This window comes from Methylophaga sp. UBA2513, assembly GCF_002341285.1.
GTDB classification, from domain to species: Bacteria; Pseudomonadota; Gammaproteobacteria; order Nitrosococcales; family Methylophagaceae; genus Methylophaga; species Methylophaga marina.
This window is the reverse complement of record NZ_DDNT01000018.1, coordinates 1-56,943: the sequence shown is the minus strand read 5'-3', so window position 1 is coordinate 56,943 and position 56,943 is coordinate 1. Positions and strand designations below refer to the sequence as shown.

At 43.6% G+C, this 56,943-nt stretch carries 64 protein-coding genes and 2 tRNA genes (1 of these 66 only partly in view); 44 read left to right on the top strand and 22 right to left on the bottom strand.

Annotated elements, in window-relative coordinates; translation table 11 throughout:
- From B3V56_RS10775 to B3V56_RS10685, 19 genes are all read left to right on the top strand, one after another.
- Positions 1-14: the 3' end of a hypothetical protein gene (locus tag B3V56_RS10775; RefSeq protein ID WP_289281529.1), read on the top strand. Its footprint begins 121 nt before the window's first position; 14 of the gene's 135 nt are visible here — the last part of the coding sequence; its start codon lies beyond the left edge, outside the window; its stop codon occupies positions 12-14.
- A gap of 2 nt (positions 15-16) precedes the next feature.
- Positions 17-436 carry a hypothetical protein gene (locus B3V56_RS10770; RefSeq protein ID WP_289281528.1) on the top strand — a complete coding sequence of 140 codons (420 nt, stop codon included), beginning with the start codon at positions 17-19 and terminating at the stop codon, positions 434-436.
- Positions 437-470: 34 nt separating this feature from the next.
- Positions 471-848, top strand: a complete 378-nt coding sequence (locus tag B3V56_RS10765; RefSeq protein WP_289281527.1) for a hypothetical protein — start codon at positions 471-473, stop codon at positions 846-848.
- Complete coding sequence (locus B3V56_RS10760; RefSeq protein WP_289281526.1) at positions 845-1,078, top strand: hypothetical protein; 234 nt, start codon at positions 845-847, stop codon at positions 1,076-1,078. Before B3V56_RS10765 ends, B3V56_RS10760 begins: the two co-directional genes overlap by 4 nt.
- Positions 1,050-1,796 carry a hypothetical protein gene (locus tag B3V56_RS10755; RefSeq protein WP_289281525.1) on the top strand — a complete coding sequence of 249 codons (747 nt, stop codon included), beginning with the start codon at positions 1,050-1,052 and terminating at the stop codon, positions 1,794-1,796. Before B3V56_RS10760 ends, B3V56_RS10755 begins: the two co-directional genes overlap by 29 nt.
- Positions 1,793-2,404: a lambda exonuclease family protein gene (locus B3V56_RS10750; RefSeq protein ID WP_289281524.1), complete on the top strand. Its 612-nt coding sequence runs from the start codon at positions 1,793-1,795 to the stop codon at positions 2,402-2,404. The genes B3V56_RS10755 and B3V56_RS10750 overlap by 4 nt, the downstream gene beginning before the upstream one ends.
- On the top strand, positions 2,404-2,688 hold the full coding sequence (locus tag B3V56_RS10745; RefSeq protein WP_289284274.1) for a hypothetical protein: 285 nt from the start codon (positions 2,404-2,406) through the stop codon (positions 2,686-2,688). Before B3V56_RS10750 ends, B3V56_RS10745 begins: the two co-directional genes overlap by 1 nt.
- The gene (locus tag B3V56_RS10740; protein ID WP_289281522.1) at positions 2,685-3,143 is read left to right on the top strand and encodes a single-stranded DNA-binding protein; all 459 of its coding nucleotides are present in this window, start codon (positions 2,685-2,687) and stop codon (positions 3,141-3,143) included. Before B3V56_RS10745 ends, B3V56_RS10740 begins: the two co-directional genes overlap by 4 nt.
- A 9-nt stretch (positions 3,144-3,152) precedes the next feature.
- Positions 3,153-3,578 carry a hypothetical protein gene (locus B3V56_RS10735; RefSeq protein ID WP_289281521.1) on the top strand — a complete coding sequence of 142 codons (426 nt, stop codon included), beginning with the start codon at positions 3,153-3,155 and terminating at the stop codon, positions 3,576-3,578.
- 63 nt (positions 3,579-3,641) lie between these two features.
- Complete coding sequence (locus tag B3V56_RS10730) at positions 3,642-3,890, top strand: hypothetical protein (protein WP_289281520.1); 249 nt, start codon at positions 3,642-3,644, stop codon at positions 3,888-3,890.
- A 222-nt stretch (positions 3,891-4,112) separates the two neighbouring features.
- Positions 4,113-4,583, top strand: coding sequence for a hypothetical protein (locus B3V56_RS10725; protein ID WP_289281519.1), 471 nt, complete (start codon positions 4,113-4,115; stop codon positions 4,581-4,583).
- Positions 4,580-4,762: a hypothetical protein gene (locus tag B3V56_RS10720; RefSeq protein WP_289281518.1), complete on the top strand. Its 183-nt coding sequence runs from the start codon at positions 4,580-4,582 to the stop codon at positions 4,760-4,762. The genes B3V56_RS10725 and B3V56_RS10720 overlap by 4 nt, the downstream gene beginning before the upstream one ends.
- Positions 4,753-4,914, top strand: coding sequence for a hypothetical protein (locus B3V56_RS10715; protein WP_289284273.1), 162 nt, complete (start codon positions 4,753-4,755; stop codon positions 4,912-4,914). Before B3V56_RS10720 ends, B3V56_RS10715 begins: the two co-directional genes overlap by 10 nt.
- Positions 4,914-5,141 carry a hypothetical protein gene (locus tag B3V56_RS10710; RefSeq protein ID WP_289281517.1) on the top strand — a complete coding sequence of 76 codons (228 nt, stop codon included), beginning with the start codon at positions 4,914-4,916 and terminating at the stop codon, positions 5,139-5,141. The genes B3V56_RS10715 and B3V56_RS10710 overlap by 1 nt, the downstream gene beginning before the upstream one ends.
- A gap of 13 nt (positions 5,142-5,154) precedes the next feature.
- Positions 5,155-5,334, top strand: coding sequence for a carbon storage regulator (locus tag B3V56_RS10705; protein WP_289284272.1), 180 nt, complete (start codon positions 5,155-5,157; stop codon positions 5,332-5,334).
- Positions 5,335-5,755: 421 nt separating this feature from the next.
- Positions 5,756-5,932 (top strand): hypothetical protein, encoded by a 177-nt coding sequence (locus B3V56_RS10700; RefSeq protein WP_289281515.1) that lies wholly within the window; start codon positions 5,756-5,758, stop codon positions 5,930-5,932.
- Entirely contained in the window at positions 5,925-6,347 is a 423-nt protein-coding gene (locus B3V56_RS10695; RefSeq protein ID WP_289281514.1) for a hypothetical protein, read from the top strand. Before B3V56_RS10700 ends, B3V56_RS10695 begins: the two co-directional genes overlap by 8 nt.
- A gap of 2 nt (positions 6,348-6,349) precedes the next feature.
- Positions 6,350-6,607, top strand: a complete 258-nt coding sequence (locus B3V56_RS10690) for a DUF4224 domain-containing protein (protein ID WP_289281513.1) — start codon at positions 6,350-6,352, stop codon at positions 6,605-6,607.
- Entirely contained in the window at positions 6,604-7,716 is a 1,113-nt protein-coding gene (locus B3V56_RS10685) for a tyrosine-type recombinase/integrase (RefSeq protein WP_289281512.1), read from the top strand. The genes B3V56_RS10690 and B3V56_RS10685 overlap by 4 nt, the downstream gene beginning before the upstream one ends.
- Positions 7,717-7,746: 30 nt before the next feature.
- Here B3V56_RS10685 and B3V56_RS10680 read toward each other — a convergent pair.
- Both B3V56_RS10680 and B3V56_RS10675 read right to left on the bottom strand, forming a co-directional pair.
- Positions 7,747-7,823 (bottom strand) — tRNA-Arg (locus tag B3V56_RS10680).
- 37 nt (positions 7,824-7,860) lie between these two features.
- A tRNA-Pro gene (locus tag B3V56_RS10675) sits at positions 7,861-7,937 on the bottom strand.
- A 140-nt stretch (positions 7,938-8,077) separates the two neighbouring features.
- On the opposite strand from B3V56_RS10675, the gene folD reads away from it, so the two are divergent.
- Complete coding sequence (gene folD / locus B3V56_RS10670) at positions 8,078-8,935, top strand: bifunctional methylenetetrahydrofolate dehydrogenase/methenyltetrahydrofolate cyclohydrolase FolD (RefSeq protein ID WP_289244013.1); 858 nt, start codon at positions 8,078-8,080, stop codon at positions 8,933-8,935.
- A gap of 40 nt (positions 8,936-8,975) precedes the next feature.
- On the opposite strand, the gene cysS is transcribed toward folD, so the two are convergent.
- Both cysS and B3V56_RS10660 read right to left on the bottom strand, forming a co-directional pair.
- Positions 8,976-10,367, bottom strand: coding sequence for a cysteine--tRNA ligase (cysS, locus tag B3V56_RS10665; RefSeq protein WP_289281511.1), 1,392 nt, complete (start codon positions 10,365-10,367; stop codon positions 8,976-8,978).
- A 1-nt stretch (position 10,368) separates the two neighbouring features.
- On the bottom strand, positions 10,369-12,042 hold the full coding sequence (locus tag B3V56_RS10660) for a glutamine--tRNA ligase/YqeY domain fusion protein (RefSeq protein ID WP_289281644.1): 1,674 nt from the start codon (positions 12,040-12,042) through the stop codon (positions 10,369-10,371).
- Positions 12,043-12,386: 344 nt separating this feature from the next.
- Here B3V56_RS10660 and B3V56_RS10655 point away from each other — a divergent pair, with 344 nt between their 5' ends.
- Positions 12,387-12,887: a peptidylprolyl isomerase gene (locus B3V56_RS10655; RefSeq protein WP_339608391.1), complete on the top strand. Its 501-nt coding sequence runs from the start codon at positions 12,387-12,389 to the stop codon at positions 12,885-12,887.
- A gap of 44 nt (positions 12,888-12,931) precedes the next feature.
- Complete coding sequence (locus B3V56_RS10650; RefSeq protein ID WP_289284271.1) at positions 12,932-13,687, top strand: UDP-2,3-diacylglucosamine diphosphatase; 756 nt, start codon at positions 12,932-12,934, stop codon at positions 13,685-13,687.
- Here the strand turns inward: B3V56_RS10650 and B3V56_RS10645 are convergent.
- The 8 genes from B3V56_RS10645 to ffh form a co-directional block, all read right to left on the bottom strand.
- Positions 13,673-14,386, bottom strand: coding sequence for a DsbC family protein (locus B3V56_RS10645; RefSeq protein WP_289281508.1), 714 nt, complete (start codon positions 14,384-14,386; stop codon positions 13,673-13,675). The two genes, B3V56_RS10650 and B3V56_RS10645, sit on opposite strands and share 15 nt — an antisense overlap.
- 7 nt (positions 14,387-14,393) lie before the next feature.
- Positions 14,394-14,879, bottom strand: coding sequence for a YajQ family cyclic di-GMP-binding protein (locus tag B3V56_RS10640; RefSeq protein WP_289281507.1), 486 nt, complete (start codon positions 14,877-14,879; stop codon positions 14,394-14,396).
- 73 nt (positions 14,880-14,952) lie between these two features.
- Positions 14,953-15,852, bottom strand: coding sequence for a site-specific tyrosine recombinase XerD (xerD, locus tag B3V56_RS10635; protein ID WP_289281506.1), 900 nt, complete (start codon positions 15,850-15,852; stop codon positions 14,953-14,955).
- A 109-nt stretch (positions 15,853-15,961) separates the two neighbouring features.
- Positions 15,962-16,306 carry a 50S ribosomal protein L19 gene (gene rplS / locus B3V56_RS10630; protein WP_286305434.1) on the bottom strand — a complete coding sequence of 115 codons (345 nt, stop codon included), beginning with the start codon at positions 16,304-16,306 and terminating at the stop codon, positions 15,962-15,964.
- Between the two features lie 13 nt (positions 16,307-16,319).
- Positions 16,320-17,063 carry a tRNA (guanosine(37)-N1)-methyltransferase TrmD gene (trmD, locus tag B3V56_RS10625; protein ID WP_289281505.1) on the bottom strand — a complete coding sequence of 248 codons (744 nt, stop codon included), beginning with the start codon at positions 17,061-17,063 and terminating at the stop codon, positions 16,320-16,322.
- A 13-nt stretch (positions 17,064-17,076) separates the two neighbouring features.
- Entirely contained in the window at positions 17,077-17,595 is a 519-nt protein-coding gene (gene rimM / locus B3V56_RS10620) for a ribosome maturation factor RimM (protein WP_289284270.1), read from the bottom strand.
- Positions 17,596-17,614: 19 nt separating this feature from the next.
- Positions 17,615-17,863 (bottom strand): 30S ribosomal protein S16, encoded by a 249-nt coding sequence (rpsP, locus tag B3V56_RS10615; RefSeq protein WP_286305437.1) that lies wholly within the window; start codon positions 17,861-17,863, stop codon positions 17,615-17,617.
- A gap of 83 nt (positions 17,864-17,946) precedes the next feature.
- The gene (ffh, locus tag B3V56_RS10610) at positions 17,947-19,314 is read right to left on the bottom strand and encodes a signal recognition particle protein (RefSeq protein WP_286305438.1); all 1,368 of its coding nucleotides are present in this window, start codon (positions 19,312-19,314) and stop codon (positions 17,947-17,949) included.
- A gap of 156 nt (positions 19,315-19,470) precedes the next feature.
- Between ffh and B3V56_RS10605 the strand changes: the two genes are divergently transcribed.
- The 10 genes from B3V56_RS10605 (at position 19,471) to amt (ending at position 32,912) form a co-directional block, all read left to right on the top strand.
- Positions 19,471-20,268, top strand: a complete 798-nt coding sequence (locus B3V56_RS10605; protein ID WP_286305439.1) for a cytochrome C assembly family protein — start codon at positions 19,471-19,473, stop codon at positions 20,266-20,268.
- Between the two features lie 6 nt (positions 20,269-20,274).
- Complete coding sequence (locus tag B3V56_RS10600; protein ID WP_286305440.1) at positions 20,275-21,555, top strand: HlyC/CorC family transporter; 1,281 nt, start codon at positions 20,275-20,277, stop codon at positions 21,553-21,555.
- Positions 21,556-21,557: 2 nt separating this feature from the next.
- Positions 21,558-23,495, top strand: a complete 1,938-nt coding sequence (locus B3V56_RS10595) for a hypothetical protein (protein WP_289281501.1) — start codon at positions 21,558-21,560, stop codon at positions 23,493-23,495.
- A 65-nt stretch (positions 23,496-23,560) separates the two neighbouring features.
- Entirely contained in the window at positions 23,561-26,029 is a 2,469-nt protein-coding gene (locus B3V56_RS10590) for an AsmA family protein (protein ID WP_289284269.1), read from the top strand.
- Positions 26,030-26,097: 68 nt separating this feature from the next.
- On the top strand, positions 26,098-27,138 hold the full coding sequence (gene mutY / locus B3V56_RS10585) for an A/G-specific adenine glycosylase (protein ID WP_289284268.1): 1,041 nt from the start codon (positions 26,098-26,100) through the stop codon (positions 27,136-27,138).
- 8 nt (positions 27,139-27,146) lie between these two features.
- Entirely contained in the window at positions 27,147-27,416 is a 270-nt protein-coding gene (locus B3V56_RS10580) for an oxidative damage protection protein (protein WP_091713471.1), read from the top strand.
- Positions 27,417-27,708: 292 nt separating this feature from the next.
- Positions 27,709-27,918: a cold-shock protein gene (locus tag B3V56_RS10575; RefSeq protein ID WP_286305444.1), complete on the top strand. Its 210-nt coding sequence runs from the start codon at positions 27,709-27,711 to the stop codon at positions 27,916-27,918.
- Positions 27,919-28,058: 140 nt separating this feature from the next.
- A complete protein-coding gene (locus tag B3V56_RS10570) occupies positions 28,059-28,826 on the top strand; it encodes a DUF4197 domain-containing protein (RefSeq protein ID WP_289284267.1) in 768 nt (255 codons plus the stop codon).
- Between the two features lie 78 nt (positions 28,827-28,904).
- Positions 28,905-29,669, top strand: a complete 765-nt coding sequence (locus B3V56_RS10565; RefSeq protein ID WP_286305446.1) for an elongation factor-1 alpha — start codon at positions 28,905-28,907, stop codon at positions 29,667-29,669.
- Between the two features lie 192 nt (positions 29,670-29,861).
- Positions 29,862-32,912 (top strand): ammonium transporter, encoded by a 3,051-nt coding sequence (gene amt / locus B3V56_RS10560; RefSeq protein ID WP_289281497.1) that lies wholly within the window; start codon positions 29,862-29,864, stop codon positions 32,910-32,912.
- Between the two features lie 6 nt (positions 32,913-32,918).
- On the opposite strand, the gene B3V56_RS10555 is transcribed toward amt, so the two are convergent.
- The 3 genes from B3V56_RS10555 to ung are packed head-to-tail and all read right to left on the bottom strand — an operon-like array spanning position 32,919 to position 37,442.
- Entirely contained in the window at positions 32,919-34,814 is a 1,896-nt protein-coding gene (locus B3V56_RS10555; protein ID WP_289284266.1) for an ATP-binding cassette ATPase Uup, read from the bottom strand.
- Positions 34,815-34,816: 2 nt separating this feature from the next.
- Positions 34,817-36,712 carry an ATP-binding cassette domain-containing protein gene (locus B3V56_RS10550; RefSeq protein WP_289283021.1) on the bottom strand — a complete coding sequence of 632 codons (1,896 nt, stop codon included), beginning with the start codon at positions 36,710-36,712 and terminating at the stop codon, positions 34,817-34,819.
- Positions 36,713-36,755: 43 nt separating this feature from the next.
- The gene (gene ung / locus B3V56_RS10545) at positions 36,756-37,442 is read right to left on the bottom strand and encodes a uracil-DNA glycosylase (RefSeq protein WP_289283020.1); all 687 of its coding nucleotides are present in this window, start codon (positions 37,440-37,442) and stop codon (positions 36,756-36,758) included.
- A 179-nt stretch (positions 37,443-37,621) separates the two neighbouring features.
- Between ung and B3V56_RS10540 the strand changes: the two genes are divergently transcribed.
- Entirely contained in the window at positions 37,622-38,116 is a 495-nt protein-coding gene (locus tag B3V56_RS10540; protein ID WP_286305450.1) for a hypothetical protein, read from the top strand.
- Between the two features lie 67 nt (positions 38,117-38,183).
- Here the strand turns inward: B3V56_RS10540 and B3V56_RS10535 are convergent, their stop codons facing one another.
- A complete protein-coding gene (locus tag B3V56_RS10535) occupies positions 38,184-38,714 on the bottom strand; it encodes a Spy/CpxP family protein refolding chaperone (RefSeq protein ID WP_289284265.1) in 531 nt (176 codons plus the stop codon).
- 110 nt (positions 38,715-38,824) lie between these two features.
- On the opposite strand from B3V56_RS10535, the gene B3V56_RS10530 reads away from it, so the two are divergent.
- Both B3V56_RS10530 and B3V56_RS10525 read left to right on the top strand, forming a co-directional pair.
- Complete coding sequence (locus B3V56_RS10530) at positions 38,825-39,511, top strand: response regulator transcription factor (protein ID WP_286305452.1); 687 nt, start codon at positions 38,825-38,827, stop codon at positions 39,509-39,511.
- 8 nt (positions 39,512-39,519) lie between these two features.
- Complete coding sequence (locus tag B3V56_RS10525) at positions 39,520-40,971, top strand: sensor histidine kinase (RefSeq protein ID WP_289283018.1); 1,452 nt, start codon at positions 39,520-39,522, stop codon at positions 40,969-40,971.
- A gap of 6 nt (positions 40,972-40,977) precedes the next feature.
- On the opposite strand, the gene B3V56_RS10520 is transcribed toward B3V56_RS10525, so the two are convergent.
- On the bottom strand, positions 40,978-41,451 hold the full coding sequence (locus B3V56_RS10520; protein WP_289283017.1) for a hypothetical protein: 474 nt from the start codon (positions 41,449-41,451) through the stop codon (positions 40,978-40,980).
- A gap of 520 nt (positions 41,452-41,971) precedes the next feature.
- On the opposite strand from B3V56_RS10520, the gene msrB reads away from it, so the two are divergent.
- From msrB to B3V56_RS10505, 3 genes are all read left to right on the top strand, one after another.
- A complete protein-coding gene (msrB, locus tag B3V56_RS10515; protein WP_286305456.1) occupies positions 41,972-42,370 on the top strand; it encodes a peptide-methionine (R)-S-oxide reductase MsrB in 399 nt (132 codons plus the stop codon).
- Complete coding sequence (locus tag B3V56_RS10510; RefSeq protein WP_286305457.1) at positions 42,354-42,614, top strand: GIY-YIG nuclease family protein; 261 nt, start codon at positions 42,354-42,356, stop codon at positions 42,612-42,614. The genes msrB and B3V56_RS10510 overlap by 17 nt, the downstream gene beginning before the upstream one ends.
- Positions 42,615-42,679: 65 nt before the next feature.
- The gene (locus B3V56_RS10505) at positions 42,680-44,281 is read left to right on the top strand and encodes an ABC-F family ATPase (RefSeq protein ID WP_286305458.1); all 1,602 of its coding nucleotides are present in this window, start codon (positions 42,680-42,682) and stop codon (positions 44,279-44,281) included.
- Between the two features lie 47 nt (positions 44,282-44,328).
- Here B3V56_RS10505 and B3V56_RS10500 read toward each other — a convergent pair whose 3' ends face one another.
- Both B3V56_RS10500 and B3V56_RS10495 read right to left on the bottom strand, forming a co-directional pair.
- A complete protein-coding gene (locus tag B3V56_RS10500; protein WP_289284264.1) occupies positions 44,329-45,753 on the bottom strand; it encodes a dihydrolipoyl dehydrogenase in 1,425 nt (474 codons plus the stop codon).
- A gap of 23 nt (positions 45,754-45,776) precedes the next feature.
- Complete coding sequence (locus B3V56_RS10495) at positions 45,777-45,986, bottom strand: dodecin (protein ID WP_007145985.1); 210 nt, start codon at positions 45,984-45,986, stop codon at positions 45,777-45,779.
- Between the two features lie 193 nt (positions 45,987-46,179).
- On the opposite strand from B3V56_RS10495, the gene B3V56_RS10490 reads away from it, so the two are divergent.
- From B3V56_RS10490 to B3V56_RS10465, 6 genes are all read left to right on the top strand, one after another.
- The gene (locus B3V56_RS10490) at positions 46,180-48,012 is read left to right on the top strand and encodes a DEAD/DEAH box helicase (protein WP_286305460.1); all 1,833 of its coding nucleotides are present in this window, start codon (positions 46,180-46,182) and stop codon (positions 48,010-48,012) included.
- Between the two features lie 112 nt (positions 48,013-48,124).
- Positions 48,125-49,354: a nucleoside recognition domain-containing protein gene (locus tag B3V56_RS10485; protein WP_289284263.1), complete on the top strand. Its 1,230-nt coding sequence runs from the start codon at positions 48,125-48,127 to the stop codon at positions 49,352-49,354.
- Positions 49,355-49,507: 153 nt separating this feature from the next.
- A complete protein-coding gene (locus B3V56_RS10480; RefSeq protein ID WP_286305462.1) occupies positions 49,508-50,146 on the top strand; it encodes a 2OG-Fe(II) oxygenase in 639 nt (212 codons plus the stop codon).
- On the top strand, positions 50,143-50,682 hold the full coding sequence (gene def / locus B3V56_RS10475) for a peptide deformylase (RefSeq protein WP_286305463.1): 540 nt from the start codon (positions 50,143-50,145) through the stop codon (positions 50,680-50,682). Before B3V56_RS10480 ends, def begins: the two co-directional genes overlap by 4 nt.
- 7 nt (positions 50,683-50,689) lie before the next feature.
- Positions 50,690-51,244 carry a pyridoxamine 5'-phosphate oxidase family protein gene (locus B3V56_RS10470; protein ID WP_289244036.1) on the top strand — a complete coding sequence of 185 codons (555 nt, stop codon included), beginning with the start codon at positions 50,690-50,692 and terminating at the stop codon, positions 51,242-51,244.
- A 3-nt stretch (positions 51,245-51,247) separates the two neighbouring features.
- Positions 51,248-51,877: an NAAT family transporter gene (locus tag B3V56_RS10465; protein ID WP_286305465.1), complete on the top strand. Its 630-nt coding sequence runs from the start codon at positions 51,248-51,250 to the stop codon at positions 51,875-51,877.
- A 5-nt stretch (positions 51,878-51,882) separates the two neighbouring features.
- Here the strand turns inward: B3V56_RS10465 and B3V56_RS10460 are convergent, their stop codons facing one another.
- From B3V56_RS10460 to secA, 3 genes are read right to left on the bottom strand one after another with little or no spacing between them, the layout of a single operon-like run.
- Positions 51,883-52,932 carry a DUF3549 family protein gene (locus tag B3V56_RS10460; RefSeq protein ID WP_289283011.1) on the bottom strand — a complete coding sequence of 350 codons (1,050 nt, stop codon included), beginning with the start codon at positions 52,930-52,932 and terminating at the stop codon, positions 51,883-51,885.
- Between the two features lie 13 nt (positions 52,933-52,945).
- Entirely contained in the window at positions 52,946-54,172 is a 1,227-nt protein-coding gene (gene argJ, locus B3V56_RS10455; RefSeq protein WP_289284262.1) for a bifunctional glutamate N-acetyltransferase/amino-acid acetyltransferase ArgJ, read from the bottom strand.
- Complete coding sequence (gene secA, locus B3V56_RS10450; RefSeq protein ID WP_289283009.1) at positions 54,172-56,889, bottom strand: preprotein translocase subunit SecA; 2,718 nt, start codon at positions 56,887-56,889, stop codon at positions 54,172-54,174. The genes argJ and secA overlap by 1 nt, the downstream gene beginning before the upstream one ends.
- Positions 56,890-56,943 lie beyond the last annotated feature (54 nt).

Sequence of the window (56,943 nt, the reverse complement as noted above, 5' to 3'; positions counted from 1 at the left end):
TGTTTGGGGGTTAATCATGGCTATTTACATAAGCACAGCATTTCCACATGAGTGGGCTGAACGTGAGCGTAGAGAAGAGTCAGCCAAGGAGATTGCGTATCACCTTCTGCGTGGCTCTCAAATCATTATCGATGACGGCACACGCTCTAAGACTCACTTCGATATTAAAAACATCAGTGAAATGCTCTGGGATAAAGACCCCAATTCAATGGACACCCAAATACAAATGATTGGCCTTGGAAGTAGCGATATCACCGCACTTAGAGTTCGAATTGCAGAGTGTGCTGACAAGGTAGCGAATGACGCTCTCGACATGATTATAGACCTTGCAGAGCTTGGTTATGACGTTGAAGAAAACACGCTTAAGACAGTTAAAGGCGTCAACATTTTTATAGGTGATGACTTGCCTGAAATGCTTAAAAGGCAAGCGTCATGAGTGCTGCTGAGCTTTATGTGATTGAGGTGGGGTTATGAATAACGGTGATATGCCAGCAATGCCTTTTGAGGGTGGTCAAAATAGTGGGATGCAGCCACATACAGGCTTAACAAAGCGCGAAGAGCTTGCAGCAAGAAATATGGCGGCTCTTTTATCTGCATGGCCTGGCGCAGAAAGCCTGGGTTATTCAGGGGTGAGTGATAGCCAGCTTGCTAAGCAAGCAATAGATACTGCTTACACCCTACTCTCTGAACTAGAAAAACCAAAACAATTAACCGAGCTAGAGAAAGAACTGATTGAGTCTTTGGAAAGATGCTTAAGTGAAATGCAAGGTGGTGACTATTGCGAAGTAGGTGATTCCTCTGTTGAGCAAGCCGAAAAAGCCATTGCAAAAGCCAGAGGCAAGCAATGAACACCTCAACCCTAGAAAGCCTGCAGTCATTAATTGACACCAATATCGGGTTAGCTTTTGCCTTCACTCTCTTAATCGGTGCAGCAATTATGGATCAAAAACAATACGACGATTTTAACGAACAACTAGGCGGTGAAAATTCTAAAAGTGCTTTGGCATTTGCTGAGATTTTTGGGGCTCAAGATAAAAAGGATGATGAAGATGAATCAGTTAACGACAACTCAAAATAACGGGTTCAACGTTGCACCTAGAGATATGGGTCAGGCCATGCAGTTGGCAACAATGATTGCTAATTCACAGCTTGCACCAGCTCAATTTAAGGGTAAGCCAGAAGACACATTGATTGCCATGATGATGGGTAATGAGATTGGCTTAAACCCTATGCAAGCAATTCAGAATATTGCTGTTATTAATGGACGCCCTGCCATCTGGGGTGACGCGATGCTGGCCCTTGTCCAAAACCACCCTTCTTTCGGTGGTATTGAAGAAACATTCGATGAGGCCAGCATGACAGCTAAATGTGTTGTATGGCGTAAAGGTGGAACAAAGCATACACAGCACTTTAGCCAAGCTGATGCTCAAACGGCTGGATTATGGGGTAAGAACACGTGGAAACAATACCCTAAACGCATGCTGGCTATGCGTGCAAGAGGCTTTGCCCTGCGTAACCAGTTCGCTGATGCCCTGCTCGGTTTAATAACAGCAGAAGAAGCACAGGACATGCCTGTAAATGCATCAACCGGTACTGGTGCAGAAAGCAATGATCGTTCACTAATTACAAAAGAACAGGTCGAAGCAATCAATAAGCTCGCAGCAGAAACAAATGCAAATATGGGTAAATTCTGCGAGTTCTTCGCCATAGGCGCTATCGAAGGTTTACCAGCTGATAAATACGATCAAGCTGTTTCCATGCTCAAAGCAAAAGCACACAAGGCTGATGCAGCATGATTATCCATAACGTAGAGCAAAACAGCCAAGAATGGCTAGATGCTAGACGTGGAATCGTGACGGCATCAGCTATCTCTGACGTGCTTTCAAAAGGCAGAGGCAGCGCACCAAGTAAAACGCGTTATGCCTACATGATGAAGCTGCTCGCTGAGCGCGTCGCTATTGACCAGATAAACGAGTTTCAAGGCAACCGCTATACAGAGCGAGGACACATTCTTGAGCCAGAGGCTAGAGCCTTGTATGCGTTCATAAATGACTGTGAGCCTCAAGAGGTTGGATTCATTACCAACGATGAAAAAACGGCCGGAGCAAGCCCTGACTCGCTGATTAATGATGATGGCTGCATGGAGATTAAATCAAAAATGCCAGCGATTCATTTGCCCGTCTTGTTTAGCCAGGAAGTACCAAAAGAACACGAGCCACAAATACAAACACAGTTATGGATTGCAGAACGTGAATGGTGCGACTTCGTTTCTTACTGCCCTAACTTGCCTTTAGTGCAAGTCAGAGTTTATCGGGATGAAGCGAGAATAAAAGAAATAGCAAAAGCCGTGGATGATTTCAACAACGAACTTAACGACTTGGAACAAAAGATTAGGAGCATGTAATGAGATACACAGAAGAGAAAGTACTTTACTTTGCATCACGCGATGAAGGGTTGCACGTTGATATAGCTGAAGATGCAAACACCTATTTATCAAGAATGGTTTATAGATTCAAGAATGAAGGACTGCTTGAACGTGTTGCTGAGGATGATAGTGGAAGTTACTACACAACAACCATCAAAGGCGAAATAAAGTTGTTAGAGCTGCAAATTAAGTGGAGAAAGGCAAACGGTAAAGACACTGGTAGCCATGAGTCACGCCTGAAACAGTTGAAGGTGGCGGCATGAGCGTCAACAAAGTCATTCTTGTAGGTCGCTTAGGTGCAGATCCAGAAAGCCGAGCATTCCCTAACGGCGGCTCAATCTGCAACCTGCGCATCGCCACAAGCGAGAGCTGGAAAGACCGCCAAACCGGAGAGCGCCAAGAACGCACAGAATGGCACCGCGTAGTTTTACGCAACAAACTCGGCGAAATTGCCCAGCAATACCTGCGTAAAGGCTCACAAGTCTATATCGAAGGCAGAATCCAAACCCGTAAATGGCAAAACCAACAAGGCCAAGACCAATACACCACCGAAATAGTGGGTAATGAAATGACGATGTTGGACGGTCGTGGTGATTCAGGTCAGTCGCAAGCAGCAGGTCAATCAGCGACAAGCCAACCACAACCAGCAGCGAGCAATGCGGGGCCGGATTATGGAGGTGGTGATGACTATTACGATGATCGGGACATACCCTTCTAGGAGATAACCATGAAGCACTGCAATGTATGCGACACCACTAAACAAGATGATGATTTTCACAAGAGAGCTGCATCAGTTGATGGATTAGCAGCGCGGTGCAAATCATGCCAGAGAGAATATGACAAAGCTAGAGCTAATAAGCCGAACAGAATCATGGCGAGACGTGAATACGCAAGGACTGAAGTTGGAAGGAGGGCGTCAAATAAAGCAAAGGTTTCATACATTCAAAGAAACCCAACTAAGCGACAAGCACACAATCAAGTAGCAAATGCTCTTCGTGACGGAATACTAGAAAAACAACCGTGTGAAGAATGTGGAGAAAAAGAAGTACACGCACACCACGATGATTATGCAAAACCATTAGACGTTAGATGGCTTTGTAACAAGCATCACAATGAATGGCACCGAATACACGGTGAAGCAGCAAACGGATAACAACCAAGCCCCGAAAGGGGCTAAAAGGTGCCACAAGGTGAAACTTAATAAGAGGATTTGATGATGTCTGACGTTATTTGCCCATATTGCGGAACAGAGCAAGAAATTATCCATGATGATGGCCAAGGTTATGAAGAGAACATCGACCATGAACAGCAGTGCGATTGCGGCAAGACTTTTAAGTTTCAAACAAGCATTAGTTTTAACTATGAAGTTTTTTGCAATGAAGGTGATCACGAAATGGAAGCAGCCGGAGATAAATGGCCAGGATTATACAGCTGCAATAAATGTGATTTTTTCGAGAAAAGATAGCAGGCATCAATGAGCAGCCTCAGTAAATTTTTTTAATTTATTTAAATAGTCAAAAAATGATTAGTAATTGTAGAGGGCTGAGGTTGTTCATTAATGCGAAGGGCAGGTAAGTAAAACTGCCATGTGTTTGAGTGGTGGCTTGTAAGGCTTGGAGTCTCTGATTGGCGTCGATAAGCAGAGTCATCACTCAAATGCAAATAGCAGACTTAATGGGGAATGGATATGGATATAGGAAGCGACAACAAATACCCAGCAAACAAATTATCAAACTTCACTAGAAGAGAATTTGTGTTTGATGGTGTGAATATAAGCTCTATGGAGGGGTTCCTTCAATCCCTTAAGTTTGAGAACCAAAATGCACAGGAAATAACTTGCGGGTTGATTGGAAAGGAAGCAAAGAGAAAAGGCAGATCACGCAATAAGCGATGGAAGTCTATGCAGCGCTTGTGGTGGAAAGGTGTTGAGTATAAACGCTCATCAAAACAGTACCAGGATTTGTTGGACAGAGTTTATCTAGCGATGTTTGAGCAAAACGAAGACTTCAGAAAATGCTTAGAAGCTGCTGGAACAGCAAGATTTACACACAGTATTGGAAATTCAAACCGGAAAGAAACTGTTCTTACTGAATCAGAGTTTTGCAATCGCCTGACTATGTTGAGAGATAGCAGACTTAATAACGGAGAAATGGGATGACTCAAGATGAATTTGTAGAAGTTGAGTGGACAGCTGGAATGTTAGCGACTTATCAAGAACACGAATACAGCATCGTATCTGTTCATTTTCGCGAGAGGCTAATCGCTTTTGATTTTTACGGTGACGGTGATCTGACTTGGGTTAGATGTGAAAACGTGAGCAATATCAAATGCAAATAGGCCGCTGCACAAGCTGTGTACTACTTAACAATGGCTGTGAGCATCCAAAGCACGCCGACAAGTACCCGAATGAAGGTTGTAGAGAGTGGACTGACGGCGAAGTGATTGAGATTGATGAAAAAGACATTATCAGAGTTGAGGATTATGAGTGATGACTAAGCAAGGCTTTATTAAATCAATAACAAATTTGGACGACATGCTTCTGTTTGCTTTTTTATGTGGGTTGTTTTTATCCATATCTGTTAGCGCCCTATCGATGGATAGGCCATTTGTAATGATTGTAGGAATAACTGGCTTTCTTATATATCTGATTCTTTTGCTGACTGCTAGAAAACAGATACGCATAGCAGCCATGCAAGCTATTGAAGAAGAACGCTAGAAAAGGCTGCCTTATGCTAACCCTTAACCGCAAAACAGAAACAAGCCTAGTGATAGGTGACGATGTGAAGATAACCATCAGACAAGTACACGTCAGAACCCAAGAAGTGACTTTTGAGGTTGATGTACCGAAAGATATTGAAGTGGCACTTTCCAAAATGGAAAAGACCACAAAGATGAGGAAGGTTAGATGAAGCTTGAAATAACACTGGAAATACTGGAAGAAATGACCGACTGCATCGTAGATAACGGCATGGATAGAGACGAAGCATTTTAGTACGCAAAATCAATGCTTATTGAGTGCAACACTGAAAATTTTATTGATTCTGATGCTTTACTAATTGAGGCAAACCAATGACCAACCTAACACCAGAAATAATCGAAACGGCAACGGATGAGCAGCTTAGTGAATGGGTTGCTTCGTATTGTTTAATGATTACAAACAACAAGCCGAAACGATTGAGCGGTTGAATGGAGTGATGAACAAAGTCCGAGGTGACTTACTTGAACGAGCTGATATAGGTAATGACGGCACACGAGCAGTAAATCTAAGTCACTCAGTGTGGTTAGAGTTTTGCGACGCAATTGATAAAACAAACTAGAGGCAGGGGAGTTATGAGTGATTTATTTTTTGTCAACGCCGGAAAATATGAAGACCTAGAGCGAAATTACAAAGTGTCGCTTCATTTCAACACATTTGAAGAGGCTTTAAAAGTCTATGACGAATGCAGTGATTATCCATGGGTAGAGATGAAATACAAAAACCGAATTATTGAGGTGAGATATGAGTGAAGAATACGATATGTCGATACACACAAACCCAGACGCAAAAGCTTGGTCTGAATTTTACAAGAAGACTTTCCCAGAAGCTGATGAGGAATTAATGCTTGGTTGGTTTGCTAATGCAATGATGGCTATGTATGACCATTTACATAACAAAAAAATTGAGCCATTACACGAGCAGCAGCACCGTCTCATCGCCAAACTCGGCCTAATCTCACTCGCTGCTGATGAAGGTAATATGGCAAAAGTTAAAGAGCTTATACCGCCATCTTGTACTGATGTGGTTAGGGAGATTCAGGCTGAGGCTATTAATGATTTCTGCCAGTGGTGTTCTGATCGCGGTTATTTGCATCGAGAAATAACAAATGAATTTAAAGACGAATATGTCAAAAAACTACGCAACCCAGGACAAGAGAAGGTGTGATTATGGCATTAATCATTCAAAACGAAATAGCAAGCGAATTTCTAACTGACAAGGAAGTGATTGAGCTTACCGGCTTTGAGCAGCGTGGAAAGCAAATTGACTGGCTGATTACTGGTCGTTGGAGCTTCAGTGTGTCCGGTAAGAATGAAATTAAAATAAGCAGATGGTACGCACGCATCAAAATGTCAGGTATAAATATCAATAACGATATTCGTATCAGCGGTGACAGCCAAATGCCTAACTTTAACAAAGCATCATGACCCCTAAACCTAAAACAAAGCATCCAGAGTTACCGCCTCGCATGGTCAAGCGTGAATGGAAGACGCGTAAAGGTGTTAGCGTAGCTTATTACTACGAGCATCCACGTGATGAGAATGGAAAGCGCGTGCCTGAGCCGTTAGGTACTGACTTTGCCAAAGCTAAACAAAGATGGGGCGAGATTGAGGGCGTCAAGATAGAAAAGTATTCCGGTGATACGTTGGGTGCTATTTATCTCAAGTACATGAAATGGGCGGAAAACAGAACACTTTCAGGGTTATCGCCACGCACGATTAAGGACCGCAAAAACTATTGGACGCATTTAGAGCCTGTCTTTGCTCATTTGCATATCGATGCATTTAAGCCAGAGTGGTTTTTGCAGTATTTTGAATCGAGATCATCACAAGTCGGAGCAAAGAAAGAAATTAAGTTTATGTCGGTTATTTTCAATTGGGCTAAGCTTCGCGGCTTATGCACGATAGAAAACCCGATCACAGGCACGACCAGGCAATACAAAGTTAAAGAGCATCGCGATATTCTTATCACGCATGATGAGTATAAAGCCGTACACGCCAAGGCAAAGCCGTTTATAAAAGATTTAATGGATTTACTGTATATGTCAGGCGCTCGACCTGATGAGGCTGTCAGCTTTCGTTTTGAGCATGATAAAGGTGATGAGCTTGTTTATCGAATGGGTAAGACCAACAAGATTAAGCGCGTACAGATTGGCCCTGATTTAAGGGCGCTTATTAATAAACGCAAAAAGCTACTTAAGGCGTGCAAAGTCACCATGATAAACCCGCCTATTCTTTTTGATGACAAGGGTAATAAGCTGTCATTAAATGGCACGATTAAATACTGGTTTGGTAAGGCGCGGGATGATGCAGCACTAAAAAGGCGCTGGCAATTAAAAGATATACGCCCGTATGCGGCAACAGAGCGATATAAAAAAGAAGGGATAGAAGCGACACGTAGACTGCTTGGACACTCAACAGAAGCACAAACGCGCAGCTATATAAGGGACTATTTAGGAGAAGAAACAGAGTCGCACGAAATGCAGAATAGTGGCATTATGGCGAAAGTAAAACGGGAGAATGGCGAAAGTAGTTAGTAGCTGCTATCAATGAAAGCATTGAATAAATGGTACGCCCGGCAGGACTCGAACCTGCTACCCTCGGCTTAGAAGGCCGATGCTCTATCCAGATGAGCTACGGGCGCATATGATTTTTACTAAGCGAGGACATAAGTTAAGAAGTGGTCGGGGCAGAGAGATTCGAACTCCCGACCCTCTGGTCCCAAACCAGATGCGCTACCAGACTGCGCTATGCCCCGACTTAATTCGAGAAGTCATCCCCGAAGAAGGCGAAATAATACGTGGTTAGAATTTAAGAGTCAATCACTGTTTTGATATTTTTTGCTGTTCGGCTCACATCATGCGATCATAGCCGCTTTTGCATAAGCGGGAATGATGAATGAGCGCAAAGATTATCGATGGCAAGGCAGTTGCAGCTGACCTGAAACAACAATTGAAATTAGCGACGGCAGAACGATTAGCAGAAGGAAAACGTCGTCCAGGTCTTGCGGTCATATTGATAGGCGCTAATCCAGCATCGCAGGTCTATGTAGGTAGCAAACGAAAAAGCTGTGAAGAAATTGGATTCAAATCTGAAGCCTATGATCTTCCAGAAACAGCGACCGAAGAAGAGTTACTCTCTCTGATTGATAAATTAAATCAAGATGACGATATAGATGGCATTCTGGTGCAGTTACCTTTGCCTCAACACATTTCTGCGGAAACGGTGATTGAACGAATCGCCCCACATAAAGACGTCGATGGCTTCCATCCATATAATATCGGCCGTCTTGCTCAACGTAATCCACAACTCAGACCTTGTACACCAAAGGGAGTGATTACCCTACTGCGCACCACTGGAGTCGATCTCAAAGGTCTCGAAGCTGTGGTAGTAGGTGCCTCTAATATAGTTGGTAGGCCTATGGCACTGGAATTATTATTGGCTGGCTGCACTACCACCGTTTGTCATCGCTGGACAAATAATCTGGAAGAACAAGTGCGTCGTGCTGACTTATTAGTGGTCGCCGTAGGTAAAGCGGGTTTCATTCCTGGTGAATGGATAAAACAAGGTGCCATCGTCATTGATGTCGGTATTAATCGCTTGGAAAATGGCAAACTCACGGGTGACGTAGAGTTTGAAAAAGCCAAAGAAAAAGCCAGTTGGATAACACCCGTACCGGGCGGTGTCGGTCCTATGACCGTGGCGACACTTCTGGAAAATACCTTATTTGCTGCAGAAACTTTGCACAAAGACTAGCTCTGTAAGCGCCTGCTAAAAAAGCAGGCGCTTATATTCACTACACACGACGCCAGCTGGTTTTACCTGCCGCATCTTCAAGCACGATACCCATTTCCGTCAACTCATCACGAATCTCATCAGCACGAGCCCAGTTTTTATCCGCTCTGGCCTGATTACGTTCAACCACTAAGTTATCGATATAATCAGCTTGTTGATCAGAGTCGCCATCTCCGGTCAGGAATTTGTCTGCATCTTGCTGAAACAAACCAAGTACATCACCAAATGATGACAACAGGCCAGCAAGATAAGCCACATTATCTGATTGACCTTGCTCTCTCGCCTTGTTTATCGCTTGTCTGACATCAGCCATCACTGACAGCGCTAATGCCGTATTGAAATCATCATCCATAGCCGATTTGAATCGTTGACCGTATTCCTCATCATCCTGCCAACGAACACTTTCTGCCGTATCCACATCACGCAAAGTCGTGTAAAAGCGGGTTAATGCAGATTTGGCTTGATCTAGTTGATCTTCGGCATAATTCAAAGGACTACGATAATGACTCGATAAGATAAAATAACGAATCACCTCAGCCGGATACAGCTCTAACACTTCACGCACCGTGAAGAAATTGCCCAGAGATTTAGACATTTTTTCATCGTCTATACGAACAAAGCCATTATGCATCCAGTAATTGACTGACTGACAATCGTGAGCGCCTTCAGATTGTGCTATTTCATTTTCGTGATGAGGGAATTGTAAATCCTGTCCACCACCATGAATATCAAACCGCTCACCCAAGCAGTGTGCTGACATCGCTGAGCATTCAATATGCCAACCTGGTCGTCCTGCCCCCCAAGGTGATTCCCAGGCAGGTTCATCAGCTTTGGCCGCTTTCCACAAAACAAAATCGAGAGGATCTGTTTTTGCTTCATTGACTGCAATTCGTTCACCAGCGCGTAAGTCTTCAATATTACGACCAGATAATTTGCCATAACTGTCGAATTCGCTGACGTCATAATACACATCGCCATTATCGGCTTTGTAGGCCAGCCCTTTGTCCATCAAGGTCTCAATCATCGCCAGAATTTCTGCCATTGATTCAGTTGCCTTAGGCTCAAGATCAGGTCTGAGAACACCCAAAGCGTCTGCATCCTTATGCATTTCTTCAATATAACGCTCAGTCAAAGATTGAATAGATTCGCCATTCTCTGCTGCACGTTTAATGATTTTGTCGTCAATATCCGTAATATTTCTCACGTAGGTCACGTTATAACCCAGTGCACGTAAGTATCGCGTCACAACATCAAAAACAACCATTACCCTTGCATGACCAACGTGACATAAATCGTAGACCGTCATACCGCAGACATACATGTTGACTTTGCCTTCATGTATGGGAGTGAAAACATCTTTCTGTCTGGTAAGGGTGTTATAGATTTTTAGCATATTAGTTATTCTTCGACGTATCTTCTTTTAAACTGATAGTGAGATTAAATACCGGCGAGTCAGCGGTGTGATCATAACGGTCGCTAACAAAATAGCCTTCTCGCTCAAACTGAAAAACCGTTTCTGGTTTACAATCCACTATAGCAGGCTCTGCAAGTGCTTTAATCACCTTCAATGACTCAGGGTTCACATCATCCAGATAATTACCCGTTTCTTTGCCAGGTGCTTCGGCCAAAAACAATCTATCATACAAACGTAGTTCGACTTCTTTGCCTTCTGTTGCTGACACCCAATGAATGACGCCTCGAGGCTTCATTTCAGGTGGTGGATTCTGCCCCACGGTATCAGGCACTAATGAGGCAATCACTTCTATCACGTCACCGCTATCATTTTTAATAACGTCATCCGCTTTGATTACATAGGCACCACGCAAACGCACATAGTCCCCTATCACTAAGCGTTTGAATTTTTTTCGGCTCAGACTGGTGTCTTCAGTAAAATCGGACGCATCGATATAAATCGTTTGGGTAAATGGTATTGAGCGGTGACCCATAGACTCTTGCTGCGGATGATTCGCGACTTCTAGCCATTCAGTGTTGTCAGCTGCATTAGTGATCGAGACTTTTAATGGGTTGAGCACGCACATGGCCCGTGCTGCGTTTTCATTCAAGTCATTACGAATTTCAAATTCCAACTGTGCAATATCCACCACACCGTCTGTTTTGGCTACAGCAAGCCCATTACAAAAAGCGCGAAGAGCTGCGGCGGTGTAGCCCCGTCTTCTCATACCTGAGATGGTTGGCATTCTCGGATCATTCCAACCAGCGACAATTTGATCATCCACGAGCTGTTTCAAATTACGCTTACTGGTCACTGTGTAATTCAGATTCAACCTTCCAAACTCATACTGCTTTGGTTTGGAAGGCACTGGCAGATTTTCAATAAACCATTCATATAAAGGACGATGGTCCTGAAACTCCAGTGTACAGATACTGTGCGTCACCCCTTCAATCGCATCGCCCTGACCATGAGCAAAGTCATAGCTAGGATAAATACACCATTTGTCACCGGTTTGGTGATGTGCTTTTTTACGTATGCGATAAAGAATCGGATCACGCATATTCATATTCGGAGAAGCCATATCAATCTTCGCCCGCAGCACGCAAAAACCTTCGTCAAACTCACCCTGCTTCATTTTCTCAAACAAAGTCAGGTTTTCTTCAACACTACGGTTTCGGAAAGGTGACTCTTTACCTGGCTTGGTTGCCCAGCCGCGATATTCGCTGGCTTGTTCAGCGGTCAGATCGCAGACATAGGCTTTACCCTGTTTGATGAGGTGAATAGCCCAAGCGTAAAACTGTTCGAAATAATTAGATGCATAACGCACATTCCCTGCCCATTGAAAGCCCAGCCATTGCACATCATCCTTGATAGCTTCAATGTACTCCTGCTCTTCCTTAGCTGGATTGGTATCATCAAAGCGTAAGTGACAGTCACCGCCGAACTCTTCAGCTAAACCGAAATTCAGACAGATAGATTTCGCGTGACCAATATGGAGATAACCGTTTGGCTCAGGTGGAAAACGTGTGACGATTTTGCCAGTCACCCTTCCCGTATCAATATCTTCCTGAATGATAGGACGAATAAAATTATGATTAACAGCAGACTCGGACATATTGAATGACAAATTTTTTATGAAAACGCGCATTATACGCTCTCCGTTGGGCTGGGTAACAGCGCTGTTTTTCATCCTCATATAGAAAACCGCTAAATCTTGAACGATTGTTCTTTCATATAGCCCCATTGTCGATTTACATTGAATCCCCTGTTTGTGATAGAAATAGTTCAGTTATTACAAGATAGCGACCTGTTTATTCCCATCAGCCCCCATATTGCTCTATCATGTTGTGTTCGAAATTGATCCGGGACCTTTCCGTTATGATCAGACGTTTTACGCAAATATTGCTATGGCTATTTGCCACTTTTTCTTTTTCAATACAAGCAGATGGGATATCCAAAATGCCACAAGTCAAACTTGAAACCAGTCATGGTGACATCGTTATCGAACTCAATGAAGATAAAGCGCCTGTCACTGTTGCCAACTTTCTTAACTATGTTAACGAGGGTTTCTATGACGGTACGATTTTTCACCGTGTTATCAAAAATTTTATGATTCAAGGCGGTGGTTTTACTCAAGAATTCCAACAAAAACCCACCAAATCAGCCATTGAGAATGAAGCCGACAATGGTTTGAGTAACAAGCGAGGCGCTGTTTCTATGGCGAGAACCAATGATCCTCATTCAGCCACTGCTCAATTTTTTATTAACACTGTCGACAATGGCTTTCTTGATTTTCAGGGTAAAGTACCCAGCGGTTGGGGCTATGCTGTATTTGGTAAAGTCATTGAAGGTATGGATGTCGTCGACTCAATAAGAGAAGTCGATACAACTATGCGTGGACCACATCAGGATGTGCCTGCTGAAGACATCATTATCATTAAAGCCAGCGTCATCAATTAATCAGATAAAACCTGCTTGTTGTTACACAAGCAGGTTTCTTTCTTATGACCAAACTATTTATCTCTGACCTTCACTTAAATCCTGCCAAGCCTGAATTAACGGCGCTTGTCTGTCAGTTTCTTCAACAACAGGCTGATGCTGTTTCTGAGATTTATATTCTGGGTGATATTTTTAACACCTGGTTAGGTGATGACTTAGTCCCTGCTGAATTTTCTGATTTCACCGACACTCTGCGCTCATTGACCAAAGCCGGAATAAACCTTTATCTGATGGTGGGTAACCGTGATTTTATGCTCGGTAAAGCATTTGCTGACGCTGTGAATGCCACATTGATTAAAGACGGCTTCGAGCTAGATTTAGCAGAGACACCAACCCTGTTATTACATGGTGATAGCTTATGTATTGATGATGTCAGCTATCAACGTTATCGGAAAGTGGTGAACAATCGTTTTCTGCAATGGTGTTTTTTAAAACTCCCCGCTCGTTTTCGCCAAAAAATATCCGACAAAATAAAACAACAAAGTCAGCAAAAGAAACAATATAAATCCAGCCAAATCATGGATGTGAATCAGGCCGAAGTTGAGAAAGTGATGTTTGAGAGCAATGTCAGACTACTGATTCACGGTCACACCCATCGTCCCGCCATTCATCAAGTTAGATTAAGAAACAATCAAGATGCCTATCGCATTGTATTAGGTGATTGGGAAAATAAAGTCAGTTATCTTTTGGTCGATGATCAGCAACTCACATTACATGATCACCGACTAGATAATCAGCAGCAAACTTTACGATTGCGATGAATTTTCGTCCAGTACCTGAATCAACTTTTCAGGTGGCAAATAGCCAGGCAAATTCTGGCCAGACTCGAGAAAAATAGAGGGGGTGCCTTGCACACCCAGTTGCTGACCTAATTCGAACTCAGCTTTTACCGGATTAGCGCATGTCTTTGTAGGAATTTCCTGACCCTGTTTTGCCTTGGTCATAGCTTTCTGTCTATCGGCCGCACACCATACATTGACAGCATCATCATAAGATTTAGACCCTATCCCACCTCGCGGGAAAGACAGATATCGGACTCGAATGCCCAAATCGTTGTATTTCTCCATTTCAGCGTGCATCTTACGGCAATAGCCGCAATCAATATCAGTAAACACAGTAATGGTGTATTTCGCTTTTTGGGGACCGAAGATAATCATATCTTTTTCATCAAGCTTGGCTAAAGCATCTTTACGTAAACTCACCCGACGTTGTTCAGTAAGATTGATTCTTGAATCCAATGACACCATGTCACCCTGAATCACATAACGGCCATCTTTAGAAAAATAGAGAATTTGACCATTAATAACGGCTTCATAAAATCCAGTATCGTCTACCGCTTTCAGGCTAGTAACTTTTACATCGGGTAATGACTTTTCTATCTTTTTACGGAGCTCATCATTATCGGCGTTTACGACACTGACACCGAACAAAGACAGTACTAATATGGCATATTTCAACATGGAGTTATTAATCTCTAAAGTTATTAAACTGTAATGGCATATCGATTTTATCGTGACCTTTTAGCATGGCAATAACAGATTGCAGTTCATCACGCTTTTTTCCCGTTACTCTGACGCTCTCGCCTTGAACCGCTGCTTGCACTTTCACTTTACTTTCTTTGATGAGTTTAACAATCGTTCGGGATAAGTCTTTGTCGATACCTTCTCTTACTAAGACATCCTGTTTACGCATTTTACCGTTACCTACAGAATCTTTGACTTCTAAACAGCTGACATCAACGCCACGCTTGACTAGCTTGAGTCGTAAAATATCGAGAAGTTGATCTAACTGGAAATCACTATCTGCATGCATCGTGAGCATTTTGTCAGACTGCTCTACTTTGGCATCAGTTCCACGGAAATCAAACCTGTTCTTTAACTCTCGGTTTGTTTGGTCCACTGCATTGGCAAGTTCATGTTTATCGACTTCAGAAACGATATCAAAAGAAGGCATCTGTTCACCTGATTGCGCTATAAAATCGGGCCAGTTTAGCATTAATGTTTGATAGCGTCAGGCTTATCAACTCCTAGCCACGCGGGTGATGTTGACCGTGTAATTGTTTTAATCGCTCTTTGGCTACGTGAGTATAAATTTGTGTCGTGGATAAATCAGAATGTCCGAGCAATAACTGCACGACCCGTAAATCTGCACCATGATTGAGTAAATGTGTTGCAAAGGCATGTCTTAATGTATGGGGTGACAAATGCTTATCAATACTTGCTTGGCTGGCATAACGTTTAATGATGTACCAAAAAGCTTGCCGAGTCATTGCCTTACCTCTGCGAGTGGGGAATATATCATCCGTGATTTGCCCATTTAATATCGCAGGCCGACTTTCGTAGAGATAGTCCTGTAACCAATCCAATGCAATTTCACCAATGGGCACCAGACGTTCCTTATTACCTTTACCAATACAACGAATCAGACCTTGCCGAAGATTAACTTGCTCTAATTGCAATGACACCAGTTCTGAAACCCGAAGCCCTGCAGCGTAAAGTAGTTCCAGCATTGTTCTATCTCGCAAGCCAAGAGGATCAGTAATATCTGGTTGAGCTAATAACGCTTCGACTTCTGTTTCCGTCAGACTGTCTGGTAAAGCGCGACCTAATCTTGGTGAGTCTAGCTGGGCCGTAGGGTCGGAATCACGAATATCTTCACGCAATAAATAGCGGTAGAATCGTCTCAGAGAAGATAAAAGTCTGGCTTCACTTCGGACTTTTCTTCCTTCGCGTAAGCGCTGACTTTGATAGCGTTGAATATCTAATTGCGTGGCTGAGACTAAATCAATATCAAACTGATTCAACCAGGCAGAGAAGGCTAATAAATCTCTACGGTAAGCGTCCACTGTATGTTGACTTAGCCCAGATTCTAACCATAAGCTGTCTAGGAAAGGTTCAAGATAATAAGAAGGTTGTGACTCGCTCATATAACTACTGTTAAATATCCGATATTTAATAGTAACAACTAAGCAATAAAAAAGGGCAGTGTGTACCACACTACCCTTTCTTTCCAATCGTCTGTTATGACAATTCGGATTATAGCTTTTCTTTGATACGTGCTGCTTTACCAGTCAAATCACGTAAGTAGTAAAGTTTAGAACGACGGACATCACCGCGACGTTTTACTTCAACACTGGCGATTGATGGGCTGTGTGTTTGGAAAACACGCTCAACACCGACACCACTAGAAATTTTACGAACAGTGAATGCTGAGTGCAGACCACGGTTGCGTTTAGCAATAACGACACCTTCGAACGCCTGTTCACGTTCACGGTCGCCTTCTTTGATTTTAACTTTAACAACAACAGTATCACCCGCTGAAAATTCAGGGATATCCTGTCTCACTTGTTCAGCGTTAAGCTGTTCGATAATGTTACTCATTGTTAACTCCCAACTAATCCTGCCCGCTCTCGGCAATAAACTCTTTTAATAACGCAGCCTGTTCATTAGTCAACGTGTCTTTGTCTAATAAATCAGGTCGTCGCAACCATGTTCGTCCCAAGGACTGTTTGAGACGCCATTTACGAATTGCTTCATGGTCGCCTCCCAGCAATACCTCGGGTACTGACTGGTCATCTAAAACTTCTGGTCTGGTGTAATGTGGGTAGTCCAGCAAGCCTGCTACAAAAGAATCTTGCTCTGCAGACTGCTCATCACCTAATACACCGGGTATCAACCTGGCCATGCCATCGATCATCACCATGGCTGCCAATTCTCCACCACTAAGGACGTAGTCACCTATCGACCACTCCTCATCAATTTCTTTTTCTATCAAGCGTTCATCAACGCCTTCATAACGCCCGGCCAGCAGAATCAACTTCTCTTTACCAACCAGTTGTTGCAGACTTTTCTGGTCCAGTTTTCTGCCCTGCGGTGAGAGATAGATAACCGTTGCATCTTCACCCAGCTTTTCTTTTGCTGATGATATTGCCTCTTGCAGAGGCGCAACTTTCATTACCATACCAGGACCACCGCCATATGGCCTGTCGTCTACAGTTCGATGTCGGTCATAAGCAAAATCTCGCGGATTCCAGTAGTCTACTTTCAATAAACCATTTGTTACCGCTCTGCCTGTTACACCGTAATGAGTAACCGCATCAAACATTTCAGGAAAAAGGGATATCACACCTAAGTGCATTATCCGTCTCCCATCAATAGTCTTTACTCCAATCAACTTGGATTAGTTCTTCATCCAAATCGACCAGTTTTACAATCTCATCCACAACAAAGGGAATCAATATCTCAGTTTTATTGCCTTCAGCTTTAACAACCAACACGTCATTTGCACCGGTTTCAAGCAGATGGTCAACTTTTCCTAATATTTCTTGCTGAAGATTGATTACGGTCAGACCTTCTAAGTCATTCCAATAAAACTCATCTTCATCAGCAGGTTCCAGTTGAGATTTTTTAATCGCCAACTCAGCACCAAGTAGTGGCTGAACCTGATCGCGGTCTGTGACGTTCTCAATTCCCATCACAACCCCTTTTCCTTGCAAACGGCCTCCAGATACTTTTATCTCAAGCCATTCACCACGTCTTGATAAAAACAGTGGTGAATATTGCAGGATATTCGCCCTAGGTTCAGTAAAAGAATACACTTTGACCCAACCTTTGACGCCAAAGGCACCGGATATTTTACCTACCGGGATAAACTCCTCGGATGTTGACATATCCTAGCGCCCTTGCGATTTATGCTGCTTTTTGTGCTTCTTCAATCAGCTTAGCAACGCGTTCTGATGTTTGCGCGCCTTGGCTGATCCAATGAGCAACACGGTCTAAGTCAACGCGAAGCTTTTCTTCTTGACCACGAGCAACCGGGTTGAAGAAACCAACGCGTTCGATGTAACGACCATCACGTTTGCTGCGTGAGTCTGTTACGACGATACCGTAAAAAGGGCGTTTTTTTGCGCCACTGCGTGTCAATCTAATTGTTACCATAATTTAGCCCGTTGAAAACTGGATCGGAAAACCGTCGTATTCTACGCAACTCTCCGATATTTGAAAAGTCCTTTTAACACTTATTAGAAAGGAAGGCCCCCGCCCATTGGAAATTTACCACCTAAACCTCTCATCATTTTGGCCATCCCGCCTTTAGAACCCATCTTCTTCATCATTTTTTGCATCTGGCTAAACTGTTTTAGAAGACGGTTCACATCTTGAATTTGTGTGCCACTCCCCGCGGCTATTCTTTTTTTGCGCGAGCCTTTGATAATTTCAGGCTTTTGTCGTTCTTTCTTCGTCATGGAATTGATAATAGCTTCGAGCTTGGCTAACTCTTTGTCATTCACCTGCTGTTTAGCCGCAGCCGGAATATTACCCATGCCAGGCATTTTTTCCATTAAAGAACCTATTCCGCCCATCTTGCCCATTTGGCGCAATTGTTCCTGAAAATCTTCCAGGTCAAAGCCTTTACCTTTTTTCAGTTTATTAGCCAGCTTTTCTGCCGAGCCAACATCCATTTTACGCTGAGCTTCTTCGACCAATGACAGCACATCGCCCATTCCGAGGATTCGTGAGACAACACGATCAGGATGGAAAGGTTCAAGTGCCGCTGTTTTTTCACCTACGCCCATAAACTTAATGGGTTTACCAGTAATATGCCTTATTGATAAGGCGGCACCACCACGAGCATCACCATCTGTCTTAGTGAGAATGACCCCTGTCAGGGGTAAGGCTTCATTAAATGCTTTTGCGGTATTCGCGGCATCTTGGCCGGTCATACTATCGACGGTAAATAACGTTTCAATCGGATTAATAGCAGTATGAATCTGCTTAATCTCATCCATCATGTCATCATCGATATGCAATCGACCAGCCGTATCAATGATGACCACATCGACATAATCTCGCTTTGCTTGCTCTATGGCATCACGAGCGATATCAACCGGATTTTGTGAAGACTGGCTGGGGAAAAATCGAGCATCAACTTCTTTTGCAAGTGTTTCTAATTGATCAATCGCGGCAGGTCGATAAACGTCCGCACTAGCGACCATGACAGATTTACGCTCACGCTCTTTTAGCCATCTAGCTAACTTCGCCACACTGGTTGTTTTACCTGCACCTTGTAGGCCAGCCATTAAGATTACAGCGGGTGGCTGGGTATTAAGATTCAGTGATGAAGAGCCATCGCCCATGACAGCGACGAGTTCATCATTAACGATTTTTACTAAAGCCTGACCTGGCGTTAAACTACGGAGAACATCTTGCCCCATCGCGCGTTCTTTGACATTTTCAATGAACTCGCGCACCACGGGTAGAGCGACATCAGCCTCAAGTAATGCCATACGTACTTCACGAAGTGTTTCTTTGACATTTTCTTCAGTGATACGTCCCTGACCACGAATTTTTTTGAGTGTACTGCCGAGTCTATCGCTTAAGCTATCAAACATAGATCACCTTGTTAGCTGATGATGTCCTAATAAGAATTTTAGGATTAGTTAATTCAATACACCATTATAACTGATATATTGTTTCGGTCATTGTTACATCGTTATATTATTGAAGTAATAGGGTAAAAAAATTAGGTTCAAGGATCACACATAATTATGGCAATAGCGAATGCATTAGCATTTCTACTTTATTTAAGCAGTAGCGTTATTCTTATCAGACGTTTTGTACAAAAGGATCCAACGTCAGTCAATGCCAGTATCCCCGTTGGGATTTTGATCATCATGGCATTACTTTTTCATGGCACAGATATCTTTTTTACCATGAGAAATGCTGGAGGTTGGGAACTGGGTCTGTTTACAACATTTTCACTGACCACTTGGCTGATGGCATTTATCGCGTTGATTATCGGTTTTCGTTTACCTAATACGCATCCAGGCATTATTGTCTATCCTCTGGTGGCCTTGAGCTTGATGCTAAAGGTGGAGCTCCCCTCTCCTGAGCCTCCATCTATCTCTCAACCCGCATTGGAATGGCATATACTATTATCGCTTGCCGCTTATAGTTTTTTTATGCTCGCTGCCATACAAGCCATCATCCTAGCGGTCCAGGAAAAACAACTTCATCAACGTCACTTGAATGGGTTAATCCGAAAACTACCGCCCCTACAAACGATGGAACGGGCCCTCTTTCAACTCTTGAGCAGTGGCTTTGTACTATTGACGCTGGGCTTGATTACTGGCCTGATGTTTGTTGATGATCTCTTTGCTCAGCATCTTGTGCACAAGACCGTCCTGTCTATCATTGCCTGGTGTGTATTTGCCAGTCTGCTTTGGGGAAGATGGCGATATGGCTGGCGCGGACAAACAGCAGTGAAATGGACACTTGCTGGATTTATTTTTTTGTTACTTGCTTATATGGGCAGTAAATTCGTTCTTGAATACTTGATGAGCTAACGGTTTATGCTAGAAGAAACCTCTATATTGGTTCTATTCCTTATCCTATTTTTTTTATTGTTTCTGTCGGCATTTTTCTCAAGCTCAGAAACAGCGTTAATGTCACTCAACCGTTATCGTCTGAGACATTTAGAACAAGAAGGTCACCGTGGCGCGGTGATTGCCAGTCAGCTATTAAATCGCCCCGACAGACTGATCGGCCTCATTCTACTTGGCAATAATTTCGTCAATATCCTCGCTTCAGCTATCGCGACAGTCATTGGCATAAAACTGCTTGGAGAAAACGGTATCGTTGCCGCCACGTTTGCACTCACACTTATTGTGTTGCTTTTCGCGGAGGTCACACCAAAAACACTGGCAGCCTTACACCCTGAAAAAGTCGCTTTTCCAGCCAGCTTTGTATTGAAACCTCTACTATTCTTGTTATACCCACTTGTCTGGTTCACAAATGGTATTACCAATAATATGGTCAGACTGTTTGGTGTGTCACCAGAACAAGCGGCTACTTCAGCGATTAATACTGAAGAGCTGCGGGTCGCACTAATGGAAGCGGGTAGCATGATTCCAACACGTCACAAAGACATGCTGATGAGCATCCTTGATCTGGAAAAAGTGACGGTGAATGACGTCATGGTGCCAAGAAATGAAATCGAAGGTTTGGATATCAATGCCCCTTTTCCTGAGATTGTGCAACAACTCTCTCATTGTGGTCATACCCGTTTACCTGTTTATGAAGACAGTATGGATAATATTGTGGGTATTCTTCACCTACGCAAAGCCTTACATCTCATCTCACAGAATAATCTCACTCTGGACAGTCTCCGCAGTATCATTAAAGGTGCTTACTTTGTTCCAGAAGGCACGCCTTTAAATACACAACTCATCAACTTCCAAAGAAATCGCCGTAGAACAGGGCTGGTTGTGGATGAATATGGCGATCTATTAGGCCTGATAACACTGGAAGATATTTTCCGGGAAATCGTAGGTGAGTTCACCGCTGATACCATTGACGAAGACAAAGATATTCATCCACAAAATGATGGCAGTTATCTTATCAACGGTACGGCCAACATTCGCGAAATAAATCGAAATAATAGCTGGGACTTACCAACAGATGGCCCTAAAACCATCAACGGTCTCGTGCTTGAGTATCTGGAAAGTATCCCTGATCCTGGCGTCAGCGTTCGAATGGGAGAATACGTTATTGAGGTCATTCAGACATCAGATAACGCCATTAAAACAGTGCGTATCAGACATTTACAGTCTGAACTGGAACAGGAAGAATAAACTTGTCGCTCAGATATATAAAATTATCTGGTCTGAGCGAAAGTGAAAGTCGTGCCTTAAAGTCGATGTTACGTATCGCATCGCCCTTACTCACTTGTCAGTGGACTATTACAGAAAAACATGATGCTGATTTAGAAATTTATAGTTTTGACTCAGCTGCAGGGCTCAAAGCGTGGAAAAATCATTCCTCCACCCTGGCCGCACTGTTGACCCACCAGTCTGAGCATAACGATGCCATTGATATCATTCTCAAAAAACCGCTGCATAAAACCCAGTTTGCTGAAACACTAAACCTGGCAGCAGAACAATTGTCAAAGCAGCATTTGCAGTTAGCGGATGAGACTAATTTACAACCAATTCAAACCGATAAAAAAAGCTGGCTCAGCAAAATTACAGACTTCATTCGTATTCAAAAAAGACCCGCGCCCCACCTTCCTGCATTGAACTTGCAAGTCATTACGCATGAAACAAGTACGGCTTCAGCAATAAAAGATCCAGCATTACTACTGATATGGATCAACCAACTACCCCATGATTTTTATCAACGAGTCCCTTCTTTATTAAGCAACCTGAAAGCGCTTCTTCATCAGAAAATCAAACCAGGCCTCTTACTGCAGCTATTAGAAATGTATCGGGCTCAGGTCAACGAACTATTGTTCACCCGTGATATCGCCGCAGTAAAGCGTGATTTATATATCAACACGGAAAGTCTTCGTACGATAAGCCTGATAAACGAGCTCATCAGTTTGCTGTCCATAGCCTATCAACAAATCATTCAGGTTCATTACCAACGTGGGAAAACGCCACTTGCTAATCCAATCATGTTGTTGGCACTGAACAGAACGGCTGAGATGCTTAGCTTGCAGTTACTTCATAACTTTCAGTACTACCGGCTAGCCCCAACTGGCGCCTGGAAACAGCTGCACGAAATGTTTATCTATCAAGAACAAGCACAAACTTTACATCAGGACGTCTCCGTTAAACCTTATTATCAAAGTCGTAGTTTTTTCGAAATTTATGGCCAGATTGTTCTGACTGCATTGACCGATCCTTATAGTCAGATGAGGTTTGATGTGCTGCGCTTGTACAGACTTATGGCGCAATTCACCGATAAGATTGTGATCGACAGCATGTCTGAACAGCAAAGTAAGGTGAATAGTCGCTTCTTACTACTGGGGCACTTCTGCATTGATGCTAAGCAGGATATCTGTCCACAACCACTTCATAAAACAGACATACCAATAAGACATGCCCCAACAAGTCGGCGTCTGGACACACAAGCCGTATTAAGAGCCATTGAATCAACGTTACGCGATGCAAAAAGTCATCGTACACAGACGGTCATGTCGTCGGAATTGAGACTGGTCAAACATATTATTCCTCAACTCAACACAACTTATGAGCGACGTTTTGAACGTATCAGAGAACAGTCATCCAAGCCCATACATATCAGTTTAGGTCTAGAGTCAGTTCATCAAAGCCTTCAAGGTAATGTCGTCAATGCGCTGGAGTGGCAATTAATTAATAAGAGCCAGACAGGGTTGATGGCAAAACGCGCGAATAAAGGCTGTTATCACCTAAATATCGGTGATTTTGTGGGTATTTTCGAAAAAAACAGCCTTCTTATGCTGGCTGTCATCAAATGGTTACAAATTGATATCCATAATGACGTCCAGATTGGGCTTGAACAAATAGAGGGACGACCAGTTCCTGTAAAATGCCACCCCGAGAATGATGAGGAAGCACATCCTGGTTTGTTACTGGAGACAGAATTTGATTCTCGCTCACACATCATTTTGACAGACAAAGGCTTATTCTCACCCAAAAGAAAAATACGGCTCGAAGGGCAAAATCTATCTAATTCAATTATTGCTAATGGGCTTATCGACAGCAGTTTGGATTATGAAATTTTCAACTACAGCCTCAATCTTGGTTCATAAATGCGTGTCGATCGCATATCATGGACGGACATGTCGAGATAAAAACTCAAAAACGGAATACCAATATGCGTACCTTTATAAAAATTGTCGTCTTTTTAATCGTTATTGTTATAGCAGGCCTTATTGCTCTGCCATTTTTCATCGATCCTAACGACTATAAAGATGAAATTTCACGTGAAGTTGAAAAAGTCACTGGACGAAATTTGACTCTACAGGGTGATATTGGTTTATCGGTGTTTCCCTGGATTGCCCTAGATCTAGGTCCGCTGTCACTAAGCAATGCAGAGGGTTTTAAAGCAGATACATTTGCTAAAGTTCAGGCCGCAGAAATTCGTATCAAGCTTATTCCGCTACTAAAAAAGCAGTTAGAAATGGATACCATCATCCTCGATGGTCTTGTGCTTAATCTTGAAACAGATAAAAGTGGTAAAACCAACTGGGATGATCTGGTTAAGCCTGATGCCACAGAAGAAGCAACAGCTACCGAGACGGAATCTACAGCTGATTCTGATGAACAATCCAGTCCCGCATTACAAACCATCACCGTTGCTGGCATCAAACTCAGCAATGCTAATATTCTCTGGTCAGATGCGTCTAAAGGAGAAAGTTATCAGTTACGTAATCTTAATCTGACAACGGACCCTCTCGAACCAGGCGTTCCTACGGCTGTTGATATGGACTTTGATGTCATCAGCACAAAACCAGAAGCCAAAGCGCATGTCACACTGACAACCAATGCTGCTGTGGACATGGAGAAACAGCAATATGCCTTAGAGGGCTTCTCATTCTCAGCCATTGCAGAAGGTAAAGAGCTGGCTTTCAATCAGGCTGATTTATCTCTTAAAGGTGATATTAAAGCGGATCTAGCAAAACAATGGGTGGAAGTAAGCGACCTCGCGCTAGCAGCCAAAGCATCAAATAACCAGCAAAAAGTGGATGCCAAATTAACGGGACAAGTCACTTCCAATCTGGCTACCCAGCAATCCAATATCGATAATTTAGATATCACTGCCACCATTCAGGATCCAAGCTTACCTGATGAACAAGCTGAATTTCACCTGACCAGTGGTATCAAAGCTGACTTAAAACAAGAGACCCTCACCGTGTCTGCTCTTGTCTTAAAACTGCAGGATTTACTCCTTGAAGGGGATATTCAGGCTAAAGATATCCTCAAAGAGAAACCGACCTTTGCAGGCAGCATTCATATCCAACCTTTCAGCTTAAGAAAATTGGCGTCTGATATGAAAATTGAATTGCCTGAAATGAGCGATGAATCCACACTGGAGAAAGTCGAACTTCGTTCAGAACTGAGTGGTTCTACCAATCAAATTAATCTAAAACAGCTGGCTCTGACTTTGGATCAAAGTAATCTGACAGGACAATTTGCTGTAAGCAATTTCAGCAAACCTGCGTTCAATTTCAATCTGAAACTGGATCAAATTGATGCAGATCGCTATATGCCGCCTGTAAAAGAAGAAAAAGAGACAGATAAGACTCCAACCACAAATGACAACGCAAACAAAGCAGCGACAGCTGAAGAAGCTTTACCGCTGGATGCATTGCGCCAAATCAATGCGAAAGGCAGCATTGATATTGGCAAATTAAAAGCCACAGGCCTGAACAGTGAAAATATTCATATTTCCATTGATGCCGGCGATGGCCTGGTTAAACTTACCCCACTTAAAGCAAACTTATATCAAGGACAATACAACGGTAATATCATTCTTGATGCACGCAGTGACGCATTAAAACTGTCACTGAATGAACAAGTAAAAAATGTTCAGGCTGGACCCTTACTCAAAGACATGACCGGGGATGCCAAAATCAGTGGGACCGCCAATGCGAATGCCAAGTTAACAGGCTCTGGAGCCACCGTTTCACAAATCAAGCAAACCCTGACAGGTAATGGTGGCTTTGCTTTTACAGACGGTGCATTGCAAGGTATCAATATTGCCGAGATTATTCGTAAAGCCAAAGCGGCTTTAAAAGGTGAATCACTGCCTGCATCTGACGCGCCCGTTCAAACTGACTTTTCCAGTATGTCTGGCACGTTTACGGCAAACAATGGTGTTATCAACAATCAGGATCTCGCCGTTAAATCCCCTTTGCTGCGTATCGATGGCGCCGGCAAAGCCAACCTGGCAAGTGAAACACTAGACTATGGCTTAAAAGTCGCTGTCGTCGGAACAAGTAAAGGTCAAGGCGGTAAAGAGCTTGAAGAACTTAAAGGTGTGACCATTCCCATCAAAATCACTGGCACATTCTCAGAACCTAAACCCACCGTAGACCTCGCTAATCTTGTCAAAGATAAAGCAAAAGAAGAACTCAAATCTAAAGCAGAAGAAAAGCTTAAAGAAAAACTGGGAGATGATTTAGGCGGTCTTCTTGGTGGCAAATTAGGAGGTTCAAAAGCCAAGTCTGAAACTCAATCAACAGAGGCGGAGAATGCAACTGATGCTGAGTCTGAAGAAGAAAAGTCCTCTGATAAAAAATTAGAAGATGCCGTCAAAGATAAATTGAAAAACTTCTTCTAAACGATAAATACTCTTTTCGTATCTGCCCGCCTTGATACACCATCAAGCGGGCTTTTAATTTGAAAAACATGACAAAACCTTTCCATTTCGCTGATGCATTACTCGACTGGTTCGATCACTACGGTCGTAAGAATCTGCCCTGGCAACAAAATCCAACGCCCTACCACGTCTGGTTGTCTGAAGTCATGTTGCAGCAAACGCAAGTTTCCACTGTCATTGATTACTACACACGATTTATTCAGCGCTTTCCCAACGTCCACTCATTAGCCGAAGCAAAACAAGATGATGTTTTAGCGTATTGGTCAGGTTTAGGTTACTACGCCCGTGCTCGTAATTTGCACAAAACAGCTCAAATAGTCAGCGCAGACTACACCGGCGCTTTTCCAGAAACGTTAGAAGAACTGATCAATCTACCAGGTATTGGACGCTCTACCGCGGGTGCGATTCTGACACTCGCCTATCACCAGAAATATCCTATTCTAGATGGGAACGTGAAACGCGTCCTGACACGTTTTTTTGCGATAGATGGCTGGCCTGGCAATAAAAAAGTAGAAGATAGTTTATGGGAAAAAGCGGAATCACTACTACCCGATAAACGTATTGCTAATTATATTCAGGCACAAATGGATTTAGGGGCAACACTTTGCACACGAAGTAAACCGGACTGCCCACGTTGCCCATTACAATCCCACTGTTTAGCCTATAACAATGGTAACCCCACAGCTTATCCAGAAAAAAAACCTAAAAAAGCCATCCCTACCAGAACATGTTACTGGCTTGTCTGTCAGAATAACGATGAGTTATTTATGGAGCAAAGACCTTCAACGGGTATCTGGGGCGGTTTATGGAGTTTTCCAGAACGTCCGGATAAGCAGGATCTGATGGCTTATTGTGAGCAGACTTTGCATTTTTCTATCGATAGCATTGAAGAGTTACCTGAAATGACGCATGTGTTTAGCCATTTCAGATTAATGATTCGACCACTCTTAATAAAATCACGTATTAATGCTGTGACCGACAACAGCATCGGCAACTGGTATAAAATAAACGACATTATGCAACTGGGTCTTCCGGCACCAGTGCGTTCTTTTTTACACACTTTACAATAGAGGCAAATATGGCACGCACAATACACTGTGTAAAACTTAACAAAGAAGCCGAAGGTTTAGACTTCCCCCCTTACCCTGGTGAAATGGGAAAAACGCTTTATGAATCTGTTTCAAAAGAAGCATGGCAAATGTGGTTAAGCCAACAAACCATGCTGATTAACGAATATAGGCTGTCACTTGCCGATCCTAAGTCGCAAGCATTTCTGAAAACTGAAATGGAAAAATTCTTTTTTGGTGAGGGTTCGGCACCTCCAGCAGACTTTGTTCCAAAAGGATAAAATCCGCAAACCAATCAAAAAAATGAGGGCTGTTAGATTTAACGGCCCTTTTTTTATTTATCACCAAAAGCTATTACATTGCCAATAAATATATATAAAACAATTTAATAAAACATAAATTATCTTTACATTCAGACTTAACCCAGGATATGTAACAAAAAAAATATTGCTTTTTATCATAAATAAAGTGTCTTTTTTTTATTTTATATGGTTACAATGCCATTAAGCTTCTTAGAAGTGTCAATCGGTCAACAAGGAGTTGTGCCGATAGTGTTATTAAATTGAGGTTGATATGGCAGAGCAAGTTACAGGTAAAGTTAAGTGGTTCAATGATGCAAAAGGATTCGGTTTTATAGAGCAAGTTGATGGTCCAGACGTATTTGTCCATCACTCAGCGATTAAGTCAGAAGGCTTTAGAACATTGAAAGAAGGTCAAACAGTTACCATGGAGGTAACTCAGGGGCAAAAAGGTCCGCAAGCAGAAAACGTCATCCCCGGTTGAGTAAGAAGTAAACCAAAAATAGAAAGGCCGTTCAGCCATCACTGCACGGCCTTTTTCATTTGCAACACGCTTTAAATAAAGCCATATTAAGCTGCCAGAAATAATTGATCATAGAACGACTATTGCAGCAAAGGACTCACATGAAATTAACACCTACCAGCATCATTTTAGGCATTGCTTTCAGCTTCACTACTTCTTATGCCTTGGCAGACTGGGGCGGTTTAGTTAAAGATATTCAAGAAAATAGTAAAACATTACTCAATTCCTCTATCTCAGACGCCACGTCATCCAAACAGTCTAACAATCTGGATATATCTACTATTATTTCTGGTCTTAAAGAAGCATTGAAGGTAGGCAGTGAGCGTGCGGTTGCGAGTGTCAGCCAACCGAACGGTTATCTAAAAAATGCCGATATCCGTATCCCACTCCCTCCTCAAATTGAAAAAGTGGGTATGGTAATGCGCCAGTTTGGAATGGAAGGTCTGGCAAATGAATTTGAGACCAGTATGAATAGAGCGGCTGAAAAAGCGGCACCACAAGCAACGACTATTCTAGTCAATGCTATAAAAGCCATGAGCATTGATGACGCGAAAAAAATATTGAATGGTGGTGACAACGCTGCAACACAATATTTCAAACAGCACACAGGGGAAGAACTACGAACATTATTCAAACCAACCATAGAGGAAAGTCTGGACCAAGTGGGCTCGACTAAGTACTACAATCAGCTCACCGATAAAGTTGCAGACGTACCTGTGGTAGGAAAAGAGATTAATATGGATTTACCTGATTATGTGACTGAACAGGCTCTTGATGGCTTGTTTACCATGTTGGCAGCTGAAGAGAAAAAGATCCGGGAAAACCCAACGGCTCGCACAACAGAATTGCTTAAAACTGTATTTCAATAATGAATCTTTCTCAATAGCTACTATTGAACGATTGAATGTAATAACATAGCGCTTACATAGAAAATAAAGGAAAAATTCATGGCTCAATCGCACAAGCTGAACCTCGCCAGTCAAGGCACTTCATTAAAAGCTTTGTTTAGTGGATACCTGATGGTGGTCGCTGTTGGCTATCTGATGGCTATCGTTCAGATTCAACTCACGCATGGCTTGGCGGATGGTAAATACGGTCTATCTGTTGATGATATTGTTATCAGCTATTATGGCAACCGAAATAACTCTTTATTGGAAAACAAACTAAGTGGCTCAATGAAGCCGATGGCGAGTGATGAAGATCGTGCTGCCATAGTTACATGGGTGCATCAGGGCGCCACTGAAGCCGCTTATGAAGGCACTGGTATTAAACAAATCTTTGAAGCCAATTGTATCCCATGTCACAACGCTGACTCAGGTATGCCTATCCCTGACTACACCGATTTTAAAAATATCAAAGAACGTGCTGTTGTAGACACCGGCGCCTCATTCCAGTCACTCGCTCGTGTCTCACATATTCACTTATTTGGTATTGCCTTTATCTTTATGTTTGTAGGTTTAATCTTCAGCTTGGCTTCAGGCGTACCTAAAGCACTTAAAGTCACCGCAATAGTGACACCTTATGTCTTCCTAATTGTTGACATTAGCTCATGGTGGCTGACAAAACTTAATCCAAACTTTGCATGGATGGTCATCATAGCCGGTGGCGCCATGGCGATGTCATTTGCCTTTATGTGGTGTGTATCGATGTATGAAATGTGGATTATGCCAAAACGCCACAGTGACGACCGTGATGCATTATTAGACGAATAAGTCATCACAAAACACTACTTAAAACTCAAGCCATTTACCCCTTTCGGGTAAATGGCTTTTTTATTTGTTTCTCTTCAGAATAATGGTTGGTCTATCGGGAAAGTCTTCCATTTCGTTATATAACGTATAGATTTATTTTCTGAAATATCGTAAAAACAGAATAAATCAGATCTAGAAAGGGTACCCCCAGTCGTGGATACATTATGGTTACTTTGCTCAGCTTGCCTTGTGTTTACTATGCAGGCCGGATTTCTCTGTTTGGAAAGTGGCTTGGTCCGCAGTAAAAACAGCATTAACGTCGCCGCAAAAAATATCACTGACTTTACTATATCTAGCGCCATCTTTTGGTTAATTGGCTTTGGCATTATGTTTGGGGATAGTGTTTCTGGCTTTTTTGGTTTAAGCCATTTTATGTTTGGGGATACCCCCACAGCTAATTCCACCACTTTCTTTATTTTTCAGATGATGTTCTGCGGCACTGCCGCCACCCTGGTTTCTGGTGCCGTAGCCGAACGCACCAGTTATATTGGTTATGTGATTATTACAGTGACTATCACCTTATGTATCTACCCTATTATCGGTCATTGGGCCTGGGCAGGTATTTTCACAGGCACTCCCACAGGCTGGCTTGAAATGCTGGGATTTGTTGATTTTGCTGGCTCAACAGTTGTGCACTCTGTCGGTGGCTGGGTAGCCTTAGCGGCTATTTTGATCATTGGGCCACGTATTGGACGCTATGATGTCGATAACCGACGTATCCCTGGCAGCAATCTGCCCATGGCCGTGTTAGGTGCGATGCTTATCTGGTTTGGGTGGTTTGGCTTTAATGGTGGCAGCACACTGGCCTGGTCAGATAATGTGCCCAGTATATTACTCAATACTTTAGTTGCCGCACTTTGGGGTGGTATCTCAACCACCCTTCTGAAATACATCTCCGACGGCTATGTTGATGTATTAATGATTATTAACGGCGTATTAGGCGGTTTAGTCTCTATTACAGCAAACTGTCATGCAGTGAGCAGTGACCAGGCGTTTTTAATTGGCATCATCGGCGGGATTATCGTTTTTTATGGTGACAAGCTGCTCGAGTGGAAAAAGATCGATGATGCTATCAGTGTTATTCCTGTGCATTTATTTGCTGGTATCTGGGGCACGGTTGCACTCGCATTACTGGGTGACCCTGCCAAAATTGGCACAGGGCTGAGTCGATTGGATCAGTTGGAAGTACAACTTTTAGGGATTGCCAGCATCGGTCTATACAGTTTTGTCATTGCCTATGTGGTGTTCAAAATAATCAATCACTTTTATCCACTGCGTGTTGATGCGAATGCAGAATTAATCGGGCTCAATGTGGCGGAGCACCGTGTCAGTACCGAAGTTTTTGACCTTCTTGCTGCCATGCATCACCAGCAACAAAAGTCTGATTTTTCATCTACTGTCCCCGTTGAGCCTTTCACTGAAGTGGGTCAAATTGCTCAACAATACAATCGCGTTATAGATAAGGTTAATCAAGAAATAAAACAACGCGATCAGGCATTCTCTGCTTATAAAGAGAGTGAGTTTCGAAAAGGTGCCATTTTGCAGGCAGCCATGGATTGTATTGTGACTGTCAACGAACGCGGAGAAATTATTGAGTTTAATCCAGCTGCTGAGCAGTGTTTTGGTATGTCCAAGCGCTCAGTGATGGGACAAAACTTTTTTGCTTTATTTATTACTGAACAGTCTCGTACTGCAGCGATGAATAATTTATCACAAGGCTTTGTCAGTGGTGATGGATTGGTGCTGAAACGACACAATATTGCTGAGTTAACACGAAGTGATGGCGAAGAGTTTCCTGCTGAAGTAGTCATCACACAAACTACAGACACAACACAGCCGCGTGTCGAATATACCTTGCATATCCGTGATATTACCCAGCAAATAAAGCTACAGAATCGCCTTAAACAACTGGCTTATAACGATCCGCTCACCGGGCTCTATAACCGTACTTATTTTATGAGCCATTTAAAGCAGCTACTGCAATATCATCAACAAACGCCCGGTTCGGTCGTGTTGATGTTTCTGGATTTAGATCAGTTCAAAAAAATTAATGACAATCTGGGTCATAAAGCCGGTGATGAACTGTTATGCGAAGTCGCTCATCGTCTCGGTAAAGTGACACGAGAACTTGATCTGGTTGGACGTTGGGGTGGTGATGAGTTTGTCATTGTCCTGTCTGGTGATATCACGCTCGAGAATGCCGAAAGCAAAGCCATGGATATTTTGAGTGTGATGCGGGCTCCAGTGACCTTGGCTCAACAAAATCTGGTCGTGCCTACCAGCATTGGTATTGCTATATCCGTAAACGGTCAGGTTCAAGCTGAACAGCTGTTACAGCACGCTGACATTGCTATGTACAAAGCCAAGCAGGCAGGACGCAACACCTATCGCGTTTTCCTTGAAGAAATGAGCGAAAAATCCCTGCAACATTTTCAACTTGAACATGCATTACCTGATGCTATCAAGAAAAATCAGTTATTTTTGGAATATCAACCAAAAGTGTCTTGTGAAACCAGTGAAGTAGTCGGTTTTGAAGCCTTATTACGCTGGAAACACCCGGATCATGGCTTAATCATGCCTGGTGACTTTATTCCGGTTATTGATGAATCCAATATGATCATAGATGTGGGGGAATGGGTCATTGAAAATGTCATCAAGCAGTTGTCAGCATGGCGTGATGCCGGTGCGACCCTATTACCCATCGCCATCAATATCTCAGGTCATCACCTGCACTCCAATACATTAAGCGCTTATGTTGAAAAACTGATGACGCAGTATGGCATCCGCGGCGACATGCTGGAATTTGAGATTACGGAAGGCGTTTTAACCGGCAACACAGAAGAAAGTATTGCGGCTTTGTCAGCGTTGAAAAAAACGCATATCCGCTTATCGATCGACGATTTTGGCACCGGCTATTCCTCACTCAGTTACCTGAAAAAATTTCCTGTGGATGTGCTGAAAATTGATCAGGCCTTCATTAGAGAGTGCAGTATCAATATTGAAGATGCCGCGATTTGCAAAGCGATTATTACATTAGCCAAAAGTCTTGGCCTGGAAGTCATCGCAGAAGGCGTTGAAAATCAGGAACAATTACAGTTCCTGAAACAACACCACTGCGATGTTTATCAGGGATATTATTTCAGCCGGCCTATAGCAGCAAAACACGTCATGACGTTATTAGAGCAAAACCTTTCTGTGACTTAAACCTGCTTAGCTGTTGGCCTTTTCCTCCAACAGCTCCCAGCGCTCGAAAGCTTCTGACATTTTTGCTTCTAATTCAGACAGTGCTTGTTGAACCTGGCTGACTTTGTCTGCCTCTTGCTGATAGAAATCTGGCTCCGACATCTTTGCTGTTAGAGTTTCTTGCTCCATTTCCAGCTTTTCAATAATGGCTGGCAACGCTTCAAGATCCAGTTTTTCTTGGTAAGTCAGTGTGGATTTCTTTGCGGGTTTATTCGCTGGCTTTTCAACTGCAGGTTTAGTTTCAACTTTTGGTTTGTTGTTTTGTGTTTCCGTGCGTTGTCTTAACCAGTCATCATAACCACCGACATATTCACGTAGTTCGCCGTCGGTATCAAACACAATACTGCTGGTGACCACATTATTAATAAAAGAACGATCATGGCTGACCAACAGTAAGGTACCAGAGTAGTTCAGCAACAAATCTTCCAGCAATTCCAATGTCTCAGCATCGAGATCATTAGTCGGTTCGTCCATCACCAGTAAGTTAGCAGGTTGGGTAAACAGTTTCGCTAGTAACAGCCGATTTCGTTCGCCGCCAGATAAGGCTTTGACCGGTGTTCTCGCTCGGTCAGGCGTAAACAGAAAGTCCTGCAGATAACCAATAATATGTTTACGGCTACCGTTAATTTCTACGTGATCACTACCCTGTCCCACGTTTTCAACCACCGATTCTTCTTCATCGAGTTGGCTGCGTAATTGATCAAAAAAAGCAATTTCCAGGTTGGTACCGAGTTTCACTGAACCGTGTTCAGGTTCGATTCGTTTCAACAAGATGGATAACAGTGTACTTTTACCGCAGCCATTCGGACCGATGATACCGATACGATCACCACGCTGAATGACAATAGAAAAATCGTCAAACAACATTTTGCCATCATAACTTTGGCCAATATGTTCAGCCTCTAATACCAGCTTGCCGCTTCTGTCAGCTTCCTGCAGTTGAATATTTGCTGTTCCCTGACGCTCACGTCGTTGACTACGCTCTTTACGCAAAGCTTCCAAAGCTCTGACGCGGCCTTCATTACGCGTGCGACGAGCCTTGATGCCCTGGCGAATCCAGACTTCTTCCTGAGCCAGTTTTTTATCAAACTGCGCATTTTGTTCAGCCTCTGCCGCCAGCAACTCTTCACGCTTTTTCAGGTAGTTTTCATAGTCACCAGGGAAGCTGACCAGATTGCCACGATCCAGTTGAACAATACGTGTGGCTAATGCCTGCAGGAATGTCCGATCATGGGTGATAAACAAGACTGTGCCACCATAACTTTTCAAAAAGCCCTCAAGCCAGGTGATCGATTCGATATCCAAATGGTTAGTCGGCTCATCGAGCAAAAGAATATCTGGCTGTTTGACCAATGCCTGTGCCAGTAACACCCGACGTTTTTTACCACCAGATAAACTATCAAATTCTGCATCAGGGTCTAAAGATAATTTTGAGATAACCGTTTCGACGCGTTGCTCTAGTGACCAGCCATCGGCCGCTTCAATTTTATGCTGTGCTTTTTCGAGTTTATCCAACAGAGCTTGTGAGCTATCTGTTTGTAGTTGATGAATAATATCGTGATATTCCACCAGCAGCGGCGCCACTTGTCCTAAGCCTGCCGCCACCACATCAAATACTTTGCCGTGTGTACCACTGGGGACTTCTTGTTCCAGACGCGAAATGACGAGGTCCTGAATACCGATCATTTCACCTGAATCAGCAGTGACTTCACCTGCAATCAATTTCATCAGTGTCGATTTACCGGCACCGTTGCGACCAACTAAACACACTCGTTCACCACGATCGAGTTGAAAATCGACGTTATTTAATAAATTTGGACCGCCAAAACTGACGGTGATTTGCTTTAATGACAGTAATGCCACAGTTATTCCTCAGCAGCTTGTGCTGCTTCTAATTGTTCGCTGGCATCAAACCATTGCATTTCAGTTTCTTCCAGCTGTGTTTTAAGATCCGCCTGCTGTTGTAATAAGTCTTTTAACTTATCCTTATTAGCATCGGTATAAAGTGCTGTGTCGGCAAGTTGCATTTCTAGTGAGGATAAAGCTTCATTGAGCTTCTCCATCTTCTGCTCGGCTTTTTTCACCGTGTTACGAAGCGGTTGCAGCTTCTGACGTTGCTGAGCGGCGAGTTGTCTGTCCTGTTTTTTATTATTAACCGCGGAAGACGACTCGGCTGTTTTTTCCGGTTTATCTTTATTTAATAACCACTGACGATAATCATCCAAATCGCCATCAAATACGGTCGCCTGCCCATTCGACACCAGCCATAAATCATCGGTGACGGTACGTAGTAAATGTCTGTCATGCGAGACAACGACGAGTGCGCCTTCAAAATCCTGCAAGGCTACAGTCAAAGCTAAACGCATTTCCAGATCAAGGTGATTGGTTGGTTCATCCAGTAACAATACGGCCGGTTTCTGATAGACCAGAATAGCGAGCACCAATCTGGCTTTTTCACCACCAGAAAATGGCGCAACCGGCTCTAATGCTTTGTCACCGTGGAAACCAAAACCACCGAGAAAATTTCGGCACTCTTGTTCTGAAGCCAGTTTATTCAAACGTTGGATGTGCTTTAACGGACTGTCATCTGGTCTTAGCTGTTCCAGCTGATGCTGAGCAAAATAACCAATGCGAATCTCTTTGCCTTCTTTACGTTTACCGCTCAAAGGCTCTAACACGCCGGCAATGAGCTTAATTAATGTCGACTTACCCGCCCCATTCGGCCCTAACAGCCCGATTCGATCTCCCGGTGCCAACCGCATTTTGATATTGCTGATAAGAGGCTTATTTTCATAATACCCCACCGACGCTTTATCTAAATCCAACAAAGGTGTGGCCAGACGACTTGGCGGGAAAAAATCAAAATGAAACGGTGAATCCACATGGGCTGGTGCGATTAATTCCATTCGCTCCAGCGCTTTAATACGGCTCTGGGCTTGTCGAGCTTTTGTTGCTTTGGCCTTAAAGCGCGTCACAAAACTGCGCATATGGGCAATTTCACGCTGTTGCTTTTGATGGGCTGCTTGTTGATTTGCTAGATGTTCAGCTCGAGCCAGTTCAAAGTCTGAGTAGCTACCGGTGTATAGTTTTACACGCTGTTGTTCAATGTGCGCGATATGTGTGACGACCCGATCCAAAAAATCACGGTCATGCGAAATCACGATTAACGTGCCAGGGTATGCTCGCAACCATTCTTCCAGCCAATAAACGGCCTCTAAATCCAGATGGTTAGTTGGCTCGTCCAGGAGTAATAAATCAGAACGGCACATTAATGCTTGTGCCAGATTGAGTCGCATTCGCCAGCCACCTGAGAAAGCGGTAACAGGCCAGCTCTCTTGCTCAGCCGTAAAACCCAAGCCATGTAACAGTTTGCCTGCACGGCTATTTGCTGTGTAGGCATCAATCGCGGCCAATTTATCGTGTAACACGCTGACTAGGTGACCATCATGATTGGCTTCTGCTCCAGCCAGTTGTTGGTTCAATTCAGTTAACTCGGCATCACCTTCGAGCACATAATCCAGTGCAGAAGTGTCCACGGCCGGTGTTTCCTGGGCCACATGAGCGATGGTCCAGACATCAGGAATCGACACCTCACCGGTATCGGCATGAAGTTGTTGACGTAACATCGCAAACAAACTGGATTTACCGGTACCGTTTGCACCGGTCAGACCAACCCGCTGTCCGGGGTGAACAATAAGATTGGCTGATTCAAACAGTAATTGCGTGCCGCGACGAAGAGAGACTTGATTGAACTTTATCATGGCACGAATTGTATCAAGGCCCGGGCCTGTCTAGCAGAATTTCTTACGATGCGGTCTCGGGTAACTGCCAGTTTATGGGTGATAGCCCATGTTGTGTCAGATAGTCATTCGCCTGGCTGAAATGACGACAGCCAAGAAAGCCGCGATGCGCAGATAATGGCGACGGGTGAGGTGCTTTTAAAACCAGATGTTTCTGCGGGTCAATCACGCTACCTTTTTTCTGCGCGTAGCTACCCCACAACATAAACACGACATTTTCACGTTGTGCATTTATGGTTTCGATGACTTTATCAGTGAACTGTTCCCAGCCTTTACCTTGATGGGCATTGGCATTTGAATCTTCGACGGTTAATACCGCATTGAGTAACAAGACTCCCTGCTTCGCCCACGACTCCAGATAGCCATGTTTGACAGGCATCACACCGAGATCGGCCTCTAGCTCTTTATAAATATTCACCAGTGATGGCGGCACTTTGACACCGGGTTTGACCGAAAAGCATAAGCCATGAGCCTGACCTGGCTGATGGTAAGGATCCTGTCCGAGGATGACGACTTTTACCTCATCAAGTGGGGTGGTTTCTAAAGCATGAAACCAATCAGCGGAATGAGGATAGATTTTTTTATGCTGATCTTTTTGCTGACGTAAAAACGTCTTCAGATTTTGCATATAAGGTGCTTCAAATTCTGACGCCAAAACGGTCAGCCAGCTGGGCGCATGTTCCAGAACCATGTTTATTCCTTACAAAAAACTCAAGGTATGATACCGAATGTTATTGACTGTAAAACAGCTTTCACAGGATAAATGCGATACAAGAAGTTTTTCCTTAAATAAAACAGGAGAATATCCGATAGGGTCATCATCTCCCTGATGCTAGCCTATGTGTATTGTTTATTACAGGTGTCACCTTCGTGAGAACACATTTACACATCCTCATCAGTCTTTTTATGATTGGGCTACTAAGCGCCTGTGACAACAATGAAGAAGACTATGACCTGAGTGCTTCTGATACGACAGTGCCATCACCACTAGAAAAAGAGGATATACCCCAATGGTTGGAAGCCTACGATGATCTGACACCTCAAGACTGGCTTATTTTACGCAGTGCCGCCGCATTGAGAGGTGAAGTGACAGATCGTGACCATCGGGTTGAAATTTTGAAGCATGCCTCACAACACTTCCGTGAAAGTCCACGCATGATTGCCAACAGAGCGGTACAGCTGGAAGACATGTTGTTAGAAATAGGTATCGAAGAGAGCGCTGTTAGCCTGATTGATATGTTTACCCACTTACCAACCGAAGGCACGCCTCATAATTTCTCAGCCTATTGTCAGTACTATTTTAATATGCGGTCAAAAGGCTATCATCAAGGGTATGCCCTCACCCAATTATCAAAACTGAAATAAATGCAGCAGCTCTCCCCATCACTTGGGACGGGAGAGAGGATTGGTCAGGGAGAGCCGTGCATATTCTCTAGCCGGGAAAAGGTGCATTAAAATTCAGCATCTTAAGTTTTAATGCTTGGCGTTGTTGCTCGGTAAGCACTTCAAATAGCTCATGAGAAAACTGAGCCTTTGTTAACGCATAACGTTTGTGAATGACCAAGGATTGATCAATTAATTTTTCCAGCTTGTGCTTATCAAAATCATCAGACAATGCCATTTCTTGAATACGGCGTCTGACTTGTCGTGCTTTCTCTCGATCCTCCTCCATTAAGTCGCACTCTTTTTCGAGCAACATTAAAATTTTTGAATTTTGAGCCGGAGTTAAATTGAGATCGTGTAAGAAAAAGCCCACATCATCAGGCTTTGGTTTGTGTTGCATGTTTGGATGCATCAACGGCACTTCATGATGTTTTATGTGATTGGCCTCGCCATTCATAGGATTAGCGATGGCAACAACTGGCAGAATAATCATCAGTAAAATTATTTTCTTTATCATTGTCTTTAACCTACTTTCAGGCCAATCACTTTGAACTTGAGAGCCAGTATCACGCATCAGCATGTTAACGAGGGTTAGAGAAAGGTAAAAACAAGTAAAGATTGCTTGCTAAAGCTGGAGCCATCATTCAGTACACTCTATGATGGCAGCATCAACAGAATAAGGAGTTGACTGTGGCGAATGTACTCATCATTGACGATGATGCTGAATTGGTTGAATTATTTGAGGAGTATCTGGAGCAAGAACAGTTTCAGGTGAAAAGTAGCTTAACCGGTAAAGTTGGTTTGGAAATGGCGCTCAGTGGCTCGTTTGACTTGATTATTCTGGATATGATGTTGCCAGATATTTCAGGCACAGAAATCCTGCTACAAATTCGTCAGAAAAGTCTGATTCCGGTACTGATGTTCACCGCGAAGGGTGATGATATTGATCGTATTATCGGCCTGGAGTCTGGTGCTGATGATTATGTGCCCAAACCCTGCACACCAAGAGAGCTCGTTGCTCGTATTCGTGCGATTCTTCGGCGAATGGATGCTGTTATGGTGGATATGCAGTCACAGGATATTCAAATAGGTCCTCTTCAACTGAGTGCTCAAAAACGACAGGCCTTGTGGTTTGAAAAGCCACTGGAGTTGACCAGTACTGAATTTAACCTACTCGAAGCATTGGTGCGTAAAGCTGGTCAAGTTGTCAGCAAAGATGAACTATCTCAACGCGCACTGGGTCGGCCATTGGTGCGGTTTGACCGTAGTATTGATGTGCATATGAGCAGCATTCGTCAGAAACTGGGCAATCAGCAAGACGGACAGTCCTATATTCAGACAATAAGAGGCAAAGGTTATCAATTCATTCGGGAATAATCATTAGGATGAGTAAGTTATTCTGGAAATTCTTTACTGTGTTCTGGCTGGCGTTATTATTAGCCGGACTCAGCGTGGGAACGGTCGTTTGGTTACATCATAAATCCATACAGGAACAAGCCAATAAAACCGATCCGGAAATCGATGTTGATGCGCATGCTTTTGTCTCAGTCGCCGCCGAAATTTTCAGCTATGGTGGTAAGACTGCATTAATTACTTTCTTGGAAAAAGCGCATCATGCACCATTTCCAGACGTCTATGCCATCGATGATAAGGGGAATGATGTGCTGGGTCGCTCTATCGATCCCAAAGTTGTGGGCTACGCGCGAGCATTATTTCTGCAGGGGGAGTTCCCCCTCGCCATCCGCTACGTTTCTGATAAAGAAAATAATGCATTACTCTTTTTCTCGCCAATAAAACGCGGGGTATCAGAAACACTCTTTATCGGGCCACCGCATGAGCGACGTGAGTTTGGGCCAGCTCCCATGCTCAATGAACCTTTTCCAACACCACCCTTTGAAACCAGGCGCATTCCCCCTCCCCCCTCTGAAACCGTGCCCTATCCACTCGTTTTATTGATTGGCTCTGGTTTGATTGCAGCGATTTTTTTTAGCGCGTTGCTGGCCTGGTACTTTACCAAGCCCATCGGATTGCTGAGACAGTCTTTCTCAAAGTTAGCAGAGGGCCAACTTAACACCCGCATAGGCAACAAAATGGGTCATCGACGAGATGAGTTGGTGGAACTGGGCCAGAATTTTGATGATATGGCCGGAAAGATTAGTCATCTAATGTCAGCACAACAACGCCTTTTACACGATGTCTCACATGAACTTCGTTCACCACTGGCGAGAATGCAAGCGGCCATTGGTATTGCTGAACAACAACCAGAGAAAACGCCAGAAATATTGAATCGTATAGAGCGGGAATCACAACGCATGAGCGATCTGGTCGGCGAGTTACTGGTTTTGTCTCGTTTAGAAACCGGGGTAACGGATAATGTTCATGTGGAGATTAGCCTGAATGATCTGCTGGATGAAATTATCAGTGATGCCCGTTTTGAAGCCAGTAGTAAACAGATAACAATTCATTACACGATTGCTGAAGATATTTTTATTACGGTAAGAAGTGAATTGATACACAGAGCTATCGAAAATATTCTGAGAAATGCTATTAAGTTCTCTCCTGAAAATGCAGAGATCACTCTGTGTGTAACAACGGACAGCATAAAGCAACGTTTATGTATTGTGATCGAAGACAATGGTCCTGGTGTTGCAGAAGCCGATATTGAATCCATATTCAAACCCTTCTTCCGGGGACAGCTCACACATAGAAATGACAGTATAGGTTTAGGTTTGGCTATCGCGTATCGAGCGGTGAGTGCACATCATGGTGAAATTAAAGCAGCTAACAGGCAGGAAGGTGGTCTTCGAGTTGAGGTCGAACTACCCTATAAAAAATAATCCGTTTTAGGCGGTTAAAGAAACATGGCGTTTAACATTAGTTTCAAGGCTTAACGCTTCTTTATCGTTTATTTGAGCTGAACTCGTCGCTTTGGGTTTCTGATTAATTGTATCGACATCACTCACCAACACACCGACATCATCAACACGAAGATTGTATGCTTGAGGCCGTTTTTCTGGCTTGCCATCATTCGCCTGTATTCGTATAGCTAGCTCATTAGCGAGTTCATATTGCTTATTAGGAATTACGCCTTGGCCATCTATTATTTCGTTGGCATCATTTTGCAATGGAAAAGAAGATTTATTGTTATTGGCTCGACTTTCCGCTATCTGCTGAAGCGCTTTTTCTATCGTGTCTTTATCAAGAAAGCTTTGCTCTTCTTCATTCAACTTTGCATAAATAGCATTGGCCTTCTCAGTTATATTCGTTGACCTTGAATATTGATAATGCAGATTATTAGATAGACCGTTTATAGCCATAACTTTACCCTTATCCTTTTTAAGGGTGACGATAGCTTTAAAGCTATGTCACTTAGTTATCTCACACTATATTTCTATTAACTTATTGATAATAGACAGGAAAAAGTAAACCTATGTAAAAGCATGTAAAGGACTCATGAACACACGGAGCAGAGAAATGACGCTGATTTGTAGCCTAACAACGCTGCCTAAACAAAAAATATGATCTTTTTCTATGAGTTAAGCAACTGACTTAAATAGAGAAATACTAAACCTCCAATTAATTTCAAAAAACTACTTGCTAATTTAAATGATAATCATTATCATTATTAACCGATGGAGTTGATAGGAATTTGTGACAACAAAGGCCGACCTACTCCCTCTCTCTTAAATCTGAAAACCGAGTTTGTTGCCAGTCTTTTGGCTGGCAACTTTTTTTCAGTCACTCCCCGTCGATGGCTTTCAAAAAATCCCTTTGAGCTGATTTTTCTACGTGTTTTGCCTACAATGTTATTTTTTCTAGGTACAACTTTGACAAAAAATGCCCGACAAACTGATAAAATCTGACGCTGAATGGCGTGAAGAACTGAGCGAAGATCAATTTTATGTAACGCGTCAGTCTGGCACAGAACCCGCATTCTCTGGCATCTACGTCGATCATGATGATCAAGGCGTCTATAGATGTACCTGCTGTAAACAAGCCTTGTTTTCGTCTGAAAATAAATTCGATTCTGGTTGCGGCTGGCCAAGTTTTTCTGCTCAGATATCTCATGGCGTGGTCAACCATCTGGCCGATCACAGTCATGGCATGGACCGAACAGAAGTACGCTGTCAACACTGTGATGCACACTTAGGTCATATCTTCGACGATGGTCCGGCACCGACAGGGCTTCGTTATTGTATTAATTCGGTAGCACTCGATTTTGACGACCAAAACTGAATGGACGGTTTATATCATCGAGGCAGATAACGGTCATCTCTATACCGGTATCACCACTGATTTATCGCGCCGATTTCAAGAGCATCAAGCCGGCAAAGCTGGTGCGCGTTTTTTTCACACCAGTCAGGCAAAAAAGATTGTCTACCAGGAAACACAGCCTGATCGCAGTCAAGCTTCTAAACGTGAAGCAGCTATAAAAAAACTCAGCCGACAGGCGAAATTAGCCCTTATCGCTACACGCTAACAATCTGTATAATGGCGCTTTTTTTCAGCGTCATTCTTGTCGCAATCAGATAACAGGATATTCCCTTGCTCAGTACTGCAAATATCACCATGCAATTTGGTGCTAAACCCCTATTTGAAAATGTGTCCGTCAAATTTGGTGACGGCAACCGTTATGGTCTCATTGGCGCTAATGGTTGTGGTAAGTCCACCTTTATGAAAATTCTCGCTAAACAACTTGAGCCTACCTCAGGCACGGTTATGCGTGACGTGAATGAATCATTTGCCGTATTAAAGCAGGATCAGTTCGCGTATGAAGATCAACGCGTCATTGATGTGGTAATCATGGGACAACCTGAGTTATACGAAGTCCACATTGAGCGTGACCGCATTTATAACCTGCCAGAAATGAGTGAAGAAGACGGTCTCAAAGTCGCTGAACTGGAAGGTCAGTATGCAGAAATGGATGGTTACACCGCTGAATCACGTGCCGGTGAACTATTACTGGGTGTCGGCATTCCTGTTGAACAGCACTACGGCCCGATGAGTGAAATCGCACCAGGTTGGAAACTCCGTATTTTACTGGCACAAGTGCTGTTTGCTGACCCGGATATCATGCTGCTTGACGAGCCGACTAACCATCTGGATATCAACACAATCCGCTGGTTGGAAGACACACTTAATCAGCGTAACAGTACCATGATTATCATTTCGCATGACCGCCATTTCCTGAACAGTATTTGTACACATATGGCCGACATGGACTATGGTGAACTGCGAATCTATCCAGGTAACTATGACGAATATATGCTGGCATCGACACAGGCTCGTGAACGTTTGATGGCGGATAATGCAAAGAAAAAAGCGCAGATTAAAGAACTTCAGGGCTTCGTTGCTCGCTTCTCTGCGAACGCATCCAAAGCGAAACAAGCCACTTCTCGCCAGAAACAAATGGAGAAAATTCAGTTGGAAGATATCAAACCTTCCAGCCGGGTCAATCCATTTATTCGTTTTGAGCAGGACAAGAAGCTATTTCGTAATGCATTAGAAGTCAGCAAAATCACCCAGTTTTATGAAACGGATGAAACCTCATTATTTAAAGACTTTAGCTTTATGACTGAAGTTGGTGAGAAAATTGCCATTATCGGCCCCAATGGTATTGGTAAAACCAGTTTAGTCAAAACCCTGGTAGGTGAGCTTCCACCTAAATCAGGTGAAGTGAAATGGTCAGAGAATGCCAATATTGGTTATTACGCGCAGGATCATGATCATCTATTTAAAGATGATTTGACCCTGTTTGAATGGATGTCTCAATGGGCCGGACCTGAAGACGATGAACAAGTCATCAGGGGCACTCTGGGTCGCTTATTATTCTCGGGCCACACCATCGACAAAAAAGCCAATGTGTTATCTGGTGGTGAAAAAGGTCGGATGTTATTCGGTAAATTGATTCTGCAACGTCCGAATATTCTGGTCATGGACGAACCCACGAACCATATGGATATGGAATCAATTGAATCGTTGAATATGGCTTTAGAACAATTTGAAGGCACGCTGATCTTTGTCAGTCATGATCGTGAATTTGTCTCTTCACTCGCGACACGCGTCTTTGATATGGAAGCCGATGGTATTACGGACTTCCGTGGTAGCTATGATGAGTATTTAAAAAGTCTGGGTGTAACAAATTAATTCAGCAAAATAGCCATAAGGCTGGGAGCGTAAGCCCCCAGCCTGAATTAATCTAAGGCTTCGGCCTGGAAGGCATCACAACGGGATAAGTCAAAACTGTGTGATGTTTGTATTTTCTTATTCGCATCACGCAAAGCTGTTCGCATCCCCTCTTCCAGTACCGGATGATAAATTGGCATCGACAGCACTTCGGTTGCAGTCAATTCCTGACTGATGGCCAAAGCCAGCGTATGAGCCATGTGCTCAGCCGCAGAACAAGCCATTTCTGCCCCCACAATCTTTCCAGATGATTTATCCAAGTAAACCCGCATCACTCCCTGATTTCGTTGTGCAGCCCGCGCCCTTCCCTGATCTGTAAAGCTCGCTTCCCCAATGACGATTGTCTGCTGATCAATTTGTTGCAAAGCAGTGCCCACCACAGCGCAGCTTGGTTCACTGAATACAATACTGAGTGGTATACGACGACAATAGGCTTCTACACGTTCACTCAATACGTTATGCCCTGCGATACGCCCTTCATCAGCCACTTCGTGTAATAACATTTTATCGGCCGCCGCATCACCAGCGATAAATACCGCTGAGCCTTCTATTTGAGTCGTATTCGGATTAATGTCTGGCATCCCCTTGTCATCGAGGCTGACATCCAGTTTATTCAGTCCCATGCCATCCAGATTGGGGCGTCTCCCCACTGCTACCAGCACTTGATCCACTTCCAATTCACTTTTCTGAGTGATGACTTTGACCCCGTTTTCAGTCTCCTCTAAATCCGCTTCAGTTTCTGTGTAGAGCGTAAACTCTTTAGCCAGTGTTTCGTGCAATGCCTCACTGACCTTTTTATCTGTCAGTCCCGCCAACATAGACTCTGCGCCAAATGCCGTGACTTCGATACCCAATCGTGACAGAGCCTGAGCCATTTCAATACCAATAGCCCCCAGACCTATAACAGCGATCCTGGGCTTTAAATCAGTTTGTTCAAACAAGATATTGGTGGTGAGAATTTTATTGTTGCCTATTTGCTCCCACTCAGGCGGTAGTACAGGTCTGGAGCCAGTGGCGATAATGATCTTTTTGGCGGTATACACATCATCGTTCACTCTGACAGTGTTGGGCCCTGTGAGCGTGGCTCGACCGGTAATCACCTTATCCTCTACCTCACTGATCGACTTTAACGTACTGGAAACAAAATAATCTCTTATGTGACGCAGCCGGCGTAATACCGCCGGTATATCAATACTGAGTTGTTCCGCATTCTGGATACCAAACTCAGCAAAAGTATGACGACGGTGATAAGCATTTGCCGCTTCAATAAGCAGCTTGGATGGCATACAGCCAACTCGGGCACAGGTGGTGCCATATTCACCTTCGTTAATTAACAAAAACGCATCCGTTTTCTTCTGCACTTGCTTGAGCGCGGCTAAACCTGCGGTACCTGCCCCGATAATAATGACATCGGTCTGGGTTGTATTTGACATGATAGTCCTTTGAGGAGCGATATTTAATCTTCGATTCTAAACCCAACTTTGATGGTGACCTGCCAGTATTTCACACCATCATTTTCAATATAACCACGGGTTTCAATCACTTCGAACCAGTGCATATGTTTGACCGTTTCACCGGCTTTTTTGATGGCATTTTGAATCGCCTGATCGGAACTTTCACTTGAACTACCGGTTAATTCAATCAGTTTATAGGTATGTTCACTCATCTCTGTCTCCTCACTGTCAGAAAGTCATTTGAATTTCCATCATAAAACCTAAAACCCGACATTACCAGAAATGCGCAATATCACATTAAACAAATGATTTTTCTATCTTTTGCCATTTCAGGATCGTATAATATGCCGTTTATCATCCCGCTCCTCAGTTTTGCGTTCAAAACTGACATTCACAGGTTTTTGCATGTCCACAGAACAACTTGACTCGATCCCCTCATTCAGTGAGCTGGGTATCGCTCCCGCTATTGTCAAAGCAATCAAAGAAGCCGGTTACGAAACACCGTCACCGATTCAAGCCCAAAGTATTACGCCATTATTAGAAGGTCGTGATTTGCTGGGTCAGGCCCAAACCGGTACAGGTAAAACGGCCGCCTTTTCTCTACCTCTATTAAGTCGTTTGAATGATCGTCAAAAGACACCACAAATTCTGGTACTCACCCCCACGCGTGAGTTAGCTATTCAAGTCGCTGAAGCCATGCAAGGTTATGGTCGTCATATGAAAAACTTCCATGTGTTACCTGTTTATGGTGGTCAAAGCATGGGCATTCAATTACGCCAGTTACAACGTAGCCCACAAGTTATCGTCGGTACGCCTGGTCGTATTCTTGATTTGATTCGTCGCGGTAAATTACCCCTCGAAGATTTGAAAGCACTGGTGCTGGATGAAGCTGATGAAATGCTGCGCATGGGCTTTATTGATGATGTTGAAACCATTCTGAAAGAAACACCAGAAACACGTCAGGTGGCTTTATTCTCAGCCACCATGCCTAAACCAATACACCGTGTTGCACAGCGTTATCTCAATAATCCTGTTGATGTGCATATCAAATCAAAAACATCGACCGTAGATACGATCACACAACGCTACTGGCAGGTAACCGGGTTACATAAACTGGATGCATTGACGCGCATTCTTGAAGTTGAAGACTTTGATGGCATGATTATCTTCGTGCGTACTAAAAATTCGACAGTGGATTTATCTGAAAAGCTAGAAGCACGTGGTTACGCCAGTTCACCACTAAACGGTGATATGAATCAGGCGCTACGTGAAAAAACCATCGAAAGAATGAAAGCAGGCAAGATTGATATCTTGGTTGCCACCGATGTGGCTGCTCGCGGTCTGGATATCGAACGTATGAGCCACGTCGTTAATTACGATATTCCTTATGACACCGAATCTTACGTTCACCGCATTGGTAGAACGGGTCGTGCAGGCCGTAAAGGTGAAGCGATTTTATTCGTCTCTCCACGTGAAAAACGTATGTTGGGTGCGATTGAAAAAGCCACTAAACAGACGATTACTCGGATGCAACTGCCTAGTAGCGAAGATATTGCTGACCGTCGTGTTATGGCCTTTAAACAAGACCTGACAGAAACCATCGAATCTCAAGATCTCGCTTTTTTTGAAAATCTGATTCGTCAGTATCAAGAAGAACATAATGCGGATCCGATTGAAATGGCGGCCGCCCTTGCCTTCCAGGTACAGAAAAGTCGTCCTTTAAATCCTCCTGTTGTCCATTCAGAACGCAAACAACCTAGAGAGCGAGCTGAGCGTGGTGATCGTCCTGAACGAGCGAATCGTGGTGAACGTGGTATGCGTTCAGAAAGACCACCAAGAGCAGAACGTAGTCCTCGCCGTCAGGCAGCTCATCAGGCTGAAGAAGGTATGAAAACATACCGGATCGAGGTCGGTGTAGAACAAAATGTTGAGCCAAAGCATATCGTGGGTGCTATCGCCAATGAAGCTGGTATGGATAGTCGTATGATTGGCCGTATTACGATTAATCAGGATCACAGCCTGGTTGATTTGCCTGATGGTATGCCAAAAGATATTTTCCAGCATTTAAGAAAAGTCTGGGTTAATAATAAGCAGCTCGAGATTAGTCTGCCCGGCGCTGAGGCAGATATGTCATCTGCGAGATCAGAAAGAAAACCTCGCCGAAATGGACCGCCAGGAAAAACCAAGAAACGTCCAGCCATAGCCGCAAAAAAGCAAAGAAAAGCTAACCGCGACTAAAGGCCATATAAGCACTCAAAAGAGCCCGCAAGTGAATCGTACTGAGCGGGCTTTTTTATGTCTTTATTCCCACTAACTTCCGCAATGCAGACACTCATGCCACAATACGCGCATGCTGAATATTATCTGGATCGCTTTTTTTCTCATCGCGTTTCTCGTTGCCTTGTTTAAATTACTGGTACTGGGCGATCAGTTAATATTCACCCAACTCATGCAAGCCATGTTTGAACTGGCCAAAACCGCCTTTGAGATTTCTCTCGGGCTGACAGGTGTGCTGGCACTATGGTTGGGTATCATGAAAATCGGGGAGCGAAGCGGCTTTATTCAATTACTGACGGCGGCTTTAACACCATTATTTCAACGCCTCATGCCCGATATTCCCAGAAACCATCCAGCTATTGGGGCCATGGTGATGAATATCTCTGCTAATGCACTTGGTCTGGATAATGCCGCGACGCCGCTGGGCATCAAAGCCATGAAGGAACTACAGAAATTAAATCCGTTCAAAGATACTGCCAGTAATGCCCAAATACTGTTTCTGGTGATTAATACCTCTGCTGTCACCTTGTTTCCCGTCACCATCTTTACTTATCGTGCACAAATGGGCGCAGCCAACCCAACCGATGTCTTTATTCCCATTCTAATTGCCACATATATCTCTACTTTGGTTGGTTTACTCAGTGTGGCATGGGTACAGAAAATTAATCTTCTGGATCGTGTTATTTTGGCTTATCTGGGTAGTTTCACAGCGTTTGTGCTGGCCTTACTCATCTATTTTTCTCATCTACCGCAGCAAGAAATGGTCAGCCAATCGTCATTAATCAGTAACCTAATTTTATTTACCTTGATCATTATATTTATCACAGCCGCCTGGAAAAAAAGGATCAATGCTTACGATGCCTTTGTTGATGGGGCAAAAGAAGGGTTTGAAACAGCCATCACCATTATTCCCTATCTGGTAGCTATGCTCGTAGCTATTGGTGTATTTCGCGCCAGCGGTGCTATGGATATGCTTGCTGAAGGCTTACGCTATATTATTTTGAGCCTGGGTTTAGATGACCGCTTTATAGAAGCCTTACCCACCGCATTGATGAAGCCTTTTAGTGGCAGCGGCGCACGAGCAATGATGGTCGATACGATGCAAGCCTATGGTGCAGACTCATTTTCCGGACGACTTTCGGCTATTGTTCAGGGAAGTACTGAAACCACCTTTTATGTTTTAGCAGTCTATTTTGGCTCTGTTGGTATCAAGCACATCCGTCATGCTATCGGCTGTGGACTCGCCGCAGATGTAGCCGGTATTTTGGCGGCTATCACTGTCGCCTATTGGTTTTTCGGCTAGTAAGTAAAAAAAACATACCTACTCAACAAAAATTTGCTAAATTTTGCAACCTGTTCAACCCCTTACCTCAATGGAACCAGCAGGTCACCCGACTAACAGCACTCCATCTAAGTAATTGGTCTGGTTTTATTTGTCCGTTTGGAGATTCCATGCTTGAAGCCACTACTACAACCTACTGAGTCAGCGTACGATCTTATCGCCGATACCATCGCCGATCGCGGCTACTGTGTTCTTCCACAACTTCTTCACGCTAATCTTAATCATGCCCTTCATCAGCGTGTCATGAATTTAGATGATGATGATTTCAAACGCGCAGGTATTGGACGAGAACAGGATTTTCAGTTGAATAACGCTGTTCGACGTGATCAAACTCGTTGGTTAACCCCAGACAATAGCACTGATAAGGCTTATCTCGATCAAATGTCAGAGTTTAGGCTCGCTATAAACCGCCGACTGTTTATGGGCTTGTTTGACTATGAAGCTCACTACGCACATTACGCACCCGGCGCTTTTTATAAAAAACATATGGATGCTTTTAAAGGTGAATCTAATCGGGTTTTAACTACCGTGCTCTATCTCAACCCAGAATGGCAGGAAGAAGATGGCGGTCAGTTGTTAATTTATGCGCCTGAGACTAACACTGTCATTGAGACGGTCAACCCAAATTTTGGCAGTTTTGTTATTTTCTTGAGTGAGGAGTTTCCTCATGAAGTAGTCAAAAGCTGTCGAGATCGTTACAGTATTGCTGGTTGGTTCCGATTACATGATCCTTTACAAGCCCCGTTGATATGACAAAAGACTTCACTATTTTTCAGTTAGGGCACCCAGTGCTTCGCCAAGCAACTGAAAAAGTTGAAGATATTCTAAATCCTGAGTTCCAGGCCCAACTCGATGCGCTCATGGAATTTGTTCTTGAAAAAGGTGGCATGGGCATAGCAGCGCCACAAGTGGGCATCTCACAACGTTTTTTTATCATGTCTTCCCATCCTAATGCCCGTTATCCGCATGCGCCTGATATACCTGCGTTTTTTGTCATTAATCCAGAGATTATTACTACCTCAAATACACAAGAAAAAGATTGGGAAGGTTGTCTGAGTTTACCCGGTATTCGTGGTTTAGTTCCGCGTCACACACATATACTGGTTCGTTATCAAACGCGTCATGCAGAATGGGTCGAAACGCATTATGATGATTTTCTAGCACGTGTTTTTCAGCATGAATTTGATCATCTGCAAGGACATGTTTTTCTTGACCGTGTTGAGACAAATTTTGACATCATGATGGAACAAGAGTGGCAGAAACTAATGATGACAAGAACAGAGAGTTAAAAACCATATGGGACAAAAGTTTGATGCCTTATCTGATCGCTTAATCGAATTCATTCAACAGCAGCACATTTTCTTTGTGGGCACGGCAACAGAAGACAGTCGGGTTAATATTTCGCCTAAGGGAATGGATTCTTTGCGTGTACTGACACCAAATAGAGTGATTTGGCTAAATGTCACGGGTAGTGGTAATGAAACCGCTGGTCATATTCAGCAATTGCCAAGAATGACAGTCATGTTCACTGCATTTCATGGTAAGCCAATGATCCTGCGTCTCTATGGTACTGCCAAAGTCATTCATCATAATGATGCCGAATGGAGCGACTTATATCACTTATTTGATGCCCTTCCCGGTGCACGGCAGATCTTCGATCTCAGCATTGAGCTCGTGCAAACATCCTGTGGTATGGCCGTCCCTTACTATGCTTATCAGGGCGAACGCGAACAACTCAATAATTGGGCTGAAAAAAAAGGCGTTGAAGGGATTGAAGACTATTGGCGAGAAAAAAATGCCAAGACCATTGATGGCATTGTGACTGACATTGAAGATAAGAATTTAAGCTAAAGCATGCTCGAATATACGGAATACACAAAATTTCTGGTGTCATTAATCGCCATTGTTAATCCCCTAGGCATTATTCCAATCTATATTAGCCTGACTGCTGACTATAGTAGTGCTGAACGAGCGAAGATCGCGCGAACCGTCATTATTGCAGCGACTACTATTCTGCTGGTGACAGCCTTTTTCGGGCAATGGGTATTAGAGTTTTTTGGTATCAGCATCAATTCATTTCGTGTTGGCGGCGGTATCCTGCTCTTATTGATGGGGATAGGGATGCTACATAACACCAGTAAGGGCTTGAAACAAAATCATGAACTGGCACAACAGTCTGGTGAGTCTATTGCCGTCGTGCCTCTCGCCATGCCCCTACTGGCAGGTCCTGGCGCCATCAGTACCGTCATCATCAATGCTTACAAAGGACATGGTGTCGCTCACTACAGCCTGATTGCTCTGGACATCATTCTGCTGGGCTTACTGCTATGGATTTTATTGCTGCTTGTGCCGTGGATAGCAAGACGTATGTCAAGCAATGGTATTAACATTGCGACGCGTATTATGGGACTGATTCTCACAGCCATCGCCGTTGAATTTATTGCCAATGGTTTGAAAGGTTTATTTCCTGCTTTGTCCGCTTAAGCTTCTTAACCAAACATCTTTCCGACTTGCTGCGTCAACTCAGCTGAGCGATTTGGGTTACGTAAAGCAGACATAACCTTGTCTCGCATGGCAGGCATATACATTAAGTCCGCCAATATATGGCTAAAGCCTTCATAATCCGCTTCATTAATAGCGAGCCTCTCAACATAGAGCTGACACAGTTCAGGCTCTTCAAGCACTTTCCAACAGCGACCAGCGATAACGGCTAGGACTTCGATATGGCGGCTGATGTCTGAACAAAGCACTTGCTTGACCATACTTTCAACTATGCCCTGAGCAGAACTATTAGACACAGCCCTTAGGCAGGCACAAATTTCTGCCATATCAGGCTGATTCTGTTCCAACTCATTCTTCAATCGCCACTGTAGTGCTTCGACCAGATTATTAGCGGGCTCTGCATTTTCCATAAAAGACGTCAACATATGAAAAGGTTGAGGCGGTAATTGAGGCAGGGTTTGTATTATGGCTTTCGTCAACGCTCTATCATCAGTTCTCACTGCCACATCAGCCACACCCTGCATGCCGAGCACTTGCCAACTGTCGAACGATTTTTGCCCAGTAAAATACGCAAAGGCCGCTTCATAGAATGACGAGGCTTTCAGACTCAGATTCTTTGTGGCCTGAGCATTAAAGGCAGCCATCCGATCTTCACGAGGATTAAAACTGTATGGGCTATCTTTTAGGGCTCCTTCTATGTAATTTCCATCTGCAGCCGCGAGTAAACACTCACCAACTCTATCCAGAACCATCACCAGAAATTCATCTCGCGCCGCTTGTATCAGCAAGCCCTGCTCATCAAGCGGAAACTTCAAAAACCAGACGTAATGTCTATCTGTGAACTGAGGATGCCAAAAAATAATGCCAAATGAGGCTGTACGTTGAAACGGATAAGGATACGGCACTTCAGCCGCTTCAAAGCGGGTAAATTTCTTTGCACTCAGCTTGGTCACTCTGCGTCCCATATCAAAAACACGATAATGGGCGCCACTCTGCTCTAAGAACTCACTTAGGGTGGTAATGGTATTGTCGCTCATGGATAGCTCTAGCTTAAGTGCGATACTCTGCGTTTATTTTCACATAGTCATACGAAAAGTCACATGTCCAAACTTGATCATGTGCAGCACCACGGTTCAATTTCACCGTGATGGTAATTTCAGACTCGGCCATGACAGCCTGCCCTTTCTCTTCAGTATAATCTGGATCAGGCTGGCCGGACTTAACGATACAGACATCATTAATAAAAATAGACACACCTGATAAATCAAAATCAGCTAAACCGCTACGTCCCACTGCCGCAAGGATTCTTCCCCAATTTGGATCAGAAGCAAACAGTGCTGTTTTGACTAATGGTGAATGGGCAATGGTATAGGCCACCTGGCGGCATTCTTCCTGGCTTTGTCCTTGCTCTACATTAATGGTAATAAACTTGGTCGCACCTTCACCATCACGTACGATAGCTTGCGCCAGATAACAACAAATATCATTCAGCGCCTTTTGCAAGGCTTCGCCTTCTTCTGAGGTAATCTGAGTAATCTTTGCGTTGCCTGCCTGGCCCGTGGCCATTAGCACGCACGCATCATTTGTAGAGGTATCACCATCCACCGTGATGCGGTTGAAAGAATGATTCATGGCGTTGTTTAACATGGTGGTTAAAACAGCATAATCCACATTGGCATCAGTCGCGATATAAGCCAGCATCGTGGCCATATCAGGTCGAATCATGCCGGATCCTTTAGATATACCGGTTATCGTAACGGTTTTGCCAGCTAATTCAACTTGCACAGACTTCGCCTTAGCGAGCGTATCTGTTGTCATAATGCCTTGAGCAGCGGCTAACCAGTTATCAGCTGTTAGACCATCATAGGTATCAGCCAAAACGGCACGGATCTTATCGACAGGTAATGGTTGACCTATTACACCTGTAGAGAATGGTAAAACATTCGCTTCATTGACCCCAGCGACTTCTGCTACAGACTGACAACACGCTTTAGCTGCAACCAGGCCAGCTTCACCAGTACCGGCGTTAGCATTGCCAGAATTAATTAATAAATATCGTGTCGCTTCAGCTGCTTGATGCTGTTTCGCCACAATGACAGGGGCAGCACAAAAAGCATTCGTTGTATAAACCGCGGCTGTTTGTGTGCCTTCGGCGAGTTCTATCAATACAACGTCTTGTCTGCCTGGCTTTTTTATTCCTGCACTAGCCGTGGCAAGACGAATACCATCAATGGCCAGTAAATCCTCCGCCCTAGATGCTGACAAATTGACTGCCATTAACGAATAGCTCCATGACATTGTTTGAATTTTTTACCACTGCCACATGGGCATGGATCGTTACGACCGATTTTACTACCATCACGAGTATAAGGTTGATGAGCAGCAAGATCTTCTTCTTGATTCTCTTCACTGGCTAGTTGTTGAGCCTGCTCGTGTTGATATTCCATTTCAGCTGTCTGACGGCGCTGTTCTTCAACCGCTTCCACATCTTCTTCAGCTCTGATCTGTACGCGAGAGATGAGTTTAATGACTTCATGCTTAATATTGTCAAGCATCGCTTTGAATAGGCTGAACGATTCACGTTTATATTCCTGCTTAGGATCTTTCTGTGCGTAGCCACGTAGATTAATCCCTGTACGTAAATAATCCATCTGGGCCAGATGGTCTTTCCATTGGGAGTCCAGCGTTTGTAACATGATGGCTTTTTCAAAGTGACGCATTAATTCTGAGCCAACGGCTTCTTCTTTTTGTTGGTATGCCTTCTCTGCTTCTTCTACGATACGTTCTCTTAATGACTCTTCATGTAAAGAGTCATCATTTTCTAACCATTCGGCTACAGGCGCTTCAAGAGCAAACTCTTCTCTGAGTGCTTCCTCTAAGCCAGAAATATCCCACTGTTCATCAATACTATTAGGTGGAATATACATACTGATAACATCATTAATCACCGTGCTGCGCATTGATGAGATGGTCTCTGACACATCGTCTGCAGCCATCAGCTCATTACGCTGCTCGTAAACAACCTTACGTTGATCGTTGGCGACATCATCAAATTCGAGCAATTGTTTACGAATATCGAAGTTGTGCCCTTCCACTTTGCGTTGGGCATTTTCAATGGCACGTGATACCCAAGGGTGTTCAATAGCTTCCCCCTCTTCCATGCCTAATTTCTGCATCAGTCCAGCCATCCGGTCTGAAGCAAAAATACGCATCAGATTATCTTCAAGAGACAGATAAAAGCGTGTTGATCCAGGGTCACCCTGACGACCGGAACGGCCACGAAGTTGATTATCAATACGACGAGACTCATGACGCTCAGTACCAATGATATGCAAACCACCTGCTGCTAATACCGCTTCATGACGGTTCATCCACGCTTGGCGGATGGTTTGTTTTTGTTCGTCACTTGTATCTTCTGGCAAACCATCTAACTCAGCATCTAAACTACCGCCGAGCACAATATCGGTACCACGACCAGCCATATTGGTGGCAATCGTTACCGCTGAAGGCATACCTGCATTCGCAATAATGTGTGCTTCTTTTTCGTGGAATTTAGCGTTGAGCACTTCGTGTGGAATTTTGGCCTTTTTAAGCAGGCTATGGAGATATTCTGAGCTTTCAATAGACGCTGTCCCTACCAGGACAGGTTGTCCACGCTTCACACAATCTTTCACATCTTCCAGAATGGCATCGTATTTTTCTTTTGCGGTGAGATAAATACGGTCTGCTTCATCTTTACGTTGCATTTCTTTGTGGGTCGGAATGACCACAACTTCCAGGCCATAAATGGATTGCAGCTCGTAAGCTTCAGTATCCGCAGTACCTGTCATGCCCGATAATTTAGAATACAGACGGAAATAGTTCTGGAAAGTGATAGAGGCTAAGGTTTGATTCTCGTTTTGAATCTTCACATTTTCTTTGGCTTCAACCGCTTGGTGTAAGCCTTCAGACCAACGACGACCGGGCATGCTTCTTCCGGTGAATTCATCGACAATGACAATTTGGTTATCCTGAACAATGTAGTCCACGTCGCGTTGGAACAAGACATGCGCACGTAACGCAGCGGTGACGTGGTGCATTAAACCAATATTGGCCGCATCATATAAGCTGGCATCAGCTGATAACAAACCGATATCAGTGAGCATCGACTCAATTTTTTCATGACCGGACTCGGTAAAGTGAACCTGCTTATTTTTTTCGTCTAGTGTGTAGTCACCTTCTACGGTAACGTCATCGCCCTCACCTTCTTGTTTGCTCAAGCTAGGGATAAGCGTATTAATTTTTTGATATAACTCTGAACTGTCTTCTGCTGGCCCAGAAATGATCAGCGGTGTTCTGGCTTCGTCAATCAGAATAGAGTCAACCTCATCGATGACAGCAAAATTTAATTCACGCTGGACTCTCTCTTCCAAACGAAACGCCATATTGTCACGAAGATAATCGAAACCAAATTCATTATTGGTGCCATAGGTGATATCACAATTATAGGCTTCACGACGTTCATCATTACCCAGACCGCCAACAATAACGCCTGTTGTCAGGCCAAGGAATCCATATAGTTTACCCATTTGCGTGGCGTCACGTTTTGCCAGGTAATCATTAACCGTGATGACGTGAACACCTTTACCTTCAAGTGCATTCAAATAGACAGCCAATGTCGCAACAAGTGTTTTACCTTCACCGGTTTTCATTTCAGCGACTTTGCCATCATTCAACACCATGCCACCGATTAATTGGACATCGAAGTGACGCATGCCGAGAACACGTTTACTGGCTTCACGAACAACGGCAAAAGCTTCGGTCAATATGTCATCGATAGTTTGGCCATCAGCAAGACGCTGTTTAAATGCCTCAGTTTTGGCTTGTAACGCCGGGTCATCAAGTTGTTCTATTTCTGTTTCAAACTTGGCAATCTCATCTATCGTCTTACGCATTTTTTTCAATACGCGCTCGTTACGACTACCAAAAATTTTACTGAAAAACTTGCTAACCATTTTTTCGCCTTAAACTGTGTTGATTACGGCGTGAACACCGATAAAAGTAATAAA

Excerpts from the sequence above, each read along its gene's own strand:
- B3V56_RS10770 (WP_289281528.1), top strand. The coding sequence starts at position 17 with ATGGCTATTTACATAAGCACAGCATTTCCACATGAGTGGGCTGAACGT.
- B3V56_RS10765 (WP_289281527.1), top strand. The coding sequence starts at position 471 with ATGAATAACGGTGATATGCCAGCAATGCCTTTTGAGGGTGGTCAAAAT.
- B3V56_RS10760 (WP_289281526.1), top strand. The coding sequence starts at position 845 with ATGAACACCTCAACCCTAGAAAGCCTGCAGTCATTAATTGACACCAAT.
- B3V56_RS10755 (WP_289281525.1), top strand. The coding sequence starts at position 1,050 with ATGAATCAGTTAACGACAACTCAAAATAACGGGTTCAACGTTGCACCT.
- B3V56_RS10750 (WP_289281524.1), top strand. The coding sequence starts at position 1,793 with ATGATTATCCATAACGTAGAGCAAAACAGCCAAGAATGGCTAGATGCT.
- B3V56_RS10745 (WP_289284274.1), top strand. The coding sequence starts at position 2,404 with ATGAGATACACAGAAGAGAAAGTACTTTACTTTGCATCACGCGATGAA.
- B3V56_RS10740 (WP_289281522.1), top strand. The coding sequence starts at position 2,685 with ATGAGCGTCAACAAAGTCATTCTTGTAGGTCGCTTAGGTGCAGATCCA.
- B3V56_RS10735 (WP_289281521.1), top strand. The coding sequence starts at position 3,153 with ATGAAGCACTGCAATGTATGCGACACCACTAAACAAGATGATGATTTT.
- B3V56_RS10730 (WP_289281520.1), top strand. The coding sequence starts at position 3,642 with ATGTCTGACGTTATTTGCCCATATTGCGGAACAGAGCAAGAAATTATC.
- B3V56_RS10725 (WP_289281519.1), top strand. The coding sequence starts at position 4,113 with ATGGATATAGGAAGCGACAACAAATACCCAGCAAACAAATTATCAAAC.
- B3V56_RS10720 (WP_289281518.1), top strand. The coding sequence starts at position 4,580 with ATGACTCAAGATGAATTTGTAGAAGTTGAGTGGACAGCTGGAATGTTA.
- B3V56_RS10715 (WP_289284273.1), top strand. The coding sequence starts at position 4,753 with ATGCAAATAGGCCGCTGCACAAGCTGTGTACTACTTAACAATGGCTGT.
- B3V56_RS10710 (WP_289281517.1), top strand. The coding sequence starts at position 4,914 with ATGACTAAGCAAGGCTTTATTAAATCAATAACAAATTTGGACGACATG.
- B3V56_RS10705 (WP_289284272.1), top strand. The coding sequence starts at position 5,155 with ATGCTAACCCTTAACCGCAAAACAGAAACAAGCCTAGTGATAGGTGAC.
- B3V56_RS10700 (WP_289281515.1), top strand. The coding sequence starts at position 5,756 with ATGAGTGATTTATTTTTTGTCAACGCCGGAAAATATGAAGACCTAGAG.
- B3V56_RS10695 (WP_289281514.1), top strand. The coding sequence starts at position 5,925 with ATGAGTGAAGAATACGATATGTCGATACACACAAACCCAGACGCAAAA.
- B3V56_RS10690 (WP_289281513.1), top strand. The coding sequence starts at position 6,350 with ATGGCATTAATCATTCAAAACGAAATAGCAAGCGAATTTCTAACTGAC.
- B3V56_RS10685 (WP_289281512.1), top strand. The coding sequence starts at position 6,604 with ATGACCCCTAAACCTAAAACAAAGCATCCAGAGTTACCGCCTCGCATG.
- folD (WP_289244013.1), top strand. The coding sequence starts at position 8,078 with ATGAGCGCAAAGATTATCGATGGCAAGGCAGTTGCAGCTGACCTGAAA.
- cysS (WP_289281511.1), bottom strand. The coding sequence starts at position 10,367 with ATGCTAAAAATCTATAACACCCTTACCAGACAGAAAGATGTTTTCACT.
- B3V56_RS10660 (WP_289281644.1), bottom strand. The coding sequence starts at position 12,042 with ATGTCCGAGTCTGCTGTTAATCATAATTTTATTCGTCCTATCATTCAG.
- B3V56_RS10655 (WP_339608391.1), top strand. The coding sequence starts at position 12,387 with ATGCCACAAGTCAAACTTGAAACCAGTCATGGTGACATCGTTATCGAA.
- B3V56_RS10650 (WP_289284271.1), top strand. The coding sequence starts at position 12,932 with ATGACCAAACTATTTATCTCTGACCTTCACTTAAATCCTGCCAAGCCT.
- B3V56_RS10645 (WP_289281508.1), bottom strand. The coding sequence starts at position 14,386 with ATGTTGAAATATGCCATATTAGTACTGTCTTTGTTCGGTGTCAGTGTC.
- B3V56_RS10640 (WP_289281507.1), bottom strand. The coding sequence starts at position 14,879 with ATGCCTTCTTTTGATATCGTTTCTGAAGTCGATAAACATGAACTTGCC.
- xerD (WP_289281506.1), bottom strand. The coding sequence starts at position 15,852 with ATGAGCGAGTCACAACCTTCTTATTATCTTGAACCTTTCCTAGACAGC.
- rplS (WP_286305434.1), bottom strand. The coding sequence starts at position 16,306 with ATGAGTAACATTATCGAACAGCTTAACGCTGAACAAGTGAGACAGGAT.
- trmD (WP_289281505.1), bottom strand. The coding sequence starts at position 17,063 with ATGCACTTAGGTGTGATATCCCTTTTTCCTGAAATGTTTGATGCGGTT.
- rimM (WP_289284270.1), bottom strand. The coding sequence starts at position 17,595 with ATGTCAACATCCGAGGAGTTTATCCCGGTAGGTAAAATATCCGGTGCC.
- rpsP (WP_286305437.1), bottom strand. The coding sequence starts at position 17,863 with ATGGTAACAATTAGATTGACACGCAGTGGCGCAAAAAAACGCCCTTTT.
- ffh (WP_286305438.1), bottom strand. The coding sequence starts at position 19,314 with ATGTTTGATAGCTTAAGCGATAGACTCGGCAGTACACTCAAAAAAATT.
- B3V56_RS10605 (WP_286305439.1), top strand. The coding sequence starts at position 19,471 with ATGGCAATAGCGAATGCATTAGCATTTCTACTTTATTTAAGCAGTAGC.
- B3V56_RS10600 (WP_286305440.1), top strand. The coding sequence starts at position 20,275 with ATGCTAGAAGAAACCTCTATATTGGTTCTATTCCTTATCCTATTTTTT.
- B3V56_RS10590 (WP_289284269.1), top strand. The coding sequence starts at position 23,561 with ATGCGTACCTTTATAAAAATTGTCGTCTTTTTAATCGTTATTGTTATA.
- mutY (WP_289284268.1), top strand. The coding sequence starts at position 26,098 with ATGACAAAACCTTTCCATTTCGCTGATGCATTACTCGACTGGTTCGAT.
- B3V56_RS10580 (WP_091713471.1), top strand. The coding sequence starts at position 27,147 with ATGGCACGCACAATACACTGTGTAAAACTTAACAAAGAAGCCGAAGGT.
- B3V56_RS10575 (WP_286305444.1), top strand. The coding sequence starts at position 27,709 with ATGGCAGAGCAAGTTACAGGTAAAGTTAAGTGGTTCAATGATGCAAAA.
- B3V56_RS10570 (WP_289284267.1), top strand. The coding sequence starts at position 28,059 with ATGAAATTAACACCTACCAGCATCATTTTAGGCATTGCTTTCAGCTTC.
- B3V56_RS10565 (WP_286305446.1), top strand. The coding sequence starts at position 28,905 with ATGGCTCAATCGCACAAGCTGAACCTCGCCAGTCAAGGCACTTCATTA.
- B3V56_RS10550 (WP_289283021.1), bottom strand. The coding sequence starts at position 36,712 with ATGATAAAGTTCAATCAAGTCTCTCTTCGTCGCGGCACGCAATTACTG.
- ung (WP_289283020.1), bottom strand. The coding sequence starts at position 37,442 with ATGGTTCTGGAACATGCGCCCAGCTGGCTGACCGTTTTGGCGTCAGAA.
- B3V56_RS10535 (WP_289284265.1), bottom strand. The coding sequence starts at position 38,714 with ATGCTGATGCGTGATACTGGCTCTCAAGTTCAAAGTGATTGGCCTGAA.
- B3V56_RS10525 (WP_289283018.1), top strand. The coding sequence starts at position 39,520 with ATGAGTAAGTTATTCTGGAAATTCTTTACTGTGTTCTGGCTGGCGTTA.
- B3V56_RS10520 (WP_289283017.1), bottom strand. The coding sequence starts at position 41,451 with ATGGCTATAAACGGTCTATCTAATAATCTGCATTATCAATATTCAAGG.
- msrB (WP_286305456.1), top strand. The coding sequence starts at position 41,972 with ATGCCCGACAAACTGATAAAATCTGACGCTGAATGGCGTGAAGAACTG.
- B3V56_RS10500 (WP_289284264.1), bottom strand. The coding sequence starts at position 45,753 with ATGTCAAATACAACCCAGACCGATGTCATTATTATCGGGGCAGGTACC.
- B3V56_RS10495 (WP_007145985.1), bottom strand. The coding sequence starts at position 45,986 with ATGAGTGAACATACCTATAAACTGATTGAATTAACCGGTAGTTCAAGT.
- B3V56_RS10490 (WP_286305460.1), top strand. The coding sequence starts at position 46,180 with ATGTCCACAGAACAACTTGACTCGATCCCCTCATTCAGTGAGCTGGGT.
- B3V56_RS10485 (WP_289284263.1), top strand. The coding sequence starts at position 48,125 with ATGCTGAATATTATCTGGATCGCTTTTTTTCTCATCGCGTTTCTCGTT.
- def (WP_286305463.1), top strand. The coding sequence starts at position 50,143 with ATGACAAAAGACTTCACTATTTTTCAGTTAGGGCACCCAGTGCTTCGC.
- B3V56_RS10470 (WP_289244036.1), top strand. The coding sequence starts at position 50,690 with ATGGGACAAAAGTTTGATGCCTTATCTGATCGCTTAATCGAATTCATT.
- B3V56_RS10465 (WP_286305465.1), top strand. The coding sequence starts at position 51,248 with ATGCTCGAATATACGGAATACACAAAATTTCTGGTGTCATTAATCGCC.
- B3V56_RS10460 (WP_289283011.1), bottom strand. The coding sequence starts at position 52,932 with ATGAGCGACAATACCATTACCACCCTAAGTGAGTTCTTAGAGCAGAGT.
- argJ (WP_289284262.1), bottom strand. The coding sequence starts at position 54,172 with ATGGCAGTCAATTTGTCAGCATCTAGGGCGGAGGATTTACTGGCCATT.
- secA (WP_289283009.1), bottom strand. The coding sequence starts at position 56,889 with ATGGTTAGCAAGTTTTTCAGTAAAATTTTTGGTAGTCGTAACGAGCGC.